46 protein-coding genes, 1 tRNA gene and 1 pseudogene (2 of these 48 running past the window's edge) are annotated in these 57671 nt (G+C 56.6%); 34 read left to right on the top strand and 14 right to left on the bottom strand.

Translation table 11 applies throughout. From position 1 onward, the window contains the following. The 3 genes in view from F4Y00_08695 to F4Y00_08685 are tightly spaced (at most 60 nt apart) and all read left to right on the top strand, a layout consistent with a single transcriptional unit that may run on beyond the window. Nucleotides 1-1569, top strand: the 3' portion of a protein-coding gene (locus F4Y00_08695; protein MYE05030.1) for a hypothetical protein. It extends 174 nt beyond the left edge of the window; only the last 1569 of its 1743 coding nucleotides appear in the window; its start codon lies beyond the left edge, outside the window; it ends in the stop codon at nucleotides 1567-1569. 50 nt (nucleotides 1570-1619) lie between these two features. Then, nucleotides 1620-4505, top strand: a complete 2886-nt coding sequence (locus F4Y00_08690) for a DUF1549 domain-containing protein (GenBank protein MYE05029.1) — start codon at nucleotides 1620-1622, stop codon at nucleotides 4503-4505. Between the two features lie 60 nt (nucleotides 4506-4565). After that, nucleotides 4566-5942: a DUF1501 domain-containing protein gene (locus F4Y00_08685; protein ID MYE05028.1), complete on the top strand. Its 1377-nt coding sequence runs from the start codon at nucleotides 4566-4568 to the stop codon at nucleotides 5940-5942. A gap of 52 nt (nucleotides 5943-5994) precedes the next feature. Here F4Y00_08685 and F4Y00_08680 read toward each other — a convergent pair whose 3' ends face one another. Beyond that, nucleotides 5995-7389: an ammonium transporter gene (locus F4Y00_08680; GenBank protein ID MYE05027.1), complete on the bottom strand. Its 1395-nt coding sequence runs from the start codon at nucleotides 7387-7389 to the stop codon at nucleotides 5995-5997. A 213-nt stretch (nucleotides 7390-7602) separates the two neighbouring features. Continuing rightward, nucleotides 7603-7675: transfer RNA gene (locus F4Y00_08675), tRNA-Met, on the bottom strand. 220 nt (nucleotides 7676-7895) lie between these two features. Between F4Y00_08675 and F4Y00_08670 the strand changes: the two genes are divergently transcribed. The 7 genes from F4Y00_08670 (at nucleotide 7896) to F4Y00_08640 (ending at nucleotide 15354) form a co-directional block, all read left to right on the top strand. Continuing rightward, a complete protein-coding gene (locus tag F4Y00_08670; GenBank protein ID MYE05026.1) occupies nucleotides 7896-8582 on the top strand; it encodes a DUF2461 domain-containing protein in 687 nt (228 codons plus the stop codon). A 66-nt stretch (nucleotides 8583-8648) separates the two neighbouring features. Next, nucleotides 8649-9764 (top strand): DUF4153 domain-containing protein, encoded by a 1116-nt coding sequence (locus F4Y00_08665; protein ID MYE05025.1) that lies wholly within the window; start codon nucleotides 8649-8651, stop codon nucleotides 9762-9764. 151 nt (nucleotides 9765-9915) lie between these two features. Further along, entirely contained in the window at nucleotides 9916-11133 is a 1218-nt protein-coding gene (locus F4Y00_08660; protein MYE05024.1) for a DUF1015 domain-containing protein, read from the top strand. 79 nt (nucleotides 11134-11212) lie between these two features. Beyond that, nucleotides 11213-12283, top strand: coding sequence for a 3-phosphoserine/phosphohydroxythreonine transaminase (gene serC, locus F4Y00_08655; GenBank protein ID MYE05023.1), 1071 nt, complete (start codon nucleotides 11213-11215; stop codon nucleotides 12281-12283). A gap of 91 nt (nucleotides 12284-12374) precedes the next feature. After that, nucleotides 12375-13508, top strand: coding sequence for a Re/Si-specific NAD(P)(+) transhydrogenase subunit alpha (locus F4Y00_08650; GenBank protein ID MYE05022.1), 1134 nt, complete (start codon nucleotides 12375-12377; stop codon nucleotides 13506-13508). A 55-nt stretch (nucleotides 13509-13563) separates the two neighbouring features. Then, nucleotides 13564-13869 (top strand): NAD(P) transhydrogenase subunit alpha, encoded by a 306-nt coding sequence (locus tag F4Y00_08645; protein ID MYE05021.1) that lies wholly within the window; start codon nucleotides 13564-13566, stop codon nucleotides 13867-13869. A 12-nt stretch (nucleotides 13870-13881) separates the two neighbouring features. Further along, complete coding sequence (locus F4Y00_08640) at nucleotides 13882-15354, top strand: NAD(P)(+) transhydrogenase (Re/Si-specific) subunit beta (GenBank protein ID MYE05020.1); 1473 nt, start codon at nucleotides 13882-13884, stop codon at nucleotides 15352-15354. Nucleotides 15355-15394: 40 nt separating this feature from the next. Here the strand turns inward: F4Y00_08640 and F4Y00_08635 are convergent, their stop codons facing one another. From F4Y00_08635 to F4Y00_08625, 3 genes are all read right to left on the bottom strand, one after another. Beyond that, nucleotides 15395-16915, bottom strand: coding sequence for a sodium/solute symporter (locus tag F4Y00_08635; protein ID MYE05019.1), 1521 nt, complete (start codon nucleotides 16913-16915; stop codon nucleotides 15395-15397). Next, entirely contained in the window at nucleotides 16915-17835 is a 921-nt protein-coding gene (locus F4Y00_08630; GenBank protein ID MYE05018.1) for a dihydrodipicolinate synthetase, read from the bottom strand. Before F4Y00_08630 ends, F4Y00_08635 begins: the two co-directional genes overlap by 1 nt. A gap of 102 nt (nucleotides 17836-17937) precedes the next feature. Further along, entirely contained in the window at nucleotides 17938-18726 is a 789-nt protein-coding gene (locus tag F4Y00_08625; protein MYE05017.1) for an arylesterase, read from the bottom strand. Between the two features lie 90 nt (nucleotides 18727-18816). Between F4Y00_08625 and F4Y00_08620 the strand changes: the two genes are divergently transcribed. The 11 genes and pseudogenes from F4Y00_08620 to lepB all read left to right on the top strand — a co-directional run bounded on the left by F4Y00_08620 (nucleotide 18817) and on the right by lepB (nucleotide 32854). Continuing rightward, nucleotides 18817-19494 (top strand): ABC transporter ATP-binding protein, encoded by a 678-nt coding sequence (locus F4Y00_08620; protein MYE05016.1) that lies wholly within the window; start codon nucleotides 18817-18819, stop codon nucleotides 19492-19494. A 32-nt stretch (nucleotides 19495-19526) separates the two neighbouring features. Beyond that, a complete protein-coding gene (locus tag F4Y00_08615; GenBank protein MYE05015.1) occupies nucleotides 19527-22046 on the top strand; it encodes an FtsX-like permease family protein in 2520 nt (839 codons plus the stop codon). A gap of 40 nt (nucleotides 22047-22086) precedes the next feature. After that, entirely contained in the window at nucleotides 22087-22812 is a 726-nt protein-coding gene (locus F4Y00_08610) for a YggS family pyridoxal phosphate-dependent enzyme (protein ID MYE05014.1), read from the top strand. A 146-nt stretch (nucleotides 22813-22958) separates the two neighbouring features. Further along, entirely contained in the window at nucleotides 22959-23690 is a 732-nt protein-coding gene (locus F4Y00_08605; GenBank protein ID MYE05013.1) for a DivIVA domain-containing protein, read from the top strand. A 58-nt stretch (nucleotides 23691-23748) separates the two neighbouring features. Continuing rightward, nucleotides 23749-24585: a purine-nucleoside phosphorylase gene (locus F4Y00_08600; GenBank protein MYE05012.1), complete on the top strand. Its 837-nt coding sequence runs from the start codon at nucleotides 23749-23751 to the stop codon at nucleotides 24583-24585. A 40-nt stretch (nucleotides 24586-24625) separates the two neighbouring features. Then, complete coding sequence (locus F4Y00_08595) at nucleotides 24626-27811, top strand: isoleucine--tRNA ligase (protein MYE05011.1); 3186 nt, start codon at nucleotides 24626-24628, stop codon at nucleotides 27809-27811. Nucleotides 27812-27978: 167 nt separating this feature from the next. Further along, nucleotides 27979-28347 (top strand): annotated as a pseudogene (locus F4Y00_08590) (molecular chaperone DnaK). Between the two features lie 36 nt (nucleotides 28348-28383). After that, on the top strand, nucleotides 28384-28995 hold the full coding sequence (lspA, locus tag F4Y00_08585) for a signal peptidase II (protein MYE05010.1): 612 nt from the start codon (nucleotides 28384-28386) through the stop codon (nucleotides 28993-28995). 56 nt (nucleotides 28996-29051) lie between these two features. After that, entirely contained in the window at nucleotides 29052-30860 is a 1809-nt protein-coding gene (lepA, locus tag F4Y00_08580) for an elongation factor 4 (GenBank protein MYE05009.1), read from the top strand. Nucleotides 30861-30878: 18 nt separating this feature from the next. Next, nucleotides 30879-31691 (top strand): hypothetical protein, encoded by an 813-nt coding sequence (locus tag F4Y00_08575; GenBank protein MYE05008.1) that lies wholly within the window; start codon nucleotides 30879-30881, stop codon nucleotides 31689-31691. 95 nt (nucleotides 31692-31786) lie between these two features. Further along, complete coding sequence (gene lepB, locus F4Y00_08570) at nucleotides 31787-32854, top strand: signal peptidase I (GenBank protein MYE05007.1); 1068 nt, start codon at nucleotides 31787-31789, stop codon at nucleotides 32852-32854. On the opposite strand, the gene F4Y00_08565 is transcribed toward lepB, so the two are convergent. From F4Y00_08565 to F4Y00_08555, 3 genes are read right to left on the bottom strand one after another with little or no spacing between them, the layout of a single operon-like run. Next, nucleotides 32816-33823, bottom strand: a complete 1008-nt coding sequence (locus tag F4Y00_08565) for a L,D-transpeptidase (protein MYE05006.1) — start codon at nucleotides 33821-33823, stop codon at nucleotides 32816-32818. The two genes, lepB and F4Y00_08565, sit on opposite strands and share 39 nt — an antisense overlap. Before the next feature lie 30 nt (nucleotides 33824-33853). After that, nucleotides 33854-34894, bottom strand: a complete 1041-nt coding sequence (locus F4Y00_08560; protein MYE05005.1) for a potassium channel protein — start codon at nucleotides 34892-34894, stop codon at nucleotides 33854-33856. Between the two features lie 18 nt (nucleotides 34895-34912). After that, the gene (locus tag F4Y00_08555) at nucleotides 34913-35434 is read right to left on the bottom strand and encodes a hypothetical protein (GenBank protein ID MYE05004.1); all 522 of its coding nucleotides are present in this window, start codon (nucleotides 35432-35434) and stop codon (nucleotides 34913-34915) included. Nucleotides 35435-35547: 113 nt separating this feature from the next. On the opposite strand from F4Y00_08555, the gene F4Y00_08550 reads away from it, so the two are divergent. Beyond that, a complete protein-coding gene (locus tag F4Y00_08550) occupies nucleotides 35548-39525 on the top strand; it encodes a carbohydrate-binding protein (protein MYE05003.1) in 3978 nt (1325 codons plus the stop codon). A 72-nt stretch (nucleotides 39526-39597) separates the two neighbouring features. Then, nucleotides 39598-40374 (top strand): glucose 1-dehydrogenase, encoded by a 777-nt coding sequence (locus F4Y00_08545; GenBank protein ID MYE05002.1) that lies wholly within the window; start codon nucleotides 39598-39600, stop codon nucleotides 40372-40374. Nucleotides 40375-40482: 108 nt separating this feature from the next. Here the strand turns inward: F4Y00_08545 and F4Y00_08540 are convergent, their stop codons facing one another. The 4 genes from F4Y00_08540 to rfbB all read right to left on the bottom strand — a co-directional run bounded on the left by F4Y00_08540 (nucleotide 40483) and on the right by rfbB (nucleotide 44091). Next, nucleotides 40483-41547: a hypothetical protein gene (locus tag F4Y00_08540; GenBank protein MYE05001.1), complete on the bottom strand. Its 1065-nt coding sequence runs from the start codon at nucleotides 41545-41547 to the stop codon at nucleotides 40483-40485. A gap of 155 nt (nucleotides 41548-41702) precedes the next feature. Continuing rightward, complete coding sequence (locus F4Y00_08535) at nucleotides 41703-42191, bottom strand: dTDP-4-dehydrorhamnose 3,5-epimerase (protein ID MYE05000.1); 489 nt, start codon at nucleotides 42189-42191, stop codon at nucleotides 41703-41705. Further along, entirely contained in the window at nucleotides 42188-42943 is a 756-nt protein-coding gene (locus tag F4Y00_08530) for an NTP transferase domain-containing protein (protein MYE04999.1), read from the bottom strand. The genes F4Y00_08535 and F4Y00_08530 overlap by 4 nt, the downstream gene beginning before the upstream one ends. A gap of 44 nt (nucleotides 42944-42987) precedes the next feature. Next, nucleotides 42988-44091 carry a dTDP-glucose 4,6-dehydratase gene (gene rfbB, locus F4Y00_08525; GenBank protein MYE04998.1) on the bottom strand — a complete coding sequence of 368 codons (1104 nt, stop codon included), beginning with the start codon at nucleotides 44089-44091 and terminating at the stop codon, nucleotides 42988-42990. Nucleotides 44092-44209: 118 nt separating this feature from the next. On the opposite strand from rfbB, the gene polA reads away from it, so the two are divergent. The 3 genes from polA to F4Y00_08510 are packed head-to-tail and all read left to right on the top strand — an operon-like array spanning nucleotide 44210 to nucleotide 49667. Continuing rightward, a complete protein-coding gene (gene polA, locus F4Y00_08520; protein ID MYE04997.1) occupies nucleotides 44210-47062 on the top strand; it encodes a DNA polymerase I in 2853 nt (950 codons plus the stop codon). Next, nucleotides 47062-48360, top strand: a complete 1299-nt coding sequence (locus tag F4Y00_08515) for an insulinase family protein (GenBank protein ID MYE04996.1) — start codon at nucleotides 47062-47064, stop codon at nucleotides 48358-48360. The genes polA and F4Y00_08515 overlap by 1 nt, the downstream gene beginning before the upstream one ends. Next, a complete protein-coding gene (locus F4Y00_08510; GenBank protein ID MYE04995.1) occupies nucleotides 48357-49667 on the top strand; it encodes an insulinase family protein in 1311 nt (436 codons plus the stop codon). Before F4Y00_08515 ends, F4Y00_08510 begins: the two co-directional genes overlap by 4 nt. Before the next feature lie 125 nt (nucleotides 49668-49792). On the opposite strand, the gene F4Y00_08505 is transcribed toward F4Y00_08510, so the two are convergent. Both F4Y00_08505 and F4Y00_08500 read right to left on the bottom strand, forming a co-directional pair. Then, nucleotides 49793-50227 (bottom strand): PspC domain-containing protein, encoded by a 435-nt coding sequence (locus tag F4Y00_08505; GenBank protein MYE04994.1) that lies wholly within the window; start codon nucleotides 50225-50227, stop codon nucleotides 49793-49795. 244 nt (nucleotides 50228-50471) lie between these two features. After that, the gene (locus F4Y00_08500; protein ID MYE04993.1) at nucleotides 50472-51077 is read right to left on the bottom strand and encodes a 5-formyltetrahydrofolate cyclo-ligase; all 606 of its coding nucleotides are present in this window, start codon (nucleotides 51075-51077) and stop codon (nucleotides 50472-50474) included. Between the two features lie 217 nt (nucleotides 51078-51294). Between F4Y00_08500 and F4Y00_08495 the strand changes: the two genes are divergently transcribed. The 8 genes from F4Y00_08495 to F4Y00_08460 all read left to right on the top strand — a co-directional run. Next, on the top strand, nucleotides 51295-52644 hold the full coding sequence (locus F4Y00_08495; GenBank protein MYE04992.1) for a signal recognition particle protein: 1350 nt from the start codon (nucleotides 51295-51297) through the stop codon (nucleotides 52642-52644). Between the two features lie 83 nt (nucleotides 52645-52727). Then, complete coding sequence (rpsP, locus tag F4Y00_08490) at nucleotides 52728-53600, top strand: 30S ribosomal protein S16 (protein ID MYE04991.1); 873 nt, start codon at nucleotides 52728-52730, stop codon at nucleotides 53598-53600. A 30-nt stretch (nucleotides 53601-53630) separates the two neighbouring features. Next, nucleotides 53631-54176: a 16S rRNA processing protein RimM gene (gene rimM, locus F4Y00_08485; GenBank protein ID MYE04990.1), complete on the top strand. Its 546-nt coding sequence runs from the start codon at nucleotides 53631-53633 to the stop codon at nucleotides 54174-54176. A gap of 14 nt (nucleotides 54177-54190) precedes the next feature. Next, nucleotides 54191-54874, top strand: coding sequence for a tRNA (guanosine(37)-N1)-methyltransferase TrmD (trmD, locus tag F4Y00_08480; protein MYE04989.1), 684 nt, complete (start codon nucleotides 54191-54193; stop codon nucleotides 54872-54874). Between the two features lie 75 nt (nucleotides 54875-54949). Further along, entirely contained in the window at nucleotides 54950-55315 is a 366-nt protein-coding gene (locus tag F4Y00_08475) for a 50S ribosomal protein L19 (protein MYE04988.1), read from the top strand. Beyond that, nucleotides 55296-55778, top strand: a complete 483-nt coding sequence (gene smpB, locus F4Y00_08470; GenBank protein ID MYE04987.1) for an SsrA-binding protein SmpB — start codon at nucleotides 55296-55298, stop codon at nucleotides 55776-55778. The genes F4Y00_08475 and smpB overlap by 20 nt, the downstream gene beginning before the upstream one ends. A 74-nt stretch (nucleotides 55779-55852) precedes the next feature. Further along, nucleotides 55853-57088, top strand: a complete 1236-nt coding sequence (locus F4Y00_08465) for a tyrosine--tRNA ligase (GenBank protein ID MYE04986.1) — start codon at nucleotides 55853-55855, stop codon at nucleotides 57086-57088. Between the two features lie 334 nt (nucleotides 57089-57422). Continuing rightward, on the top strand, nucleotides 57423-57671 hold the beginning of the coding sequence (locus tag F4Y00_08460) for a tetratricopeptide repeat protein (protein ID MYE04985.1). The gene runs 2187 nt beyond the window's last position; only the first 249 of its 2436 coding nucleotides appear in the window; it begins with the start codon at nucleotides 57423-57425; its stop codon lies beyond the right edge, outside the window.

Here is a 57671-nt window from a genome sequence, read left to right as displayed (position 1 = left end):
TCCTGGGCGGTCTTTGCTGCGGTCATGATCAGCGGCATAACGACGATAATGCAAGCGGTCCGGTTCGGCCGGATCGGCGCAGGCTATGTGCTGCTGATGGGAACCTCCGGGGCTTTTATCGCCGTGTGTATCACGGCCCTTGTCGAGGGCGGTCCGGCCATGCTCGCCACCCTGGTCATTATCTCCTCGCTTTTCCAGTTCGCACTTGCGGCGCGCCTCTCGCTCTTCCGTAGAATTCTCACCCCGACCGTTACAGGGACCGTAGTCATGCTCATAGCGGTAACGGTCATGCCGATCATTTTCGACATGTTGCATGAGGTACCGGAGGGATCTCCCGAAATGGCGGCCCCGATGACCGCGCTTGCAACCATACTGTGCATTAGCGGCATTGCCCTGAAAGCGAAGGGCACCTTGCGACTCTGGGCGCCTGTCATCGGGGTTATCGCGGGTTCTGTAGTCGGCGGATTCTACGGGCTTTATGATACTGCCCGCATCGCAGAAGCTTCATGGATCGGTTTTCCGCAGAGCGGCTGGCCGGGCATGGATCTTTCGTTCGGTCCGGTTTTCTGGACCCTCCTTCCGGCATTCGTGTTCGTGACCCTGATCGGCGCCATCGAAACGGTTGGGGATGCCGTCGCCATTCAGCGTGTTTCCTGGCGTACCCCTCGGGCGGTGGATTTTCGTGCAGTGCAGGGTGCGGTGGCTGCGGACGGGTTTGGCAATTTGTTGTCCGGGCTTGCAGGGACTGTTCCGAACACGACCTATTCCACGAGCGTGGCGGTCACTGAACTTACAGGGGTGGGCGCGCGCAGGGTCGGCGTCGCTGTCGGGATACTATTTATTGTGCTGGCTTTTCTTCCCAAGGCAATTGCCGGGGTCCTGGCGATCCCGAGCCCGGTCGCCGCGGCGTATATCGCCGTCCTTCTGGCGATGCTATTCGTGGTCGGCATGAGAATTGTCGTTCAGGACGGGATCGATTATCGCAAGTCGCTTGTGGTCGGCGTCGCATTCTGGGCCGGTGTCGGCTTTCAGAACGGCGTGATATTTCCGGAATACTTCGCGGAGTTTGCAGGCGGCATTTTTCAGAACGGCATGACGGCAGGGGGGCTTGTGGCCATCCTCATGACCCTGTTCATGGAGTTGACGGAACGCCGGCCCAGCCGGATGGAGGCGGCATTCGACATATCCGCTTTACCGGAAATACGGAAGTTTCTTGTGACGTTCACGTCCCGCAGCGGCTGGGACAGGGCGATGGGAGAGCGCCTTGAAGCCGCTGCCGAGGAAACGTTGCTTACGCTTTTCGACCGGGACGAGGGGAAGGAAAAAGACGGGCAGCGGCGGCTTCTTCTGGCTGCGCGCAAGGAGAGCGACGAGGCGATTCTGGAGTTTGTCGCATCGTCCGGGGAGGAAAATCTTCAGGATCAGATGGCGCTGCTTGGCGAGCAAACCGCCGGGGCGCCGGTCGAGAGGGAAATTTCGCTGCGGTTGCTGCGGCATGTTGCCTCTTCGGTTCGCCATCAGATATATCATGATACCGATATCGTGACGGTCCATGTAAAAACCCCGTGATCCGCGTATGGCGATAGTATAGCTTACGTGCTCGAAGCCCATAATTTGCCATGGAAGCCCTGACGGAATCCTGGGTTGTTCAATTCCTGGGACGGCTGCATCCGTTGATGGTGCATTTCCCCATCGGCCTGCTCGTCGCTGCGTTTTTCATGGAATGGATGACGCTCGGCGGCAAACGCCCCGGCTTGCGTGAGGGGATTCGGTGGATGATCGGGATCGGTACGGGAAGTGCCGTGTTGGCAAGCCTTCTGGGATGGTTTCTCCTGAACACCGGCGCTTACGGTGGAAACACGGCCGTCTGGCATCAATGGTTTGGTATCGGAACCGCCGTACTGGCCTTGGCGGTTGCCTGGTTGCTGCGCCGGGCGGAGCGCACTGATCGCTCGGAACAGCCTGCCCGGCGTACCGCCTGGACGCATTACCGCATTGCTCTTTCGGTATGTCTGATTGGTATAGGCGTTACGGGGCATCTCGGGGCGCGCTTAACCCACGGTGCAGATTATCTGCGCGGCGCCTTCCCCTGGAACCGTCCGGAAAGCATGGCCGGTGAATTGCTCGCCGAATTTCGCACCGTCGACACGGGAGCGTACAGTTCCCAACAACTGGACCGAATCAACCTTGAAGTTCGAGCGCTGTTTGCACATCGGTGCTACAAGTGCCACGGCCCGGAAAAACAGGAGGGGGGACTGGTTCTCGATAACGAAGCCGGCGTCCGGGCCGGCGGCGAGTCGGGGCCGATCTTTGTCGCGGGAAACGCTGCGGGAAGCGAGATCATGCGCCGCCTGTCGCTTCCCCGGGATGACGAAGACGCCATGCCTCAGAAAGCCGAGGCATTGAGCCGCGACGAGATTGACCTCATTGGGCTCTGGATCGACTTGGGGGCGCCCTGGGCCGAAGGCGACGTGCGCATCTTTCCGGAAGCGGAGTTGGCGCTCGAAAAACCGGCTCTACCCCTTGGGAAAGACCTTGACCATCCTGTCGACCGGTTCGTGAACGCCTATTTCGAACAGGAAGGGGTCCGCTGGGCCAAACCCGTGGATGACCGCACGTTCGTCCGGCGGGCGTATCTGGACGCTATAGGCCTCTTGCCGACATCCGAACAGGCGGATGCGTTTATCCACGACAAAGACAGTAACAAACGCGAGAAACTGGTGAATAGCCTGCTTGGCCAACGGCATCCCTATGCCCAGCACTGGCTCAGTTTCTGGAACGACCTGTTGCGCAATGATTATTCCGGCACGGGATACATCACGGGGGGGCGCAAGCAAATTACCGACTGGCTCTACAATGCGCTCCTGACCAACCAATCCTATGATGAGATGGTGCGTGCCCTGCTCAGTCCTACGGAAGACTCCGAAGGGTTCATCCGGGGAATACAGTGGAGAGGCGTGGCCAACAACAGCCAGCGCATCGAAATGCAGGCGGCGCAAAACGTCTCGCAATCGCTTCTTGGGGTCAATCTCAAATGCGCCTCGTGTCATGACAGCTTTGTAAGCAACCTTACACTGGACGAGGCCTACGGCTTCGCCACGGTATTTGCCGATACGGTCCTGGAGGTGTTCCGCTGCGACCAGCCTACCGGGCGGATGTCGAGCCCGGCGTTTCTATATCCCGAACTGGGCATTGTAGAAGCAGAGACGGTTGAAGAACGCCTTGTTCAACTGGCCGATATCGTGGTGCAACCGGCCAACGGCCGCCTGTACCGAACCATTGCCAATCGACTCTGGGATCGGCTGCTCGGACGGGGAATCATCATGCCGGTGGATGAAATGGATCGGGCGCCATGGAGTCAGGAACTGCTCGACTGGCTTGCCGCTGATCTGGTTGATCACGGGACGGACCTGCAATATCTCATTGCACAGATCATGACTTCCCGGACGTACCAGTTGCCATCCACCCCGTCCGCCGAAGCACAGGACCTGCTGACGCATGCCTACCGTTTCCGCGGGCCGGTGCGCCGGCGGCTCTCCGCCGAGCAATTGACCGATGCGCTCAGCCAGACAATCGGACCATTCTACAGCGCGGTAGCCTACGATCCATTGGGTGAGGATATCGAGGCGCAGTGGATATGGCACCATGAACAGGAAGTGGATCGGGACGTGTTGCCCAAGCCGGGCAAACGGTATTTTCGGTATCCATTCCACCTGGAGCAGGAACATCGCAACGTGCTGGATGCACAGGCGCTTGTCTCTGTAGATGAAGCGTTTGTGTTGTATCTGAATGGAGAACGCGTGGCGGAAGGGAGGGACTGGCGTACCGTGCACCGGATCGATCTCACCGGGGTCTTCCGGGATGGGATCAATCTACTCGCTGTCGAAGGAGAAAACGGAGGCAGCCTGCCTAATCCGGCAGGTGTACTGCTCGACCTTCGCCTGACCTTTGCCGATAGTACCCGGCAGGCGATTTTTTCGAATGCCGAATGGAAAACCACCGATGAGTTACCCGGTGTTGGTTGGACAAGTGTAAACTATGACGACAGGGACTGGCAGCCTGCCCGCGCATACGGTCGGTTTGACCGGAGTTACTGGGGCCGGCCGGTGGATTTCCGGCACAATCCGGATCGGGAGCACCTGCCCTTTGCCCGCGCCTCGCTGGTAACGCTCGATCCCTTTCTTAAAGTGCTGGGACGGCCTACCCGTGAGAATGTCGTCACCCGTCGTGACGATCAGGCGACATTGTTGCAGGCGCTTGAGCTTAGCAACGGCGCTTTTTTCAACGAGGCTGTCTCTGCCGGGGCAGCAAGATGGCTGGGCGATTACGGGGATGATCCGCGAATGCTTGTGGAGCGCTTGTATCACAGCGCGCTCGGGCGTGCCCCCAGCCGCCGCGAAATGCGCACAGCCACAGCATTGCTGGGCGAACATCCCACTGAAGAAGAGGTACAGGATGTGTTATGGGCCGTGTTCATGTTACCGGATTTCCAGTTGATTTACTGATTTTCGATGACTACGCGCAGGGATTTTCTCAAGCAGATGCAGGCGGCGAGCCTTGCCGCCATGGCCGCTTCCGTACCAGCAGCCTCGTTTCTGAGCGGGTGTCGTTCCGAGGGGAGAGCGGAACAGCGAAATACGGCGACTGCGGATAGCGTTATCCTGCTCTGGATGGCCGGAGGCATGGCCCATACCGAGACGTTCGATCCGAAGCGGTTCGAGCCGTTCGAGCCGGGCATGGAGAGCAAGCGTATTCTGAGTACCTTCCCGGCCCTGCCGACAGTTGTCGACGGGGTCTCTTTCTCCGAGGGATTACAGGCTATCGGGGAGGTGATGGATCGCGGAAGCCTTTTACGCTCCTACCGGGCGGCGGACCTCGGCTTCATTCTGCATTCCCGGCACCAGTATCACTGGCATACCTGCTATGAGCCGCCGCAGTCCGTGCAGCTTCCTCATTTCGGGGCATGGATCGCCAAAGAACTGGGGCCCATAAATCCGGCTATCCCGCCGTTTATCGACATCGGGCAGCGATTCACCGTCGGGGAAGCCGAAGAATTGAAAGCTTTTCACACAGCAGGATTTCTCGGCAGCGAGTATGGTCCCTTTCTGATCCCTGATCCGGCCAGTGGGCTGGAGAGCGTTCGTCCCCCTGCCGGCATGACGAACGGGCGGTTCGAGCGGCGCCACGCCCTGTACCGCGATCTTGTCGAGAGTAGCCCGCTGGGCGAGCGGGGAAGCGACTACCAGAAAGAATCCCTGTTGCGCTCGATGGAACAGGCATATCGTCTCCTGCGCTCACCGGAAGCCCAGGCATTCAATCTCCATAACGAACCCCCGGAGCAGTATGCGGCCTATGACACCGGGCGGTTCGGGCTCGGCTGTTTACTGGCGAAGCGGCTGGTGCAGCATGGGGCCCGGTTTGTCAGCGTAACGACCGAATACGAACCGTTTCTGGGCTGGGATACGCACGAAAACGGCCATACCCGGCTGGTCAACATGAAACAGATGATCGACCGGCCTGTGGCGCAACTTGTCCGGGACCTGGACGAAAGCGGTCATCTCGACCGGACGCTCATCGTACTGGCCAGCGAATTCAGCCGGGACATGATGCAGGAGGGTCGCCCGGAGGCCAAGGTGAGGGATCAGGTGGAGGTGCCGGATACGGTGGAAACGATGAAGCACTATGGCATGCACCGTCATTTCACCGACGGCTGTTCAATACTTTTCTTCGGAGGCGGTGTCAAGCGGGGATTTGTCTACGGCCAAACCGCCGATGAACGTCCTTGCGTAACCGTCGGCGAGCCGGTCTACATCGACCAGATACACCAGACGATCTACCATGCGCTGGGTATCCCGCCGGAGACGCACTACGAAGTGGAGGGGCGCCCCATCTACACGACGCCTGAGGGATTGGGAGAGCCGGTGCTGGAATTGCTGGCGTAGGTGAAAGCGGCCCGGCTGAGCTGCCTGCCGGGCCGCTACCCCTATCCAGTACTCACTCGTCGTCGTCCATATCGGGGATGACGACAAATTCCGGATACGCCTCGATACCCAGTTCCGCCACATCCTGACCAAGCCCCTCGACAGACAAGGAGATACGGACCCCGATCGTTTTATCGATGGCTATCCATGTGAGCCAGGAAGCTCCGAACGCGAAAACGGCGACGGCGAGAATACCGACAAGTTGCACGCCTAAATTGCCGCCGGCTACAATGCAGACCGCAAGCGTTCCCCATATGCCCGAAAACAGGTGTGCAGGCACCGCGCCAACTACATCGTCGATCTTGAGGCGTTCCATAACCTTCAGCCCGATAACGCACAAGGCGCCGCCTATTGCGCCGATGACCACTGCCCATTGATGCGCGACGATATCGGGACCGGCCGTGATCGCCACCAGACCCGCGATGGCTCCGTTCAGGCTGGCAAGCAGGTCGACCCGCCCGAAAAGGGGGCGCGACAGAAAAATGGCGGCTATGAAGCCTGCGGCTCCCGCAAGGTTGGTGTTAGCAAGAATATTGCTGATTGCTACGGCATCGACCGCACCGCTCAGGGCCAGTTGCGATCCCCCGTTGAAACCGAACCAGCCGAGCCACAAGATGAACACACCCAGCGTCACAGCAGGCACATTGGACGGAGGGGTCATTTTGACGTCCCCATTCTTTCGGAACTTACCTCTTCGGGCGCCGACGATGAGTACGCCGGCAAGCGCCGCCCAGCCGCCGGTCGAGTGCACGATGGTCGATCCGGCAAAATCCTGGAAGCCCATTTCCGCAAGCCAGCCGCCGCCCCATGTCCAGGCCCCGATGATCGGGTAGATGACTGTCGTCAGCACGGCGATGAAGATGAAGAAGGACCACAATTTTACCCGCTCGGCCAGTGCGCCGGATACGATGGAAGCCGTCGTCCCCACAAACACCATCTGAAAGAACCAGTTCGACATGACCGAACTGCCATTTCCAATGACTTCGGAGGCTGCGTCGCCCTGTCCGTCAAGAAGAGCCATTTCATGTTCGGAGGTGCCGTAAAACAACTTCAAGGAGCCAAACCAATCGCCCGGTTCGACGCCCACATACATGATATTGTAACCAATCAGATAGAAAGTCAGCCCGGCGATTGAATAGAGGCCCACATTCTTCAGGCAAATCACGGAGGCGTTTTTGGTTCGTACGGAACCGGCCTCCAGCATGGTGAAGCCCGCGCACATCCACATCACCAGTGCACCCCAGACAAGGAAGGAAAAACTGTTCAGAACAAACTGGGCTTCTTCGCCGAGAGTGCTTTGCGCCTGTGCGGTGTAAACAGTGAAGAAGAAAATGGCTCCGAGGCCGCCCAGGCCGATGGCAAGCCGCCGTGCCATTTTACGAGAAATACCCAATTTATCGAGTTGCATTTCAGATTCCCCCGTTCGATTGATACTGGTTCTGCACTGCTATGGCCAACCCTTAATTAGTAAGAAAATCGGCCGGCTATTCTTTCGAAGGTACAAACAGGAAACGCCTGCCTGCAAGTACCGGAAAAAATATCTGTGAACCATGTGATGAGCGGAGTGAGGCAAAAACAAAAAAACCGGCACTCCCTGTTCGAGGAATACCGGTTTCTGTTGTAGCGGGGGCGGGATTTGAACCCGCGACCTCCGGGTTATGAGCCCGGTGAGCTACCAGCTGCTCCACCCCGCGATGGTATTATAAAGCAGTGTAGCCCGCAGGGTACGAATTTGTTCCGGCAAAGACAAGAAAGCAGCGATTCCCGCGTTACCTGCATGGGACAGGCGGTACCCGGAGTCTGGAATGCATCCGCTTTCTACGGTGCAGCATACGAAAAACGGGAACTGGAACCCCCCGATTCGGCAAACCGTAAGGCTCGTCGACACGTTGTTTCTACGCACTCAGTACACGCATGCCCTTTTCCTATTTTACCTCTGCAACATTCCAATTTCTCGAGGAATTGGCGGCAAATAACGACCGGGATTGGTTTCAGGCCAACAAGCCCCGCTATGAAGGAGACGTGAAGGAGCCGGCGCTGCAGTTCATTGCGGATTTTGCCCCGCACCTGCAGGAAATCAGCCCGCATTTCCGGGCCGATCCGAGAGCCAATGGCGGTTCGCTCTTCCGTATTTACCGGGACACGCGCTTTTCGAAGGACAAGAGCCCGTACAAGACCCACACGGGCATCCACTTTCGCCACGAGTCGGCCAAAGATGCGCACACCCCCGGTTTTTACCTCCATATCGAGCCGGGAGGATCCTTTGCCGGGTGCGGTATATGGCGCCCTGCCTCACCCGCATTGACCATGATCCGCCAGGCGATTACGGACGACCCGGATGCGTGGGCGCAGGCGCGGGACGATGCAGGATTCTGCGCAGCGTTCGAGTTGTCCGGCGATTCGTTGAAGAGAGCGCCACGAGGTATTGATCCGGATCATCCGATGATCGAAGACCTGAAGCGGAAGGATTTTATCGGGGTGACATCGCTTGGAAACGACGCAATTGTCTCGGACAGCTTCCTCGACGATTTTGCAGCGTTATGCCGGAGCGCATCGCCCTTTCAGCGCTGGTTGTGCGAGGCGCTGGGGGCAGCGTACTGAGGATACCAACCCTGAATTGTGGCAGTACCCGCTATCCGGTAACCGAAAACATCTTCAGGAGAAACAATGGATGCAACCGAAAATGGCGGCGCGGCCGAGGGGATAGTTCGTACCGAGGCCACGATAGTCATTGCCCTGGCCATTCTCGCAGCGCTCGCCGTAAAAATCCCGGCGCTGTTCGGCCTGTCGATGCACGAGGAAAATGCAGCGTTCTATGCACGTAACATCAGCCTTTTCGTGCTGCCGTTTCTCGCCGGGTATTTTGTGTGGAAGCGTACCCTTGGTGTCCGGAACTGCTTGTGGATAGCAGCGCCGTTTGCGGCGGCGGGCGTTTTCGTCAATGTGTTCCCGTTCGAGCCGGAAGCCGCTACCGAACTCCTGGCTGTGCTGCACCTGCCCATAGCGCTTTGGCTGGTCATCGGAATCGCTTATGCGGGAGGAGCGTGGGGCGATAGCGCCCGGCGCATGGATTTTGTCCGATTCTCCGGCGAGTTTTTCATTTACTATGTCCTGATTGCGCTGGGCGGCATCGTCCTGACGGCCCTGACCATGTTTATGTTCAACGCCATCGGCCTGGACCCTGAATGGTTCATGCAGAACTGGCTTATCCCTTGCGGGGCGCTTGGAGCCGTCCTCATAGCCGCCTGGCTGGTGGAAACGAAGCAGAGTATCATGGCGAACTTTGCGCCGCTGCTGACCCGCCTGTTCACGCCGCTTTTCGCGATCGTACTGCTTGTTTTTCTGGGTTCCATGCTATGGACGGGAAATAGCATCAATATGGAGCGCGAAGCCCTCATCGGATGCGACCTGCTGCTCGTGGTAGTTCTCGGCCTGCTTCTTTATGCCGTATCGGCGCGGGATCCCGACAAAAAGCCGGGCGCGTTCGACATCTTTCAACTGGTGCTTGTTGCCTCGGCGCTGATCGTGGACGTTGTGGCGCTGACGGCTATCGTGGCACGCATATCGGAATTCGGGTTCAGTCCGAACAAGGTGGCTGCGCTGGGCATGAACCTCATCCTGCTGGTCAATCTGGCCTGGTCATTCTGGCTGTATGTGCGATTCCTGCGGGGCGCCGGGTCCTTCACTGCCCTGGAGCGCTGGCAGACCGACTACCTCCCGGTGTATGCTCTGTGGGCGGGACTCGTCGTGATCGTGTTTCCGCCGCTGTTCGGGTATGTTTGATGCGCCCTGCGCGCTGATCCTCGCCGGGCTCCCGCAGCTTCTCTTCTTAACCACTTATTCGCCGCCGTTCCACTGCACAGGAACCGGGTATTTCCGAAATTGTACCGGACTGTTTTCTGCGCACTATCCCGGCCTGTGCCGGCCCCTTTCCATGGCGATTCTGCACCCGTTTCGCGCTCTTCGTCCCGTTCCCGACAAGGTGGCGGAGGTGGCTTCCGTGCCTTACGATGTCGTCGATACGGAGGAGGCCCGCGCTCTTGCCGAAGGCCGCCCGCTGAGCTTTCTGCACGTCGTCCGCCCGGAGATCGATCTGCCGTCGGGCGCCGACGAATATGCCCCGGAAACGTATGAACGCGGCGCCGCCAACCTGCGGGCATTCGCCGGAAACGGCGCCTCGGTGCAGGACGAGCCGTCCGTGTACATCTACCGTCTGGAAATGGACGGGCATACGCAAACCGGCGTATTCGGGTGTGTATCCGTGGAGGAATACGACAACGGGACGATCCTGAAACACGAAAAAACGCGCCCGAAAAAGGAGACAGACCGTGTCCGTCATATCGTGACGCAACAGGCGCATGCCGAGCCTGTCATGATGACCTATCGGAATGCGGATCGAATCGATGTTTTGGTCGCCTCCGAAACCGCTTCGGAGCCGCTCTACGATTTTATGGCGGAGGATGGCGTCCGCCACACGATCTGGAAAGCGGAGCAGCAGGAAGAACTGGTAGATGCCTTCGAGCGCGTCGAATACCTGTATATCGCGGACGGACACCACCGATGTGCCGCAGCATCGCGGGCGGCGGCGGAGATGCGCAAAGCATCTGCCGGACTGCCGGAGGCGGAATTTTTCCCGGCGGTGCTGTTTCCCATGAGCGAACTGCGCATTCTTGCCTATAACCGCATCGTACGAAAACTGCCTGTCCCCGCGGACGAGTTTCTGAATACGCTGGCTGCCCGATTTGACCTGTCTGTAGATTCCGGAGAGAAAACACCTGCCGAACCGGGCAGCGTATGCCTTTACCTGGGTGGACACTGGCATACGATCCAGCTTCCGCCAACGGAACGCACTGAGGTAGCGGACACCCTCGATGTGGCGCGGCTCAGCGAACATCTGCTGGAACCCGAGTTCGGCATTATGGATCAGCGACTGGATCCGAACATCGACTTCGTGGGAGGTATACGCGGTGCGGGCGAACTGGAACGTCTGGTCGACTCCGGACGGGCGAAACTGGCCATTTCCATGTATCCGACCAGTGTGGAGGAACTCCTTGCCGTATCGAATGCGGGCCTCCTTATGCCGCCGAAGTCCACATGGTTCGAACCGAAACTCCGCAGCGGGCTGCTGGTGCATCTGTTCGACCAGGACTGAATCTCTCTCGTTCTCTTGCCGTAGCACTGTTTTTCCGAAGGCTACGGCCCCTTGATAATCTCTTCGCCTGTATCCCGCCATGCGCTTGCATAATTTTTCCGCCGGCCCCGCGGCGCTTCCGGAGGCCGTACTACTGGAAATGAAAGAAGAATTCCCGGTATACGGGGAGCTTGGCGCCTCTGTCCTTGAGATCAGTCACCGTTCGGCGGCCTATACGCAGATCGAACAGGATGCCAAAGAGCGTGTACGGCGCCTCCTGAACATCGGCAGCGAATGGCATGTGCTCTTCCTGCAAGGAGGGGCGTCCATGCAGTTTCACCAGATACCGATGAATTTCCGGGAGGAGGGGACTTCAGCGGATTATGTAGTGACGGGGCGCTGGGCGGTGAATGCACTGAAAGAAGCCCAGCGTACGGGCAAGGCGCGGCCAGCAGCGTCGAGCGAGGACCAGAATTTCGCGTATATCCCGGATGCAAACGCATGGGATGTTCATCCCGAGGCGGCATACCTGCATATGACCTCGAACAACACGGTAGTCGGCACGCAGTTCACGGAAGTCCCGCAGGTCGACCCGCCCATCGTGTGCGATGCGTCCAGCGATTTTCTGAGCCGCCCGATCGACATGGCGAATTATGCGCTGATCTATGCGGGGGCGCAAAAGAATATCGGCCCGGCAGGCGCCACCGTCGTATTGGTGCACGACCGTTTTCTGCAACGCCGCAACAAGTCGCTTCCCGTTATTCTGGATTACGGGATACACGCAGCGAAGTTGTACAATACGCCCCCCGTGTTCGCCGTGTACCTCATAGGCAAGGTACTGGCATGGCTGGAAGCGCAGGGGGGGCTTGCAGCTATTGAAAAGATCAACGAGCGCAAGGCCGACAAACTGTATGCCCGGATCGACCGGACGGATTTCTACCGGGGGACAGCGCACAAAGACGCCCGCTCGCGGATGAATGTGACGTTCCGCCTGCCCTCGGAAGCCCTGGAAGCGCGCTTTCTCTCCGAAGCGCACGGGCGAGGATTGCTGGCATTGAAAGGACACCGATCCGTGGGGGGGATGCGCGCCTCTTTATACAATGCCTGCCCGGAAGAATCCGTGGATGCACTCATTGCCTTTATGGACGATTTCGAGAGAGAACGCGGGTGATATACGGTGGTCTTTGTATATTCGGGTTGTCTCATGCGCAGGAGCATATCGCTCGCACGGCCTGCATGACAGAATCTTTATTCGGGGGCGTATGGCGTTAACCATTGGTGTTCCAAAGGAGACCGCCGCCGGCGAACGGCGTGTGGCTGTCGTTCCCGATATAGTTCAAAAACTTGTAAGTCAAGGATTCGGGACCATTGTGGAAGCGGGGGCCGGCGAGGCGGCATACTTTACCGATGATGCATTTCGGGAGGCTGGTGCGCGTATAGGCACATGCAGCGATGCGCTCGGCGCCGACATCGTCCTGAAAGTGAGCCCCCCCCTGGAGTCCGAAATCGGGAAAATGAAGTCCGGCAGCGTCTTTTTAGGGTTGCTGGATCCGCTGGGCAGACCTGCATTATCCCTGCAATTGGCCAATCGCTCCGTGACGGCGCTCGGCATGGAGTTAGTGCCGCGTATTTCCCGAGCGCAAAAGATGGATGCCCTCTCCGCCATGAGCGGGGTAGCCGGGTATGAAGCCGTGTTGCAGGCCGCCGCAGCGTTACCCCGGTTTTTTCCCCTGATGACGACGGCGGCAGGTACCGTGAAGCCGGCGAATGTGCTGGTGTTGGGGGCAGGTGTTGCGGGACTGCAGGCCATCGCTACGGCAAGGCGGCTCGGAGCACGTGTGTCCGCCTACGATATCCGCGATGCAGCACAGGAGGAAGTTCGCAGCCTTGGCGCCAGGTTCGTGGAATTGGCTTTTGAAACGCAAGAGGATGCCGATACGGGCGGATATGCTACGGCATTGACCGAAGAAAAAGCGGCGCAGCAAACCGCCCTGCTGGTTCCGCACATCGCAGCGGCGGATGTGGTGATCTCGACGGCGCTGGTGCCGGGACGACCTGCGCCCATCCTCGTCACCGACGAAGCATTGCAAGCTATGAAACCGGGCTCCGTGGTGGTCGATCTCGCAGCGCCGGGCGGGGGTAACTGCACAGCTACGAAACCCGGAGAAACCGTTACAGTGCATGGCGTACGTATTCTGGGGCCACTCGACCTGCCGTCGAAATCGCCTGTTGATGCAAGTACCATGTACGCCCGCACGCTCCTTGCTGTCCTAACGGAATTTTTCGACAGCGAAACGTTCCGCCCGGATTTCGAGGACGAGATTTTCAAGGATATGTGCGTGACGCACGAAGGACAGGTCGTGCACGAACACGTACGCGCCCTGCTCGACACATAGCGTATCCTGTAAACGTTTTGCACCATACCATGTATTTCCAGTCCGGTTCATCCTGATGCTGAGCAATCTCGTCATATTCATTCTGGCAGCATTCATCGGGTTCGAGGTGATCAGCAAGGTACCGCAAACCCTGCATACACCGCTCATGTCCGGCACGAATGCTATCAGCGGTATTACCATTGTCGGAGCTCTTGTAGCGACGGGCATGATCGAGAGCCCCTGGGCCAAGTGGATCGGATTTGCGGCGCTTATCGTCGCCACGATCAATGTGGTCGGAGGTTTTCTCGTCACGGATCGGATGCTGCAAATGTTCAAGCCGAAGCAGCGCGATAGCAAGGAACCTTCCAGTAACGCCGCCTGACGCCTCGCTACCATGCAGAACGTTATCCTGTTGGCTTATCTCGGCGCTGCCGTGCTCTTCATTCTGGGCATGAAACGGCTGCAGTCCCCGGCTACGGCCCGCAGAGGAAATCGGCTTGCGGCCATCGGCATGTTGATTGCCGTCGCAGCGACACTGTTGTTGCAGCGAATTCTTTCCCCGGTGGAGATGATTGGCGGGTTTGTGGTCGGCGCTGCCGTGGGCATGTTGCTGGCGCGGCGGGTGGCCATGACGAGCATGCCGGAGCTGGTTGCGGTATTCAACGGTTTCGGGGGATTGGCGTCCGCACTCGTGGCAGGCGGAGAAATCGCGCGCTACCTGTCCGGTGGGGCTGGAGAAGGTGCGGTAGCCCGAACGGTCCAATCCGTGGCGGCACTGGCGCCGCTCGACGTACCGGCGGCGATCACCGTCGTACTGTGTATTCTGATCGGCACGATTACGTTTTCCGGAAGTTTTGTCGCCTTCGGCAAGCTGGGCGGGCACCTGAGCGGCAATCCCGTTTCGTTTCCGGGTATGCGCGTGCTTACCGTACTGGTGACCCTCGGTGCGCTCGGGGCAGGCGGATACCTGATCTACGGAGCAGGCGGCTCGTTTGCAGCGATGGATATGCAAGCCATCATGTGGGGGGCACTGGTTCTTGGCTTCCTTTCGCTGGTATTGGGCATTCTCCTCGTCATCCCCATCGGGGGGGCGGACATGCCCGTCGTCGTAGCGCTTCTGAATGCCTACTCGGGGCTTGCTGCAGCGGCCACCGGGTTCATGCTCGACAACACGGCGCTTATTGTAAGCGGCGCTCTGGTCGGCGCATCAGGACTTATTCTGACCTCCATTATGTGCGAAGCAATGAACCGGTCGTTGCTGAACGTACTACTGGGTGGTTTCGGCGGCGACAGCGATGGAAGCGGTCCGGCGGTGGAAGGCGCCCGGCCCGACCTTACGGTGCAGGAAACGTCGGTCGAAGATGTGGCCATTCAGTTGACGTATGCCGAACAGGTGATCGTGGTGCCCGGCTACGGTATGGCTGTAGCCCAGGCGCAGCATCAGGTTCGCGAATTGTCGGATATGCTGCAAGCTCAGGGCGTTACCGTGAAATATGCTATTCATCCGGTGGCCGGTCGCATGCCCGGACATATGAATGTATTGCTTGCAGAGGCGGACGTACCGTACGACCAGCTTTACGAAATGGACGATATCAATAGCGAATTCGGGATGACGGATGTGTCGCTCGTGATCGGCGCCAACGATGTGGTCAATCCGGCAGCCCGTACGGACAAGACCAGCCCCATCTATGGCATGCCCATTCTGGATGTGGATCGCTCCGGCACGGTGGTTGTGCTCAAACGCAGTCTGCGTCCCGGCTATTCCGGCATCGATAACATGCTGTTCTATCACGACAACACCCGCATGCTGTTCGGGGATGCGAAAGAATCGCTGGCCAAACTCGTGGCCGCCGTAAAAAACCTGTAGGCGGCGCCACTGCAGGCAGGGTATCACGAAGATTCGTGATTCAGATAGTCACCTCCCCAACATCTTTCGGCTGCTTCCTCCTTACAATCCGGCCACTCAGCCAGCCTGTTCCTACACACGTCAGCGTCCCGATTGCGCCGAAAAGCAAGCCATTGATCGACGTGAAAAAGGTACAGTAAGCGAGGGCAGCGACAGAAGCCAGGGCGCCGATCCACGCATGTAAGGCAGTGGTTCGACGGGTGAAGATGCCCAGAATAAACAGGCCTCCGAGGGTGCCGAGGAAAAGACCGGTGATATCCAGAAACAGGCTCCAGAGCGCCCGCAGATCAAGGGTGCTGATGAGCATGGCGCTAACTGTACCGAGGACACCGAGAATGAATACAATCCACCGGGCAAGGCTGAGCCACTGTTTCTCTTCCCGATCCGGCTGGAAACGCTTGAAAAAGTCGGTGGTGACCGCAGTAGTGATGGAATGAATCGAAGAATCGAGGCTGGACATGGAAGCGGCAAAAACCCCGGCAATGACCAGGCCGCCCAGACCGGCAGGCATTTCCTGGACGATAAACCAGGGTAGCAGTTGATCGGGTCTTTCGAGGGGGATGAGTTGCTCCGGAAAGTTCTGATAAAAGACAAACAGCGCCGTACCGAGGAAGAAGAACAGGATGGATGCCGGCACGGCAAACAAAGCGCCTGTCCAGATGGCGCTGCGCGCGGATTGCTCGGTTGCGGTGGTCATATACCGTTGCACCACTGCCTGATCCGTGGTGTAGGGCAGCAGGTTTGTAAAGACCATCCCGAGAAGAATAACGAATAGCGAATCACTGTACAGGTCCCAGCCGGGATTGACCAGGTTCCACTTGTCGTGCTCTGCCGCTTCCGTGATGATTTGCCCAAAGCCCCCGGGAATATCTGCAACGATGATGCCCAGTGCAGCGAGTGCCCCGCCGAACAGCACCACGACCTGAATCACATCGGTCCAGACAACGGCTTCCATCCCGCCCAGCACCGTGTAGAGCGTACTTAATAACCCCATAAGAGCGATGCACAGAAAGAGATGCAAGCCCGTCACAGCGCTTAGCGCCAGGGCCGGCAGGAGCAGGACGATGCCCATTCTTCCCAGTTGAAACAGGATGAACGAAGCGGAGCCGAGCAGGCGCAATGAGGTGTCAAAACGATTTTCGAGGTATTCATAGACGCTTGTGACGCGAAGTTTTCGGTAAAAAGGCAGGAAAAAGAAGATGACGATCGGTGCAATGAGGGGGATACCCATATTGACCAGGAAGCGGGTCCAGTCGCTGGCGTAGGCCGTTGCAGGAATAGAGAGATAAGTGATGGCGGAGAGCATGGTGGCAAAGATGCTCAGGCCTGCCGCCCACCACGGCATTCGTCCACCGGCGAGGAAGAAATCCTGCGCCGTACCGGCTCGCCGCGAAAAGTAAATGCCCATGGCAACGAGCAGAGCGAGGTAAACACCCAGTACAATGCTGTTTGTGAGGCCAAAAGAGCTGACTTCCTGCACCAGACCGGTGTTCAGAAAAGATGTCAAGGCTTCATGGTTCATCACGAGGGGCGTTCCAGATCAACGTTTTTGAAGATAGCCAGCGCCCTGACGTCTTCGTAAAGGGACTTTTTCTGCTCGGCGGAAAGCGGCATGAGCGGCAGCCTGACTTCGCCGCAATCGATGCCGCGCATGGCCATGATAGCTTTGCCGGCCTGGATTACGCCGTGTTTGAGCAGCACCTCTACAAGGGCTACTGCGTGGTCGGCAAAGCGCTGAGCCGTTTCCATATCTCCCTTTTTAAATGCTTCCATCATACCCGCAGAATTTTGGGCGGCGTAGTTGTACGTGCTGCCTACGGCTGCTTCGGCTCCCATCGCCAGGGCGCCTAACAGCATTTCATCCGAACCGAAAAACATCGTATACCGGCCGGATTCCATCGTTGTACAGCGGTGGAATTGCATCAGATCGCTTGCCGAAAACTTGACACCCGATAGGGTAGGTATGTGCTTGCTCCCGGCATGCAGAAATTCAGGCACGGCCAGATTAAGGCCGGTTATGGAGGGAATGTGGTAGTAGAAAAAGGGCAGGGCCGGTGCTGCTTCCGCCACCGATGCGCAATACGATACCAGGCTATCGATGGAGGCCGGCTTGAAAAACGAAGGGGCAAGCGCTGCGATACTGTGTGCCTGAATCGATTGGGCGTGCTCGGCCAGTTTGCGTGCTTCATATACGCTATTGTGCCCTACATGCACGATGACGACCAATTCGTCGCCGGCATTGGCAACCCATTGTTCTGCCAGCAGCATGCGTTCATCAACGGTCAAAGAGGCGCCTTCTCCCGTGGTACCGCAAATAAAAACACCGGCAACTTCTTCTTTTTGCAGATGCTGGACCATGTCCGGGATGATACCGGAATGTATGCTGCCATCCGGGTGCATAGGGGTGTACGGAGCGGCGATCAGGCCGGTGAGTTTTTCCATATCGGGCAATTCTATTCCTGGATGGAGTGCAATGTGGAGCGGCAACACCGCATGGCGGGAAAACAGGCCCCGCCGAGCGCCGCTGCATAGTATGAACAGGCTTTAGTATAGGTCAATGGTAGCGTCATTCCCGGAACGCAATACTTCCATGACCGGATGAAGCACATCCCAGACGTTTTCCGCGACGATCCGATGCCCGGATTCGTTCGGATGAATGCCGTCCATCTGCATGAGAGAATCCACGCCTCCTACACCCTCGAGAAGAAAAGGAATCAGGTGAGTATTCTCCGCGCTGGTCAGGGTCGGATAGATTTTCCGGAAGGCCCGGGTGTAGTCCTGTCCGAGATTGGGTGGAATTTGCATACCGGCAAGGATAATCTCCATGTCCGGGTTCGCGTTGCGCGCCTTATCGATAATTGCCTGCAGGTTGTTCTGCGTAACCTCGACCGGAATACCCCGTAAACCATCATTGCCTCCTAACTCCAGCACAAGGACGCTCACAGGATACTGTTGCAGATACCAGTCTATGCGCCGCAGACCTCCCGCACTCGTTTCTCCACTCAGTCCGGCATTGACCGCCTGCACATTCCAGCCCAGGGAATCCATGCGATGTTGCAGGAGAGCAGGAAAGGCGCTTGCGGGGTCGACCCCTGCTCCCGCCGAAAGACTATTGCCCAGAAAGAGAATAATCGTATCCGCCTGTTCCGCATCTTCCTGGAGCTCTGCGCCCGGGTTATCGTTTCGCTCCATCACAGGGGGGAGGTTTCCCCTGTCCGGAGCAGCCGTTTCGGTTTCCGTGTTCCGGGACCCGCAGGCCAGGCACAGAACAGGAATGCACGCAAGCAGGTATAGTTTGCCGATTTTCACGTATCGTGAGCAATGCCCTTGCATGGATGCAAGGCATACATAAACAAAACAGGACCTATTTCCAGCAAACCCGCAGGAAGGAGCGCCTGTTTCAGAGAAATTTCAATGGATTCCATCCTTTCCGTCCGCAACCTTACCAAGACCTACCAGAGCGGCAACCGGTTGCTGACGGTGCTGCATGACGTATCCTTCGACTTGCATCGGGGGGAGACATGCGCAGTGGTTGGCCCCTCCGGTTCCGGCAAGACCACGTTACTGGGCTTGTGCGCCGGGTTGGACCGGGCCACTTCGGGCAATGTAGATTTATCCGGCAGCCGCCTTGACACCATGTCGGAGGATGCGCTGGCGAAGCTTCGGAACCGGGAAGTCGGATTCATTTTCCAGACATTCCAGTTGATTCCTACGCTGACGGCGCTTGAAAATGTAATGGTTCCGGCAGAGTTGCGCGGCCACAAGGGGGCCTATGAGCGGGCAAGTGAACTGCTCGACCAGGTAGGGCTCGGGGAGCGGATGTCGCATTATCCTGCACAGTTATCCGGAGGCGAACAGCAACGCGTATCTATTGCCCGGGCGTTTGTAAACCGGCCGGCAATGCTGTTTGCCGACGAACCGACCGGCAACCTGGATACGGATACGGGTGCTACCATCGAGGAACTTGTTTTCGAGATAAACGAGACCGCCGGAACGGCTTTGCTACTTGTGACACACAACCATGAACTGGCGCAGCGCACGGGCCGCATCATCCGGCTTCGCGGCGGAAACATAGCCTCGGATACTTTGACGCGAGCCTGACCGGTCCCCTGTAAACCTGAGCGTACGATACAATGCCGAATTCCTGGATATTCAGGATGGCGTGGCGGGACAGCCGGGGCAGCCGACGGCAACTGGCGCTCTTTTTGTCTTCGATGATCGTCGGCGTCGCTGCCCTGGTGGCCATTTCCTCGTTCGGGAGCAATCTCCGGAAAGTAGTGGACGACGAGTCGAAGACGTTACTGGGCGCCGATCTCGTGTTTGAATCCGGGCGTCCGTTCGGAGATGCGGTGGAGGCGGCTGTCGACTCTATCGGGGGGACACAGTCCCGGCTCATTTCATTTCCTTCGATGGCCTGGTTTCCTGCCGGGGAGCAGTCCCGCCTGATGACCGTCCGGGCAGTCGAGGGGAATTTCCCCTTCTACGGAGAAATAGAAACCACACCCGCCGGCGCAGCGGACAACTGGCTTGTTGACGGAGACGCTCTGGTGGATGCTGCGGTGATGCGGCTCTTTGACGTACAGCCGGGCGACAGCGTGCGTATCGGGCGGTATTTCTACCCTGTGGCAGGAGGCATCGACAAGATGCCGAGCGAGAATCAGATGATGTCGTTCTTCAGCCCGCGGGTGTACATTCCTGCCGTCAGACTGGATTCGACCCTTCTCTCAAGAGGCAGCCAGGCCGATTACGAATTGGCCTTCCGGTTCGACGATGGGAGGGATGTCGAAGCGCTCGTCGAAAACATCGGCACGTTCTTGCGCGAAGAGGAAGTGCGCTACGACACGGTGGAAGAGGTCCGTGAAAGTTGGGATGAAGGTCTGACCAATCTGTACCGATTTCTGAATGTGATCGCCTTTGTCGCGGTGCTGCTTGGAGGTATCGGGGTGGCTGGAGCCATCCATGTGTACGTCCGCCGCCGGCTCGCAACGATCGCGGTGCTCCGGTGCCTTGGCGCAGGGACCCGACAAACATTCTCCGTATATGCGGTGCAGACCATCACGATGGGGTTGGCAAGCAGTGTGACAGGCGCCGTGCTCGGTATAGGTGTACAGATGCTTGTACCGGCCGCATTGAGCGACTTTCTTCCTGTGGAGGTGCCTTTCATGGTGTCCTGGGGCTCTCTTGGAGCGGGAATGACACTCGGGGTTGGGGTAACCGCTGCCTTTGCGCTCTTTCCGCTGGTTTCCATTCGGCGCATATCCCCCTTGCTGACGCTGCGCTCAACGGTAGAGACCGCACAAACCGGCCTCAAAGATCCTCTCTGGTGGATCGTTTTCGGAGTTGTTGCCACAGGCATCACCGTTTTTTCCATAAGCAATGCGCCTTCGCCCGGAATCGGGCTGGGATATGCCGCAGGGCTTGCGGCGGTCTTTGGGGCTCTTCTGGTCACAGCCAAAGGCATTATCTGGGCTACCCGGCGCTTCTTCCCGTCAAGGTGGAGCTATATATGGCGGCAAGGGCTGGCCAATTTATTTCGGCCGAATAACCAGACGAACACGCTCATACTTTCGCTGGGGCTGGGCGCCTTTATTATCGGCACGCTTTTTGGCATTCAGCGAACGCTATTGGCCCAACTCGAATTATCCGAAGCTCGACAATTGCCCAACATCGTATTGTTTGATATCCAACCGGATGAGATCGATCCGGTTACGCGAATTGTGCAGGGCAGGGAGTTACCTGTGCTCGATAGCGTGCCTATCGTATCCATGCGTCTTGCTTCCGTGAACGGGCGCACGGTGAACGCAATGCGGGCAGACTCGACGGCAACCTGGGCGCACCGGCGAGAATACCGGGTAACGTACAGGGATTATCTGACCGAATCGGAAAAAGTGGTTGAAGGCGCCTTTATCGGGTCGGCGGATCCGAACGATCCGGTGGCCCCGATCTCCCTTGACCAGGATATTGCCCGGGATCTGGATGTCGGCTTGGGAGACAGCCTTACATTCAACGTACAGGGACAGTTGATTCCAACCCGGGTTTCCAGTTTGCGTGAGGTGGAATGGCGACGCATGGGCACGAATTTCTTTGTGGTCTTCCCCGCGGGCGTACTGGAAGAGGCTCCTCGTTTTTATGTGGTGCTCAGCCGGTCGGAAACCGGAGAACAGGCAGCCGGGTTGCAGCGAGCCGTATTGGGCGATTATCCTTCCGTTTCCGTGATCGATCTGTCACTTGTCCTGAGCACTTTCGACACTATTTTTTCCAGAATATCCTTTGTGGTCCGCTTTATGGCAGCCTTTAGTATTCTGACGGCAGTGATTGTATTGATTGGAGCCGTAGTAGTAAGCAGGGTGCAACGACGGCGTGAAAGCGTCTTGCTGAAAACACTGGGGGCCTCGCAATCCGAAGTACTCCGGATCATGACTGTCGAGTATCTTTTTCTTGGCTTCTTTGCGGCACTGACGGGACTGGCGCTTTCCTTTGCGTCCGTTTGGGCGTTTTCGGTCTTCGTGTTCGATACAAGCTTCAGGCCGGATGTCGTTGCAACGCTTGTGTTATTGGTTGCAGTGCCTTTCCTGACGGTAGCCATCGGACTTGTAAACAGCCGGGGCATATACCGGCGCTCTCCCCTGGAGGTGCTGCGCACCGACATGTAATCATCCGGCACCTGTTGGCAAGAGGTTTTTGGTAAAGGCAATGGCAGGACCCATGGACATGGAGGCAATCTCTCGCAATGTGCTCAGTATCCGGGCGCGTATTGCGGATGCATGTCGCAGGGCTGATCGTTCACCCGATGAGATTACGCTCATTGCCGTATCCAAGACCTTCCCCATAGCGGCTGTGGAAGCGGCAATCAGGGCCGGAGTATGCCATTTCGGGGAGAATCGTGTGCAGGAACTGGTGGCAAAGTGCACGGAAACCCCGGGGCGCTGGAAAGGAGGGAACAGGGCATGGCACATGATCGGGCATTTGCAGCGCAATAAGGCCAGGGATGTGGCCCGGTTTGCGGATTGTTTTCATGCGCTGGACAGCGCCCGCCTTGCCAGGGCATTGAACGAACGGGCAAAAGCAGAAGAACGGGTGTTGCCCTGTATGGTGCAGGTCAATATTTCCGGCGAAGTCAGCAAATTCGGAGTGCAGCCCGACGAAGTAGCGCCGCTGTTTGACGAAGTGGCCCGCTGCGAACATATCCGGGTGGAAGGCCTGATGGCCATGACATCGCTTCATGCCGGGCCGGACAAGATCCGCCGCGAATTCCGGAACATGCGCACCCTGTTCGACACTTTCCCGGCACAGATTGCCGCGAACATCTCCATGCAGCAGCTATCCATGGGGATGAGTCGGGATTTTGAGGAGGCGATTGAAGAGGGGGCTACCCACGTGCGGATCGGGAGCGCCCTGTTTGGAGAACGGATTCAGTAAAAAACCTGGAAAACATCCATTTCGCCCGGCTTCGTTTTACCACGCGCGGGGAAAAAATTCAGTATCTTGCAATGATATACGATGATCGTCCTTTGATGTCTGCGGACGCGTAATCTTGGTCCTCCCGGTATAAAGCGTTTTGCATCATGAAATTAACCCCGCTCGACATACGGAAACAGGAATTTTCCCGCAAGTTCCGGGGCTATGATCCGGAAGAGGTGGGTGCGTTTTTGCAGATGGTAGCTACCCAATGGGAGGAAATCAGGGACGAGTGCCAGGGACTTGACAGCAAACTGGGGGAACTGCGGGCAAAACTCGATCACTACGAAAAGGTGGAGGAGGCGCTTGAAGAAGCATTGCGCATCACGCGGGAATCATCCGAAAAAACGATTCGAAATGCAGAGGAAAAAGCCCGGGCGCTCATAGAGAAAGCGGAATTCGAAGCGCGGCAGACGGAAGAGCATGCACAGCAGACGGTCAATGAGATTCGCCGGCAAGCATCCCGGTTGAACGATTACCGCCTGGAGCTTATGGCAAGGCTGCGTGCCCTGCTTACGTCCGAGACCGAACTGCTGGCACGCTACGAAGAGCATGCTTCGGTAGTTCTGAACAAGCTCTATGCGGTAAGCGAAGGCGAAGCAAAGATGCAGTCGCCCGCGGGCAAAACGGCCAAGGGGAAATCCGCTGCCCGTACGAAAAAGGAAACCGCTCAAACAACGGATGCACGCACCAAAGCAACGTCGGATAAGCCGTCCGGCGCACAGAAGATCGAAGAAACTCCGGAAACAGAAGATGCGAAAGAAGGAGAAGCCGGTGGCGACAAGGATTCATCCTCAGATATCCAGCACATCCGTCGCATTTTGAGCGATCTCGATTAGAAAAGCGCGGCGGTGCACAGCACTGCCTAAGTACTGACTACCTGAAACCTGACTGATTATGTTTGATGCCGTTGCATATTGCCGGAATGTGGAAACCGCTGCCGAAGCCATTCGTGCGCGGACCGGTCTGTCCCCCCGCATCGGGTTGATCCTGGGAACAGGCCTCGGCGAACTTGCGGAAAAGATCGACGCCGAGGCGATCATCCCTTACGAAGAAATTCCGGGGTTTCCCCTGTCCACGGTGGAATCTCATTCGGGCCGTCTGCTGATAGGTACGCTGGCCGGCGTTCCGGTGTATGCATTGCAGGGACGTTTTCATCTGTACGAAGGATATGATGCCCAAACCGTCGTGTTTCCCGTTCGGGTATTCGGTGTCCTTGGCGTGGATACGCTGCTTATCTCCAATGCGGCCGGCGGTATGAACCCCGTGTACAGAAAGGGGGAATTGATGTTGTTATCGGACCATATCAATTTTCAGAACGCCAACCCCCTGATCGGCCCGAACCTCGACGATTGGGGAGAACGGTTTCCGGATATGAGCGCGCCCTATGACGAGGCGCTGCAGCAACTGGCGGAAGAAAAGGCTCTCGAGGCAGGAATCAAACTGCACCGGGGTGTATATGTGTCGGTTACGGGACCCAACCTCGAAACGAGGGCAGAATACCGGATGCTTCGCGCATGGGGTGCGGATGTCGTAGGAATGAGTACCGTTCCCGAGGTGATTGCGGCTCGCCATATGAATATGCGCGTACTTGCCATCTCGGTTGTAACCGACGAATGTTTTCCCGATGCGCTCGAGGCTGTTTCGCTCGAAGAAATTATCGCCGCCGCAGGAAAGGCGGAACCCCTCTTGACCCGACTCGTGTCGGAAATCGTATCGGCAATCGGCGCATGAGGGTCTATCCTGCCCGCCATGCCGTGTCGGCCCTCCATCCATGCCCAGGTTTGAAGAAGTAAAGCGATTCGATCACGCTGCGCTGGAGCGCGAGATGTTGGCCTGGTGGGAACAGCGCCGCGTTTTCGAGAAAAGCGTAGGCGAACGGGCAAACCGCAAGGCCTTCACGTTCTACGAAGGCCCGCCCACCGCAAACGGGCGTCCCGGCATTCATCATGTGATGGCGCGAACCATCAAGGATGTGTTCTGCCGGTACAAAACGATGAAGGGCTTCTATGTGGAACGCAAGGCCGGCTGGGATACGCATGGGCTTCCGGTCGAGATTGAAGTGGAAAAGGCGCTTGGTTTGGCGGGGCGCGAAGACATTGAGCGATACGGAATCGGCAAATACAACGAAAAATGCCGCGAAAGCGTCCTGCGATACAAGGAGGTATGGGATGACCTGACGAAAAAGATGGGCTATTGGGTCGATCTGGATAATCCCTACGTCACCTTCGAAAACAGGTATATCGAAACGGAATGGTGGCTTCTCAAGAAAATCTATGAGAAAGGGCTGCTGTACAAGGGGCACAAAATTCAGTGGTACAGTCCCGGTTCAGGGACGGTGCTTTCATCCCACGAAGTCAGCCTCGGTTATGAGGAGGTGCAAGATCCTTCCCTCTATGTACGGTTCCCCGTGCGAGACCAGGAGGACACAGTCTTTCTGGCATGGACGACTACGCCATGGACGCTCATTTCCAATACGGCGCTTGCGGTCGGCCCCGACATCGAATATGTGAAGGTGCGTCTGGATACTCCCTCGCGAGACGGAGAATGTCTGATTCTTGCCGAAGAGCGTCTGGATGTGCTTGATGCCGACTATAAAATCATCCAGAGATTTCAGGGCAGGGATATGGTGGGCATGACCTACACCCCTGTCTTCCCGTATTTTCTCGACGAGGGCGGCAAACAAGGAGCCTGGCGCGTGGTGGAAGCCGACTTCGTATCCACGGAAGACGGGACAGGCATCGTGCACCTTGCCCCGGCTTTCGGCGCAGATGACCATGCTGTAGCGCAAAAGGAGGGGTTGCCCTTGTTCAATCCGGTGGATGCCGGGGGGCGCTTTACGGATAAGGTTCCTCTTGTCAGCGGGCAATGGTTCAAGGATGCGGACAAACCGATTGTCCGGGACTTGCGGGATCGCGGGCTGCTGTACAAGCAGGAAACGCATCTCCATAATTACCCGCATGACTGGCGAAAGGGTACGCCGCTCATGAATTACCCGGTAGAAAGCTGGTTCGTTCGGACTACGGCGATTAAAGACCGGATGATTGCACTCAACGATACGATCCACTGGCAGCCGTCGGCCATGGGTACGGGCCGTTTTGGCGAATGGCTGAAAAACAATGTGGACTGGGCGCTGAGTCGCCGCAGATACTGGGGGACTCCGCTTCCGATCTGGCAGTCGGACAAAAAGGGGTCCGATTATATAGAGGTGATCGGGTCCATGGCGGAACTGCGGGAGAAGTGCGAAGACCAGCTTCCGGAGCACGACAAGGATATCGATTTGCACCGGCCTTTCGTGGATACCCTGACCTGGCCTGCACCGGATGGCGGAACGATGCGCCGCGTCCCCGAAGTAATCGACGTATGGTTCGATTCAGGCTCGATGCCGTTTGCACAGTGGTATTATCCATTCGATAACAAGGAAAAATTCGAGCGGCATTTTCCGGCCGATTTTATTGCAGAGGGCATTGACCAGACCAGGGGATGGTTCTACACAATGCATGTGCTGGCAGCGGCTGTAATGGACTCGGTGGCCTACGAAAATGTCGTTGTCAACGGACTTGTTCTCGATGAGAACGGGGAAAAGATGTCCAAATCCCGGGGCAATGCGGTGGATCCGTTCGAAACGATCGCATGCTACGGAGCGGATACCGTGCGCTGGTACATGATGAGCAACTCGCCGCCGTGGGAAAACATCAAGTTTTCCGAACGCGGTCTTGGCGACACGCTCCGGAAATTTTTCGGTACGCTCGAAAATGTCTATTCCTTTTTTGCCACCTATGCCAATATAGACGGCTTTTCGTACGACAAGGCCCGGATTCCCGTGCATGAACGCTCCGAACTGGATCGCTGGATTGTGAGCTTGTTACACAGTACGGTTCGCAAGGTGGATGAGGCATATCATACGTATGATCCGACACGGGCCGCACGCGGGATAGAGCGGTTCGTGGAAGAGCTTTCCAACTGGTACATCCGCAGATCGCGCCGGCGGTTCTGGAAAGAAGCAGATACCACCAGCGACAAGGAAGCAGCTTACCAGACTGTGTATGAATGCCTGGTGGCTATTGCCGGCATGATGGCCCCGATTGCCCCGTTTTTCAGTGACTGGTTACATCGTGCTCTCGAGGCCGGCACAGGCAAGGAAGGGTGCGAATCCGTACATCTGGCATCCTTCCCCGAACCGGCCGGGAACGAAATCGACACGGATCTCGAACGGCGCATGGCGCTGGCCCGGACCATTTCGTCCATTGCTCTTTCAATGCGAAACCGCAGCGAAATCAATGTACGGCAACCGCTTTCCCGCATTCTGGTCGTTACCGGGGAGCATGTCTCCGAAAGCGATATAGAGCAGGTTCGTACCATTATCCTCGATGAGATTAATGTCCGGGCTATCGAGTATATCTCCGGCTCAAGCGGGATTGTAAAGCGTTCGGCCCGTCCGGATTTCAAGCGTTTGGGGCCCCGTCTCGGAAAATGGATGAAGGCCGTCAACCAGGCGGTCCGAGCGCTCGATGACGCACAGATCGGCAGGTATGTACAAGAAGGAACGATCACCATACACGTGGAGGATCAGTGTATTGAACTGGGCCCCGGAGACATTGAGGTAACGAGTGAAGAGGTGGCCGGATGGCTTGTAGGGCAGGAGAACGATATAATGGTGGCATTGGACACCACACGTACGGAAGAACTGGTCGCTGAGGGGCAGGCTCGGGAAATCGTCAACCGCATGCAAAATCTGCGAAAAGGAAATGATTTTGAGGTAACGGACCGTATTCTGGTCGAGTACCGGACCACGGAGCGCTTATCCGGCGTTATTCTCCGGCACGGCGCCTGGATACGGAACGAGATCCTGGCGCTTGAGTTTAATGCAGCCCACACGCCGGAGGGGGATGTTTTGGATACCTTCCGGATCGGAGAAGAGATGCTTCATGTGGGTGTCCGCCGTATTGAAAATTCATAACAAAACAAACACGGTTGCGGCATATCCGGAGATGGAGAAAGCCGCCGGGGAATGCTCCCCGCAGTGTAACTTTGGGCATGGCTGTCAAGAAATCATCCAAAAAGAGATCGGCGTCGGAAGCCAGTAAGGAAGAAGCTGGTTCCGCGCAGGCTGAAGCCCGAACGAACACGTGGTTTTCCGACGAAGATTTCGAATATTTCAAGCAGATTATCCTGTCTCGGCGCATGGAAGCTGTTGAGGACATCGACCGGATGCGCATGCAGTTGGACGATGTGCGGGAGCAGGCCGAAAACGATACCGCGTACAGCTTTCACATGGCCGATGCGGGAACCGACGCCATGGAACGCGAAAAACTGTACCTGATGATGGCGCGCCAGAAGAAATACGTGGGCTACCTTGATCGTGCGCTGGAGCGTATCAGGAACAAGACCTACGGGATATGCAGAGTGACCGGCAAAGCCATTTCCAGAGAGCGCCTGGAGGTCGTACCGCACACGGAGATGTCGATAGAGGCCAAGGCAAAGCAAAAGGGGTAGGCTGATTCCGGGTGGCGGTCAAGGGCTTCGATTATGATACGCGTCCTCTGGATTTCTGGTCTTGTCATCCTTCTTGACCAGTCCACCAAACTGCTCGTGCTGCGCACAATGTATCGCGGCCAGCAGATTCCTGTCCTTGGCGACTGGTTAAAACTCACGTTCACGGAGAATCCTGGCATGGCGTTCGGTATTACGCCAGGGCCAACATCTGTCGTGACCGTGTTTTCCATGCTGGCGACGGCCCTGATCGTATTTTATCTCTACCGCGTCCGGCACGATTACTATCCGTATCGGGCAAGTCTGGCGCTTATTCTGGGTGGCGCCGTCGGCAATATCATTGATCGTGTCTTTTACGGGGATACCCTGCTGTTCGGGAAAGTAGTCGATTTTATTCATGTGAACATATGGAGCGGATTCCTTCCCGAATCCATACCCGTTGTCGGCGGCATGTATATTTCGCTGTTTCCGATATGGAATGTGGCTGACATGGCCATCGTATGCGGTGTGGCGGGCATTATCATCCTGCACAAGAAATGCGTCCGGTACGCACACGAACGGGAGGGAAGTGATATGGAGAAAGACAAGGAAGAAAAAACGACCGAGACCCCGGAAGCGGTTTTCGAGCGCGGCGTTTCCATCAAGGAGTAGTGCAACCGGAATCTGGCGGGACGATTCGTACAGGTCCATTCTGACAGGGTATATACATGTCCGACGAAAGACAAAGCCGGATACGTAATTTCTGTATCATTGCGCATATCGATCACGGCAAGAGTACCCTTGCCGACCGGTTGCTTGAACAGACAGGTACCCTTAGCGAGCGCGAGTTACAGGCGCAGGTGCTCGATAGCATGGATCTTGAGCGGGAGCGGGGGATCACGATCAAAAGCCATGCAATTCGCATGAGCTATAAAGCGGCAAACGGTCAGGAATATGTTTTGAATCTTATCGATACGCCGGGGCATGTGGATTTTACCTATGAAGTTTCGCGGGCCCTGAAAGCCTGTGAAGGAGCTATTCTGGTCGTGGATGCCGTGCAGGGCATTGAAGCACAGACGCTTTCCAATCTGCACCTTGCCCTCGGAAACGATCTGGAAGTCATCCCCGTCATCAATAAGGTAGACCTGCCGAATGCCCGCGCCGATGTGGTGGCTCGGTCTATCGAGAACCTGCTGGGCGACACAGCAGAGGATATCATCCAGATCAGCGCCAAAACAGGCCGGGGAGTGGACCGTTTGCTGGAAGAAATCATCGAGCGAATCCCGGCGCCGGAAGGAGATCCTGACGCCCCGCTTCAGGCACTCATCTTTGACTCGATATTCAATCCGTACCGCGGGTCCATTGTATATACGCGGATTTTCGATGGCTCATTGAAAAAGGGCGAGCGGATGCGCTTTATGTCGAACGCCCGGGAATACGATGCCGAGGAGATCGGTATTCTTCGTCTCTCCATGCAACCGGTGGATGAACTGTGTGCAGGGGAGGTGGGCTATGTGATTGGCTCGGTGAAGGACGTAGGACACACGCGTGTAGGAGATACCATTACGCTGAAATCCCGACCGGCTGAGGCGCCCATATCGGGCTTCCGGGAAGTAAAGCCCATGGTATTCAGCGGGGTATATCCGACGAACCCCGATGATTTTGCCGACCTGCGTTCCTCGCTTGAGAAACTGCAACTCAACGATGCCGCGCTAACCTACGAACCGGAAACATCTGTCGCGTTGGGGTTTGGTTTCCGCATCGGATTCCTGGGCCTGCTCCATATGGAGATTGTTCAGGAGCGCCTCGACCGCGAATTCGGGTTGGATATTATCGCGACGGTGCCGAACGTCAAGTACGAAGTGCTTGTTCGCAACACAGATGTGCATATTGTCGACAATCCCAGCAGTATGCCTGCCCGCAGCGACATCGAGAGCGTTCGGGAGCCTATCGTCAAAGCTGAAATCATTACACCGGCGGAATACATCGGTAACCTGATGCAATTGTGTCAGGAGCGGCGCGGCGTCTACGTCAACCAGTCGTATCTCGGCGAAGAACGAGTGAACCTCCAGTACGAACTTCCTCTTGCGGAAATCGTCTTCGATTTCTACGACAAGTTGAAAAGTTGCAGCCGGGGCTATGCATCGTTCGACTACGAGTTTCTGGAATACCGGGAAAGTGCGCTGGTCAAGTTGGATGTGTTGATCAATGGAGATCCCGTGGACGCGCTTTCGACCATTGTTCATAGAGATAAGGCCTATGACATGGGGCGAAAGCTTACGCAGAAACTGAAGGAGCTCATCCCGCGGCAAATGTTCGAGGTAGCCCTCCAGGCAGCCATTGGTAACAAGGTCATTGCCCGCGAAACAGTGAGACCCCTTCGTAAAGATGTTACGGCCAAATGTTACGGGGGTGACATTTCCCGAAAACGGAAGTTGCTCGAGAAGCAGAAAGAAGGAAAAAAGCGCATGAAACAGGTGGGCAGAATCGAGGTGCCTCAGGAAGCTTTTCTGGCTGTGCTCTCCATGGAGAGTTAGAACCGGGCGGGGATTTCGATGAGAAGGTTACGAACCCTTGTGTTGCTGGGAATATTGTTGCAGCCGGGAAATGCGGTATGGGGCGCTATGGATGCCGCATGTCAATCGGCCGAGTCCACTCGCACATTGCTTGAGATGTATCAGGAGGCCCGCCTGCGGACGGAAGCGCAAAACATCTTTTTGCGCCGGGGCCTGCGCGCTGCGCCATTACCCCTGGATCAGATTCCCTGGGTAAGTGAGTCGGTACGGGAACAGATGGCTGTATTCCATGCGCTGCGATATCCCGAGCCATCTCCTCTGGTGCACAGTGTGCGCCCGATTTCCGCATCCGAAATCGGCGTATTTGAAGAGACATTCGGGAGCACGCAGTGGGCGTACATTGGAAGCAACGAGCGCATACCCGTTGATACGATGCTTACGAGGCAACTACGAGCCATGCTGGAAGCGTACTTCGGCCCGCCCACCAGCACCGTGATAGAGCAGATCGGCACCGGCGAGACTATTTCCGAATATATCCAGTTCGAATACCGGTTCGCCCTGAACGACACCATTCCTGTGATTGTCGTGGATGTCAACGGCCCCTTCGAAAGAGGAGTGGTGACGATGACGGATTGCAAGTACCGGGACCTTTTGCCCAAACTCAAACAGGCCCTCCTGCATCCTGTGCTGGAGAAAGCCGTACACGCACCCTATGCGGATTACTACTACGTGAGCGCTTTGGAATCCTGGTTTTTAACCGGTTTTGACGGGGAACGCTTTTTTCTCGAAGGAATACCCCCTCCGGACATGGGACAAGGGCGACCATCTTTCGACATGAAGTCCGATCATTAACTAACGCAGCAATCAATCGACCGGATACTATTTTGGCAGCATCTCCAACAGGCCGAAAAAAACGCCGCGCATCGAAAAACGACCGTCTGGCCCGCATGGCTTCCTCGACGGGTGGCAGCAAACGTGCAGCCGGAGGACCCAAGCGTAAAAGCGCTATCAGGGAATGGACGGATGCATTCGTGTTCATTCTTGTGGTTATGCTGATCGTGAGAACGCTTCTTTTCGATCTTTTCAGGATTCCCACCCCCTCCATGGAGAAGAGTCTGCTCGTCGGGGATTATCTCTTCGTCTCGAAAATACACTACGGTACGCGGACGCCCATGACGCTCGGCATTCCCTTTACCCCGGTCTACATAAGGGATTTCCGCTTGCCTCACACCCGGTTTCCCGGCTTTACCAGAGTAAAACGGGGAGACGCCATCGTGTTCAATTTTCCCCCTGATGACCACCCGATAGACCGCAAAACACACTATATCAAGCGGGTAGTGGGAATGCCCGGAGAAACCCTGGAAGTAATTGATAAGGTCGTCCATACAGATGGCAGTGTCCTACCTCTGCAGAAGAATATGCAGCAATATTGGGATGTGCATAAAAACGACCCGCGCATGCACCTTTCCGGGGCGGCGCTTCGGGAATTGGGGGTATCCGAGTTTCAGGCGATGTCGGACATGAATGTGGTCCGGATACAGGCTACCAGCGAGGCAGCGGAAACCATAGCAGGATGGTCATGGATTGACCGTGTCGAGCCGGCTATCGTGCCGGAACGCGCCGGATACTACAATATGGTGATGTATCCTCCGGGGCGAGGGTATACGCCTGATAATTTTGGACCGGTAACCATCCCTGCAGAGGGTGTCCCCATTACGCTGACGGATGAGAACTGGGCTATCTATGCGCCTGCTATTTCCCGGTACGAGGGACTTTCAGTACGACAGACAAACGATGGCGCCTTCGAAGTGGATGGGAAGCCGGTCACTTCCTATACCTTCCGGCAGGATTATTACTTCGTGATGGGGGATAACAGGGACAATTCGGAAGACAGCCGCTTCTGGGGGTTCGTACCCATGGATCACGTCGTGGGTAAGGCAGTGCTGATCTATTTCTCCTGGGATGGGGATGCGATGCTACCCCGCTTCGGAAGACTCTTCAGTTTTATCGATTAGCGATGGGGTCGGGCCGATTTTTTCGGAGCGCAGCCTGTCGAAGCGTTTTTGCTGATCTGTACCCGGCGGCACATCGTACGGATGGTCCGGTAACTCTATTCGTCTCAGCACCGGTGTTTCTCCGGCGATGAACGGAACGGGAGCGTTTTCAGGGTCTTCTCCGATGACAAGCACCGTGGTTCCCTGCTGAATGATGCGGCTGCCTACAGATCCTGCGTCCACCCGGCCGTTGTCCACCTGCCAGGGATTGGCCCACTCGTAGATCCATTTCGCATCGACTTCCACCAGACGAACGCACCCGTGGCTGGTGGGGCCGCCTGTCGGCATGGGATATTGATGGATGTGTATTCCCCGGGGGTTATGAAAATTAAATACCCAGTACATTTCCCAGCGTTCGCCGGGCGGACTCAGCGTGGATATACGGTATTCGGTTTTCCAGTTGAAGTTGAAACGACCTTGCGGGGTTGGATTCGACGGTGTTCCCGTATTGACGATTCCCCAACGCATCAGGTCCCCATGTTCATAGGCGGCCCAGGCCTGTATGGTTTTGTGAATGATGAACAGTTTGTCGAATTCCCTTGCCGCCGGATATTGCAACGGAAACGGCGCATAGGCCCGAAAATCCGTCTCGAATTGCCGGGGAACGACCAGCGTGTCTCCAATCTGTACGGTACCCATCAACCGGCGATTCAGGAGTTCAACCAGTTTGGAGCGGGCATGGCCCTGCCTTGCATCCCCCTCGCCCATGATCTTGTAAAAACTGTTGCGGGCAAGAACCGTGCTTCCTCTGCCGTCGCCCAGTACAAAATAGTCGTACTCCACCCCCGGAAGTTCATCCACCGTCTCGACACGGTACTTCTCCAGCACATCTTCGATGTCCTGCTGATTGATGTAGGATTGCGCCGAAACAGCATGGCTCCCTGTCATGAGCAGGAGTACACCGAGAAGCTGTTTAGGGACAGAGATCATTATGCCAGGATGCAATGTGTATAGTGGAGTTTATCCATGCGGTATGACGGGAATGCCGTGCTGTTCGCGCAGGCGCTGAATGATCTCCGGGTGTCCGAGTACGATAAGGATATCCTGCGCCTTGATGGCATCCCGGGCATTCGGATTGAAGCACATTTCCCGAGTCGCTCCGTCTATGACCGCAATAACGATCAGGTCGAACTGCTGCCTGAACTTACTTTGCGCCAGGGATTGACCGATGATTTCGGCGCCTTCCCGTATCGTTACCTCGTCCATTGCCCGGTCGAGCGATTCGGCATGAAACACCTCGTCCATGAACCGATCGACATGTGGCCGCAGAATAACCTGCGCCATGCGCCTGGCGCCTATCTCGTCAGGGGCAATGGCTTTATTTGCCCCGGCATGAAGAAGTTTTTGTGCATTTATCCGTGAGTTTGCACGAGAAAGAATGAACAAGTCTTCCCGGATTCCGCGCGCGGTGAGGCTAACGAAAACATTCGTACTGTCTTCGGGCGTCGCAAGAATCAGGCCCTTTGCCGATTTCAGTGCCGCCCCATTCAGGATTTTCTCATTTTCGGCATCTCCTTCGAGGAAGGGAATTCCTTCCTCGCGTAACGATTCGATCGCTTCTTCGGCCCGGTCGATAACAACAAACGCCTCTCCGGCCCTGATCAGATCTTTAACGATACGTTTTCCCACCCGGCCGTATCCGCAAACGATGTAATGGTTTTTCATGTGATTAATCTGTCTTTTCATACGGCCTTCCCTGAGATTACGCCCGATCAGAAGCACCTGTGCGCTGCGACCCGCGATAAAAGCGACGGCGCCGATACCAAGCACAGCGATCACAATGGTAAAAAACCGGCCCGTCGTCGAAAGCTCGTGGAGTTCCCCATAGCCTATGGTGGTCAAGGTAATGAACGTAAAATATAATCCGTCCATCCAGTCCCATCCCTCAATCAGCATATAACCCACCGCCCCTGCAGCAACAAGTACGATCAGGAAAAAAAAGACGCCAACGATTTCCCGGACAGTGGTGTCGAACCAGGCAAGCGGGTTATGTACAGCCATACCCAAGCGGGATGTCTATCAAATGGTGCACGACAAGGAAAATACACGACGATGCCAGGTGGCGCCGGCCGGCTGTTCGAACCTGCCGGCCCTCATATCCCCGAGCCGCTGCATTTCCAGATCGAACACAGTGGTTTCCAGATGTACTTCACCGGCTTCGGCGCCTGCTCGAAATTGCGCCCGGGATACGGAGCGGATAACCTGGTTAGTATCCCGGTAATGCACCAGCAACGACGGCAACCATTCAATGCCCAGTTCGGCATGGGCCTTATCAAGCGCATGAACCGATGCATCGATACCGCATCCGGAAATGTCTTCCCCCGGAATATGGCCGGCTATGACAGCAAACCGGCTCTCCACCATAGCCGCGCCACTTGCTACGGGACGACCGTGTGATTCCCAGGAGGCACAGAACTCCTGCAGGATTTCGACGACCCTGTTTTCTTCGAGCTCATTCAGGTCGCGATCCGCCGCATATATCCAAATGCGAGCATCGTCGGGAAGATGGGTGAAGAGATCGGGCAGGGAGCGTTCGATCATATGCGTATATACGGAATGGTGTATGTCTGTAACGTACCCATACGTTTTTACGCGGAACACGTTCGCCACAGCAGGCTTTCCGGCCGGGAGTTATTCAAAAAGATGGGGATTAAATGCAAAAGTTGCCAAAGGGCTTCGTAGTCATTCGCTGTATAATCTCCTTGAAAATACTTCTTGCTACTTTTGCGTATAATCCTCTTCGCAATAGATGTGGTAAGCCATCTCATAGAAAGCGGATGCATAGGACGAAGCGGTTTTGGCGATACGCCCTCCGCAATACGTCGGTGGGGTTTTTCAATATTTTTGTGTTATTGCTCGGGGTTCTATTGCTTACCGGGCTGAGCCCTGTCCCTGCCCCCGCCACGTTCAAAGCGCTCATCTTTTCGAAAACAGCAGGCTTCCGGCATTCCTCCATACCCCATGGCATTGCTGCCGTGCGCGACTTGGCCGCACAAGGAGGCTTCACGGTAGATGCTACCGAAAACGCTGGCGCTTTCACCGACGCCAATCTCGCGCAATACCAGGTCATCATCTTCCTCAACACTACCGGCAACGTGCTGAACACCGAGCAGGAGGCTGCCTTCGAACGTTTCATTCGCATGGGTAAAGGCTTTGTCGGGGTTCATTCGGCAGCGGATACCGAATACGATTGGCCATTCTACGGCGGTCTGGTGGGAGCTTATTTCCATAGCCATCCTGCCATCCAGACAGGTACCGTGAAGGTGGCCGATGCAGTGCACCCCTCGACAGAGATGCTGCCTAAACGCTGGCAACGCACAGACGAATGGTACAACTTCCGGCATAACCCGCGCGGCGAGGTGCATGTGCTGGCCACCATTGACGAGACAACCTATTCGGGCGGCAGCATGGGAAGCGACCATCCGATTATGTGGTGCCACGACTATGAAGGGGGGCGGTCCTGGTATACTGCCGGGGGACACACGGAGGGGAGTTTTGACGAGCCGGCTTATCGCGAACATCTGCTGCAGGGCATTCGATACGCCGCCGGGGTGGCGCCGGGAGATTGCGGGGCCACTGTGGACGGGTATTTCGAAAAGGCAATCCTCGACGCCAATACGGACAACCCGATGGACCTGGCCGTAGCGCCGGACGGACGCGTCTTCTTCGTGGAGCGGGCAGGCAGGCTACGTCTCTATACGCCAGGTACCGGGCTCACCACCACTGTGGCGTCACTCCCTGTCGTAACGAGTAACGAAGACGGCCTCCTCGGCATCGTACTCGACCCGGACTTTGTCGACAACGGCTGGATTTATCTCTTCTATTCGCCTGCCGGCGACGTGGCGAAACAGCACGTTTCCCGGTTTACGCTCGTCGGCGATATGCTGGATATGACTTCCGAGCAGGTGCTCCTGGAGATTCCGGTGCAGCGCGAACAGTGTTGTCATTCCGCAGGATCAATGGTGTTCGATGGTGCAGGCAATCTCTTTATCGCCACAGGGGATAATACGAACCCTTTCGAGTCGGACGGATTCGCGCCGATCGACGAACGGTCCGGCCGAGCGCCGTGGGATGCGCAGGGAACATCGGCCAATGCAAACGACCTGCGAGGCAAGATACTACGTATCACTCCACAGCCCGACGGCAGCTACACGATCCCTTCCCGCAATCTTTTCCCGGCCGACGGTACGGCGGGACGCCCCGAAATCTACGTGATGGGTTTGCGCAACCCTTTTCGCATCGCTTTCGACACGGAGACCAACTGGCTCTATTGGGGCGACATAGGCCCTGACGCTGGTGCGGCGCTATCGAACCGGGGGCCGGAAGGACTCGATGAGTGGAATCGGGCTCGCACGGCCGGTAACTATGGCTGGCCTTATTGCATTGGCAAGAACCAGGCCTACGTGGATTACGACTTCGCCACCGAAACATCCGGCGCACCGTTCAACTGCAGTGCTCCCGTCAACAACTCACCCAACAACACAGGCAGGGTCAATCTGCCGCCTGCGAAGCCGGCGTGGATCTGGTATCCCTACGGTCCCTCATCCACCTTTCCGGTCCTTGGTTCTGGCGGGCGAGCGGCGATGTCCGGCCCGGTGTATCATTTCGACCCCGACCTTGATTCCAAAACCAAGCTTCCTGCTTACTACGACGACACGGTCTTTATTTTTGAATGGTCCCGGAACTGGATCCGTGAGGTGAAGCTCGACGACAACGGCGACATACTTGTCATCAATCCCTTTGCAGCAGATATCGAACTGTTGCGGCCTATAACCATGAAAGCCGGACCGGAGGGGTCGCTTTACCTGCTGGAGTGGGGTACAGGCCTTGGCGGCGGCAACGACGATTCGAAGCTCGTACGTATCAACTACGTGCGCGGTGCACGCGCTCCGGTGGCCATTCTCGGCGCCGAGCCGACTTCCGGGCCGGTGCCGCTAACCGTCCAATTCTCCAGCCAGGATTCCTTTGATCCCGATCCGGGCGACAGACTCACATTCTCCTGGGATCTCGACGGCGACGGTACGGAGGACACCACGGACCCGAATCCCACCTACACCTACAACGCGGCAGGCATATTTACCGCACAGTTAACGGTTACCGACGCCACCGATAATAAGGCGACGGCATCGGTTGACATCATCGCAGGTAATACACAGCCCGCAATTACACTCACGAACCCTGTCGACGGCGGCTTCTTTGACTGGGGCGATCAGGTGGCGTTTGCCTTCAGCGTGAACGACGCGGAGGACGGCTCCACCGCAGATGGCAGCCTCGGTTGCGACGAGATGATCTTCCAACCTTTCGTCGGCCACAACGATCACAGTCATCCGCTTGATCAATTCAATGCCTGTGAGGGCGTAATGACGATCATCGACGCCCACGGCGGCCCTGCCGATAACCTGTTTTATATCGTCGAGGCCAGCTACACCGACAGCGGGGTAGGCGACGCGGGCACGCTGACAGCACGGTCGCAGCATATCCTGCATCCCAAACGCCTCGAGGCCGAGCACTTCACGACGAATAATGGCGTCCAACTCGAAAGAACTGGTGATGTGCTGGGCGGGGGACAAAACATTGGCTACATCGAACACGGCGATTATGTCTCCTGGTCGCCTGTCAACCTGAGTAATATCGGATTTGTCACCTTCCGTGTTGCCTCGGCGGGGCCCGGCGGCCGCATCGAAATACGCACCGATACCCCTGATGGACCGCTTATCGGTACGGCGCACGTAGAGCGCACGGGGGAGTGGCAGCTCTACCGTGACGTAACGGCGGCGCTCACCGATCCGGGCGGGACCCATGAGCTTTTCCTTGTTTTCAAAAACAATCCGGGCGACGACGGCCTTTTCAATATCAACTGGATGGATTTCCATGGGCCCGGGATAGCGCTGGACCCTGGAGAACCGGAAGGACTCCATGCGATGTACTACGACACAATCGATTTTACCGGTCAGCCTACCGAGCGCGTCGATGCACAGATTAACTTCAATTGGGCCGGTGACGCACCGTTGGCAAACCTGGGCAGCGACACATTCAGCGTACAATGGACAGGTTTCATCGAGGCCCAACACGACGAGGCGTATACGTTCTACACCGCTACCGGCAACAGGGATGGGGTCCGCCTGTGGATTGATGACATGCTCGTCATTGACCAGTGGCGGAATCAGGCCGCTACCGAGGCAAGCAGTTCGCCTCTTCAGTTGGAAGCCCAACGGGACTACGCCGTTCGGATGGAGTATTTCAAGAATCGCGGATTGGCCCAGGCGCATTTGCTTTGGAGCAGTGCCTCCACACGCAAAGCTGTCGTGCCCGCGCGCGTGCTGACCCCTGCCTCCATAATAACATCGATCGAGGATGATGAACTGCCTCAGCAACCGCTCCTCGCGTCGATTCATCCCAATCCGCTGCAGCAGCACGCAACGATCACGTTTTCACTGCCTGAGTCGGAGCGGGTTACGCTGGAAATCTTCGATATGCTGGGACGGCGTATAGCCACTTTGCTCGACGAGGAACGGGCACCTGGTACCCACCGAACAGCACTAACGGCGGATCAGTGGGCAAGCGGCATCTACTTGTGCCGCCTAACTACCCCGTCAGGTACGACGACGCAGCGTTTCGTATTGCTTCATTAAACTCTGTTCGAAAAGAAAGGGGGTTTCCTCACGCAAAGAATTCCTGCAGTAACCTCAAAATCACTTGACCAAATGGACCTCGAATTAGGAAACAAGGTTGCAATCGTTACGGGATCGAGCCGTGGCATAGGGAAATACATTGCAAAACGCCTTGCGGCAGAAGGATGCCGCCTCACCATATGCGCCCGCGGCGGGGAGCGCCTTAGGGAAACAGCGGAAGAAATTGAAAAGGGAGGAGCATCGGTGCTGGCCCTGGAGGCAGATCTTTCCGAAAAGGACGCGCCGCAAAAAATTGTCGACCGGACCGTCGAACGGTTCGGGCAGGTGGATATTTTAGTGAGTAATGTGGGGGGGAACCGCCGGAAACCATTCGAGGACACTACAGACGACGACTGGGAAACCGTGCTCGACCTCAATCTCAGGGCACATGTGCGATCGGGGCGCGCTGTGGCGCCGCATATGAAGGCCGCAGGGGGAGGGGCCATTCTTTTTGTGGCATCGATTTTCGGGAGGGAAGCAGGGGGAGCCGGTCTCTCCATTTACAATGCCACGAAGTCCGCCCTGATAAGCACGGCAAAAATCATGGCGCTCGAACTCGCCCCGGCCGGCATTCGCGTGAACAGTATAGCACCGGGATCCATCCGGTTTCCGGGGGGAAGCTGGGACCGGCGCGTCCGCGAACAACCGGAACAGATGAAGGCATTCGTGGCGCAAAACCTTCCTGTAGGACGCTTCGGAAAGGCCGAGGAGGTAGCAGACGTGGCAGCCTTTCTTGTTTCGGAGCGGGCGAGTCTGGTAACAGGCGTCTGTCTCAATGTGGACGGGGGGCAGTCCCGGTCGCTCATCTGAAGGATACCGTCCCGGATACGACCCTGACTGGGCCACACTGCGCTCGCGGCGCCTGGCTTGGCAGGAAAACAGGCCCCGCAGAGCACCGCTGCATAGTGGTAACAGGCCTTAGATACACTCTCTGAGCGTGGCGGTCACGGTGCGGCTCCCACGCATCGCTTTCTTCCACTGGACAAGAATGGGGCTTTGGTATCTTCCCTGCAAAATGGACCCGCATCCATTTGAAGAACCGCTACATACTACCAGAAAACGAATGGATCGCTTCATGCCCAGAAAGTGCGATGCAGGCGAAGTGAATAGCCGGCTGACGGTCCGGTCGGTAAACAATTTACTGAACCCGGGAACGTTAAGGGTTCTGTTTACCATCCGAACGAAGTCGTACTTGACATATTGCCAGGCTTTACCGGGGATGGCCAACGGATTACGGAAAAGATACTGCCCGCCTGCTGCCGCATATTGCAGCGGGTTTTTCAATACCGAAGCAAGATCATGCTGAATCAATAGCGTTTCGTACTCATTGACTGTGAGTCCCGCTCCGGGCTGGTTGGGATTCAACTCGAATTCTATCCATCCTTTTTCAATTCCATGCTGACGAATGAGCTCCTGGGATTTTTCGAAAAGACCCACTTGCTCGCTATTCAGATCAATCGAGTCAATATCCTGATCAGAGGTTGGCACCTCGAGTTCGAACCGGTCGACAAAACGATCCTTGTTGAAGCCAACAATGGTAGACAACCGGTGTCGCCTCTGATTTTTGTGATTCACTCCATCCAGATCTACAAAGTAAACGGGCTGGTCCCGCTCGTTGTGATAGGATACGCACGTTTGGAGACCGGAGCTGATAAAGCTGAGATGCGAATCGGCGTTGGGGGGCTCATTTTCCCGTTCTTCTTCCGTTAATTCCATGCGCAGGGACATATTGTCATGCTGATAGCTTCTCCCTGGCGGAAAAAGCTTCTGAAATGTGCGCAGAAAAGCGTGTATGGAATCCAGGCTGTGATTCAGTCGCTGCGCCAGTCCCTGATCGATATATCCACCCGTGGTATGATGGGAACAGTAGAGGACCTGATCATATTCGTCCAGGACATCCCCGTGGCACTCGCGGACACATTGCTGCACGTTGATGACGTCTAGGCGGGTAACTGGCGTTAATTCAACCTTGAGTTCAGTCATGGGATTGGCAGGAGGGGAAAACTCTTTTCATAGATTACACAGCGCGGGAAAAATACAGGGCCATAATATAACCAGCCACTCCGTGAACGCAAAAAACGCCCGCATATTGCCTCACCCCGGGTGATTCAATGTGCTCCTTTCGCTCTTTGCTTTTTTCAATCCATCGAAAACGGTGAGTCCGGCTGGTCCTCATACCGGATTTCGTCCACCGGTTCGCATTTGCCCTCACCTGCATAGAGCCGGTTCGGACAATTCACGATCAAGGCATCTTCCGCACCCACGTTACGATAGGCGTGCACAACCCCGGGTGGAACGAGAATCGCCGCAGGGCGGGCCACACCGAATTCTTCCCGGAAACGGTACCCGAAAGAGGGGGAACCGGGACGTGTATCCCACAGATACAGCCGGAAGGCGCCGCTAAAAAAAAGAAACAGATCCGTTTGCGCCACATGCTCGTGGGGCCCGCGGGCCACCCCAGGATGCGTCAGGGAAACGTACCCCATCCGGGGATGCACCGCTTCAGGCAGTTCGTCGCATCGAAAGAACTCAGCCAGCCAGCCCCGATCGTCTTCGTAAAATCGGAGCGGATGGATCTCGCAGCCGCTTATTTCACCCTTTTTCCAATCAGGAAATGCTGTACTCACTGCGTATTCAAGGATAGAAGTTCTTCGTAAACGAGGTCACGGGCCAACGCATTCGCCTCGTGCCACCCATCCATCGTGCCTGCATCCCCCCACCAGCTTTTCAGCACACCCCAGGAAAGCCGACCTTCCCGGATGTAGGCATTGCTCACGTCGCTTATTTCGTATTCTCCACGTGCGCTTGGAGACAATCCTGCAATGATATCAAATACTCCGGCATCGTAAAAATAGAGGCCGGTCACACAATAGTTGCTTGGAGGGGTGGAGGGTTTTTCGATAATCTCGACAATCCGGTCCCCTTCGAAACGAGGGACGCCATAGCGCTCCGGGTCGGGCACTTCTTTGAGTAGTACCCGGGCTCCTGATCCCTCGGTCGCCAATTGCTGCCGAAATGCGGTCACCTGATCGCCAATATCCTCTCCGAGGATGTTGTCTCCAAGAATAACAAGCAGGGGATCGCCCGCCGTGAACGACGCACAAAGCGCAAGGGCCTGTGCAATGCCACCGGGTTCATCCTGTACGCGAAAGGTCAGGTCAAGCCCGAGATCACGCCCGCTTCCCAGGAGGTTCACCACATCTCCCATATGTTCAGGGCTTGTAACCACGGCCACTTCCCGAATACCCGCCCGGCGCATCCGCACCAGGGGGTGGAAAATCATCGGATAGCGGCCTACCGGAAGCAAATGCTTGTTGGTGATCCTGGTCAGCGGATACAAACGGCTTCCCAGCCCGCCGGCTAAAAGAACGCCTTTCATAGGTTGATCTGCGGGCATGTAATCAGGATATATACCAGGATGGATTATGTGCGGGCCACATACTGCTCGTTATACCATCTGCGCCAGGATTCGTCGAGCACGGCCTTTAGCCATTCCTCATTCTCCAGATACCATGCAATGGTGGTATCGATCCCCTGCAGAAGATCGTGCCGGGGACGCCAACCGAGTTCGCCTCGCACCTTCGAGGTGTCCATGGCATACCGGTAATCATGGCCGGGACGATCTTTTACGAAAGAGACGAGTGCCCGGGACGTGCCTTCCGGCCGATTCAGTGCCCGGTCGATTCTATCCAGCACTATATGCACGAGCTCGAGATTCGTACGGCAGGTTTCGCCGCCTACGCCGTAGGTTTCCCCGTCGGCGCCCGAAAGGAGAATGGTTTCGAGGGCTTCGCAATGATCCTCCACGAAAAGCCAGTCGCGAATGTTTTCTCCCTTGCCGTAGATTGGAATCTCGTTCTCTTTCATGGCCCGGACAATAACAAGCGGCACGAGTTTCTCCGGGAATTGTCGGGGGCCGTAATTGTTTGAACAGTTCGAAACGACCACCGGCAGGCCATACGTTTGCCTCCAGGCGCGCACAAAATGATCAGCAGCAGCTTTCGAAGCCGAATAGGGAGACCGTGGGTCGTACGGCGTCGTTTCGGAAAAGAGGCCTTCGGAACCAAGGCTTCCGTATACTTCATCGGTCGAGACATGATGGAAACGATAGCGTCCGGTTTCGAACTCGTCGGGGTTCCAAGTGGCCCGGGCCTCTTCCAGCAGGGTGGCCGTACCCAGCACATTGGTCTCCACAAAGGACAGGGGGGCCTGAACGGAACGGTCTACATGACTCTCCGCAGCAAAGTGCACTACGGTAGAAAACGCATGCTCCTTGAACAGGCTACGGACTATATTCCGGTCGGAGATGTCCCCGTGCACAAAAAAGTAGTTTTCCGCCTTCTCGATCGGCGCAAGATTCATAAGGTTGCCTGCGTACGTCAGGGAATCGAGGTTCACGAACCGTACCTTGGGATAGCGCGGCGCCATCCTGAGCAGAAAATTGGATCCGATGAATCCGGCTCCCCCGGTAACCAGCACGGATCGGGGGACGTGTTTATGATGTGTTCGGAGGGTGTGCGGATCCACGAAAGGCGCAGGGAATGGATGGGCGAAGAACGAAATGCAGCGCCGGGCTTTATACAGTACGCGTCCGGCGCGGTTTCGGGGACAGGCGCTCTCCAGGCAACATAGCAAGGAGCTTGATATGGCTCAGGAAGACAAGGCGAACGCCCCGAAAAAAGATAGCCCGTTGTATCTGCTTGACGCTATGGCGCTGGCCTATCGCGCCCACTTTGCGTTCATCAGCAGGCCGCTGATAAATTCACGCGGCCAAAACACCTCAGCGGCATACGGCTTTACCAATACCCTGCTGAAACTGATCGAAGATCACGGAATCACCCATATGGCGGTGGTTTTCGATGTCGTAGGTCCGGGAGCAGGCACGTTCCGCGACGAACTGTTCGAAGAATACAAGGCAAACCGGAGTCCGATCCCTGAAGATCTTGCCGAAGCGCTTCCCTGCATCAAGGATATTGTGGAAGCTGCCGGCGTGGCTGTGCTCGAGGTCCCCGGAGTGGAAGCCGACGATGTCATCGGCACCCTGGCGCATCAGGCGGCCAAAGAAGGAACCGATGTGGTGATTGTGTCTCCCGATAAGGATTTTCAGCAACTTCTCGGCGAGCGCGTCTCCATGTTCCGCCCCGCTCGCCGGGGAGAAGCCTTCGAACCTGTCACGGTGGATACGTTTCAGGAAAAATACGGCCTCCCGCCGATCCGGTTCATTGACCTGCTCGCACTGATGGGAGACGCCAGCGACAACGTGCCGGGAGTACAGGGAATTGGCGAAAAAACGGCGGGGACATTGATTCGGGAGTATGGCTCTCTGGAAGAACTTCTTGAGCATGCGGCGGAAGTGAAAGGGAAGCGCGCTCGCGAAGGCTTGCTCGCACACCGGGAAGACGCCCTGCTCAGCAAACAGCTGGTTACGATCAAGACGGACGTGGCGCTTGACGTAACGCCGGCCCAGCTCGTGCGCTCTCACCCAAACCGTGAAGCACTGCTTTCCCTGTTCAACGATCTCCAGTTCAATACCCTTTTCCGGAAAGTGAAGGCCGGAGCGTTTGCACAGATTGGAGAAGAGCCTATGCAGACCGGAGAGGAGCAGCAAGCCGTGGCGCCTGTTGCGGAAACACCGGGGGAGGAACCGCCGCGTCCCGCATTCTTTTCCGGGGAGCCGGCCGATTCCACTGATCTCGTATCGTACGATCCGCAAACGGTGACCTACCGTCTCATAAGCGACAGGGAAGCCTTGCAGGCGGTCGTTGAAGCCTTGCAGGCAGCGGACCGGTTTGCTTTCGACACGGAAACCACCTCGGTCGATCCGATGTGGGCGTCGCTGGTGGGTATTTCTTTTGCGCAAGAAGCAGGAAAAGCCTGCTACATCCCGACGCCCTTGCCGGATGGAACGCCCACAGCCGATATCCTTGCCGTGCTTGAACCGGTCCTCCGCGGCAATGCGCTCAAAATCGGCCAGAACGTCAAGTATGACGTCATCACGCTGGAGCGGCACGGAATACGCACGAAAGGTCCGTTTTTCGATACCATGGTGGCGCATTACCTGTTGTCCCCCGAAGAACCGCACGGCCTCGATTCGCTGGCGCTGAAATTCCTGCACTACAAAACCATTCCGATCGAGGACCTCATCGGGACAGGAAAGAATCAGCTGTCGATGCGGGATGTGTCTCCGGACAAGATCTGCCCATACGCCTGCGAAGATGCAGACATCACCCTGCGTTTGGCGGATACGCTCGCCGCGGGACTGAAGGAAGACGACTTGCTGGAAATTGCGGAACGGATTGAGTTTCCTCTTCTGCGCGTGCTGGCGGACATGGAAATCACCGGTATCCGGGTCGATCCGGATATGCTCGCGGCGCTCTCCGAGGAGATGGGCGCGCACATTCGTGATCTGGAGGAGAAGGTCTACAGAGAGGCGGACGAAACCTTCAATATCGGTTCCACGCAGCAGCTCGGCCGCATCCTGTTTGGGAAGTTGGACCTGCCGATCGTGGCAAGAACGTCCACAGGCGCCCCTTCCACGAAAGAAGATGTACTGGAAACCCTTGCAGCGAGGCATCCCCTGCCGGCACTGATTCTCGAATGGCGCAAGTTTTCCAAGTTGAAAAGCACCTATGTCGATAGTCTTGGCAAGTTGATCCATCCTGACACCGGCCGCATTCACACCAATTACAACCAGACGGTGGCCGCCACGGGAAGGCTCTCCTCGGCGGGGCCGAACCTGCAGAATATTCCCATCCGGACGGACAAGGGCAGGGAGATCCGCAAGGCGTTTGTCGCTCAAAAGGGGTGGAAGCTGCTTTCGTCAGACTACGTACAGATTGAACTCCGTATTCTGGCTTCCATGAGTGGAGACAAAGCGCTCAGCGAAGCATTTCGGCAAAAGAAGGACATACATAGAGCCGTAGCGGCAATGATATACAACGTTTCACCTGAAGAAGTACATGAAGATCAGCGGCGTAAGGCGAAAGAGGTGAATTACGGCATTCCTTATGGCATTTCCGCATGGGGTCTGGCCCAGCGGCTGCGATGCCAGGTCGGAGAAGCCCAGGAATTGATCGACAGCTATCTGAAAACGTATCCCGCGGTCACCGCCCATATCAACAGGGTGGTAGAAGAGGCCCGGGAAAGAGGATACGTACGAACGATCCTCGGGCGCCGGCGTTTTGTGCCGAATATCAATTCGCGCAATCGAACCCAGCGATCTTTTTCCGAGCGTGTGGCCGTGAACATGCCGATCCAGGGATCACAGGCCGATATGATCAAGATCGCCATGGTGCATATAGCCCGCCGGTTGAAGCAGGAAGGACTCGCGGCGCGTATGTTGTTGCAGGTGCATGATGAACTCGTCCTCGAAATGCCGCCGGAGGAAATCGATACGGTACAGGCAATAGTCCGCCAGGAAATGGAATCGGCGCTCTCGCTCGATGTGCCCATTGAGGTACATATGGATACAGGCGATAATTGGCTCGACGCACATTGATGAACACACCAAAAGGCTTTGTATTCGAGGAGGCGTCGGGAGGCGTTGAGGCATATCGTCTGGAGGACAACGGCTTGCAGACACTATTGCTTCAGGATGCCACGGCCCCCGTCGCAACATTCATGATTACCTATCGGGTGGGCAGCCGCCACGAGCCGGAGGGGCTCACCGGCGCCTGCCATTTTCTCGAACACCTGATGTTCAAGGGATCGGCCCGGTTCAACAAGCAGGCCGGTACGTCTGTGTTCAATGTGTTGCAGCGCGTGGGGGCCCGCGTCAACGCCACGACCTGGCTGGATCGGACGAACTATTACGAGATGCTTCCCGGAGAACACCTCCCCCTTGCCGTGGAAATAGAGGCGGATCGTATGCGGGGAGCCTTGCTGCAGGATGAGGACATGGAGCGGGAACGCACCGTGATCCTGAACGAGCTCGATCGGGGAGAAAACGACCCGGTCCGCAAGCTTTTCCATGAGGTATGGGCTGCTGCCTTCACGGTGCACCCCTACCATCATCCCGTGATCGGGTGGCGGGGCGATGTCGAGCGTCTGACCCCCGACGGCTTGCGGCATTTCTATGATACCTACTACCGGCCCGACAATGCGACGGTCAGTATCATCGGGGATTTTGACAAAACAGAGGTGCTTGAGCTTGTGCACCGCCATTTTGGCAAAATCCCGAACCCGGAAGAGGCCTTGCCTGCAATACATGTGCGGGAACCGGCCCAGGAGAAGGAACGCCGCGTGATCGTACGCAAGGCGGGTTGGCAAGGAGCAGTTATGGTTGCATGGAAATCGCCTCGCGGGCTGGAGGCGGACACGGATGCGCTCGACATGCTTTCCGCTATTCTTTCCGCCGGCAAGAACGGGCGCCTGTATCGCCGGCTGACAGACACCGGGATCACGACAAGCGCCTGGGGGGGTGTTTCCCGATTTTGCGATCCGGGTCTGGCGTATGTGTTTGCAAGACCGTCGCCGGACAAAACCCATGAGGAAGTCGAAGCCGCCATTCATGCGGCGGTGAACGAGATCAAGGAAAGCGGAATCACGGAAGAGGAGCTCCAGAGGGCCCGAAACCAGCGCAAGGCACAGGCGGCTTTTAGCCGGGACGGTTCGTTTTCGGCCGCTGCAGAACTCAACGAAGCCATTGCTGCCGGAGACTGGAAACTTTACACCACGATGCAGGACCGGATCAATCAGGTAACCGGAGCGCACATACAGCGTGTCGCGCAGGAGTATTTCGTAGAGAATAGTTGTACGACCGGGTACTATATACCTGACGCAGAGGCCTCCTCATGAATGTTTCTCCACAGGCCCGGGCCCGTACCCCATCCTTCGCCGAGCGTATTTCCGAACACCGCGTCGGTCCCTGCCGGCTCATCATGCTGCCTACGCCCATCCCGAATGTCGTAACGTGGTGCGGATCGTTCCATAGCGCCCCGGACATGGGCAATAAGGAAGAGTTGCTGCTGCAGCACCTGGTCGTATCCATGCTGGACAAGGGCGCCGGGACACTGGATCGATTCGCCCTGTCGGAAATTCTGGAAAACAAGGGGGCGGAGTTGGCATTTTCATCAGATGTCCTTCGTATCGATTTTTCGGGCCGCGCCCTGAAAAAGGACGTTGCTGAAGTGCTGGGCCTGACCGCTTTGCAATTGCGGGAACCATTACTGGCCGAGGAAGAACTTGCCAAGGCAAAAGACAGAATTTCGGCATCCATCAAGCGTTCGATGGAAAGTACGGGCGCCCAGGCGTCCGGGGCGCTGCGGCGGCGGATATACGGTGTCTCGCATCCTAACTATATGCAGGAATTCGAAGAGCAGTTGGAGCAATTGCAACAGTTCTCGATAGACGATGTCCAGGCGTATCATGCTGCACATTTCGGCGCCAATGCATGTACGCTCGTGGTTGTAGGAGATGTGGACGAGCGTGCAGTGAGCAAGGCGGTGGAAAACCACTTTTCGGGATGGCCATCCCACGATGCATTACCGCGCTTCGCAGAAACGCCCGAACAGCATGCTCCCGGCTCGTCAACCGTTTTCATCGCCGATAAGGAGAATGTGGATGTACGTCTCGGGCATGCCCTTGCGATACGGCGGGATGATCCCGGTTACATTCCCGCCTTTCTTGCCAATTTTGCACTGGGCGGAAATTTCTCGGCACGGCTGATGCAGACCATTCGCGACGAAATGGGTCTGACGTACGGCATAGGCGCCTCCCTGTCGGGCGTTTCCACGGAATACGACGGGCACTGGCAGGTGGCGGTAACCCTGTCGAGGGAATATGTGCAGCAGGGGATAGAGGAAACCGTCAAACAAATTCGTCACTTCGTCGTCGGCGGCGTGGCCCCGGAAGAACTCCAGGAGAAGAAAACCACGGTAACAGGAGCGTTCAAAGTAGGGCTTTCCACCACATTCGGGCTGGCGAAGACACTGCTCAGCAATGTGGAACAGGGATTCGAGATAGCCTATCTCGACGAATTTCCGGATAAAGTGGAGAGTGTTTCGGTGGACGAAGTCAATAGAGCAATCACACAAGTATTCGCCCCCGACGCAATGCATGTTACGCTGGCCGGGAATGTTCAGGAGGGAGATATCCGCCTGTAGGATGCTCTGATCAAAGCGGACTTAATCAGAGCATCTTTCAGGGGGTATCCGCCCGATAGGTGTCGGGATATCCCGGCAGAAGTGTGACAAGATCAGGTGTTGTCCACCATCGGGGAGATATCCTTTCACCCGACCGCTTTGGGCCCGGTGACGGCCTTGTCCGGACTCGGAAAGATAAGCGCGAGCAGCACGTAGGCAATAATCGCAGGAGGGCCCCCGGTAAAAATCAGGATGATTACGAATGCTACGCGAACCAGCGTGGTATCCAGGTCGAAATACTCCGCTATGCCGGCGGCGACCCCTGCAATTTTTTTGTCGCGGGACTTTGTAAGTTGTTTTTTCACGCCCTTCTCTCTGGGTTTGGTCTTACTCGGCTTCGGTGCTTTGTATTTCCTTCGGGGACGCCACGACAGCACGCCAAAACCCAGAAGGATAATCAGAATACCCGCCATCCAGGGGAGCATCTCGGCAAGGGCGCGAACACTGTACCCTTGCCAGATACCTATTTCCTGAACGATATAGATGGCGCCCACAAGGATAAGGGAAAGCCCGGCTATCATGGGCAGATTCCAGAATTGTTTGCCCGGCGCCTCGCTTTCCTCAAACAGAAAGCGTTCCATTTCTTCGTCCGACAGCGTTCCGGGATCCGCAGGTTGGGGTTCTTCTTCAGGCATATCCTTCAGCAATAGATAAAGAGGTTGGCAGGTTGGCGGTCACTGACCGGGGCCACTAATGCGGATACATAACAGACCCGCACAAGACCCTGATTATGCAATTACGTGTACGTTGCGAAACCGTCCAAGGTTACACAGGGGCTTCCGTTCGGACCACCTCCTCCTCCGTAACAAGGATGTCCATGCGCATATCGTGCAGTTCGGAGGGAATGGATTCAAGCAGGCAGGCCTGGTAGGTCACGCCGATTCGGATAGCCTGAAGACCTTGCAGGAAGGCATCATAGTACCCTTTCCCGTGCCCGATCCGGTGGCCATCCCGCGCTCCCCCGAGCATTGGGACAATAACCGTATCGATCCGATCAGATGGCACTTGCTCACTCCCTGCAGGTCTGGGAATTCCCCATGGAGGCTCCATAATGGGTTCTTCTCCCGTATACCGCACCGCGTACATGGACGGAACACCGATATCCGGCACCAGAGGCAGGCCAACCGCTACATCCTGCTTCCGGAGCCGGGTAATCAGCGAACGCATGTCCGGTTCGTGCCGCTGGATCATCGGCCAGTATGCAAGGACAAACCCGGCGCAGTCCAATTCGGGAAGCGCAAGAATACGCTCCACCATAGCGGCGCTCCGCCGCGCATAGTCGTCCTCTGCCAGGTTCTTCCGGTAGTTGTCGAACTGCTTTCGCAACCTCGACTTCTCGCTCGAATCTGTCTTGTCGGGGTGGAGGCTCATGGGTTACAACGTATGCGCGGGAAGCATTTTATGGAGATTTCAGATAAAAAGAGGAGGGGTTGTGGTTGATCGAGGTATCCTTATTTCATATCTTGTCAGGCTATTAAAAATAAACAAACGCCCGGGTTTCATCGTTCATCTTTCACCGGAATAGAATGATGAAAACCTTCTTTCTATATACACAAGCCATTTTTGTGTAGCCCACATCATCGTCATCATGTTTGAGAGCCTCTCACAAAAGGTTGAAGGCGCGTTAAAGCGCGTCAGTGGCCAAGGGCGCATCAACGAGTTGAATGTCGCGAGCATGATGCGTGATATTCGGCGTGCCCTTTTGGAGGCCGATGTAAACTACCAGGTTGCACTGGATTTTACGGAACGTGTTCGTAATGAGGCGCTTGGGGAAGCTGTTCTATCGTCGGTTTCTCCCGGCCAGCAACTCGTAAAACTGGTGTATGACGAGCTGGTGCGTCTCCTCGGAGATGATCACAAAGAAATTACCCTCGCACAGCATTCCCCCACGGTCGTCCTTGTGGCGGGCCTGCAAGGATCCGGCAAAACCACCTTCTGCGCAAAACTTGCCCACTATTTCAGGCAGCAGGGCCACACTCCTTTGCTGGCGGCGGCGGATGTGTACCGCCCGGCAGCAGTAGCGCAACTCGAGACACTGGCCCGATCGATTGACGTGCCGGTTTATTCCGTGATGGAGGACGGGGAACCCGTCCAGGATGCGGTGCGCGTAGCGCGCGAAACCATCCGGCAGGCCCGGCGCACGGCGCGCGACATCGTCATCGTAGATACGGCAGGGCGGCTTCATGTGGACGAGGAAATGATGACCGAAGTGGCGGACATCAGGCGTGCCGTAGACCCGGATGAAATTCTCTTTGTAGTAGACAGCATGACGGGGCAGGATGCCGTCCAGGCGGCGCTTGCTTTCAATGAACGTCTTGACTTCGACGGCGTCGTACTTTCCAAGCTGGATGGAGATACGCGCGGCGGTGCAGCGCTCTCCATACGCTCGGTCGTGCAGAAGCCAATCAAATTCGCTTCCACGGGCGAAAAGGTAGAGGCCCTTACGCCGTTTCACCCGGATCGTATTGCACGACGCATCCTCGGTATGGGCGATGTTGTCTCGCTCGTCGAAAAAGCCCAGGAGCAATTCGACGACCGACAGGCGGAGCAACTACGTAAAAAGATACGTTCACAGGATTTCGATCTGGCCGATTTCTATGAGCAAATCCAGCGAATCCGAAAAATGGGCTCGCTCAGCGAAATTGCCGGCATGCTTCCGGGCACGGGTCGCCAGATGGGCGATCTGAATATTGACGACAACGCCTTCGTACACATTGAAGCCATTATCCTTTCCATGACGCCCGAGGAACGTCGCCATCCGTCTATACTGAACGGAAGCCGCCGCCGCCGTATCGCACGGGGCAGTGGAAGAGAGGTGCGTGACGTGAATCAACTGCTCAAGCAGTTCAAAGACATGAAAAGGATGATGAAAACCGTCTCGCGTATGACGGATGCCAAAAGGTCGATAGACCTTGCCGGGCTGGTAGGTCGGGCATAGCATCTCTATTACAGCAGAGGGCGGCAAAAAACTCCGCTTTTACCACACATTTAATCAATCATCGGAACCAAGAGGCTCACACCGTGGCAGTCAGACTTCGTTTGCGTCGTATGGGGCGCAAGAAACTTCCGCTCTGGACCATAGTCGCCGCCGATTCGCGTCGTGCGCGTGACGGTCGCTATATCGAAAAACTCGGCAATTACAATCCTCTCGTTAAGCCCTCTGAAGTGGATCTTAACGCAGAAAGGATCCATTACTGGCTTTCGCAGGGAGCGCAGCCATCCGACACCGTACGCAATCTTCTGAGTCGGGAAGGCATTTTACTGGAGCGACATCTTCGCCTCAAAGGAAAATCGGAAGAAGAGATTCTCCAGGCGGTAACGGAGCATCGCGAACGACATGCAGCGAAGCGGGCGGTCTCCACGAAAGAGACCGCACAAACCCGCCGCCAGAAAGTACTGGAGGAGGAAAGGAAACGTGTGACCAAGCAGGAAGCGGAGACAGCAAAGCGCCGGGCGGAAGAACAGGAAAAAGCGAGGCTGGAGGCGGAAGCAGCTAAAAAGAAGGTGGCCCAGGAACGTATCGAGGCGGAAAAGGCTGCTGCTGCCGCTGCTGAAAAAGATCAGGCTGCAGCCGGGAGCGCCGAGACGGAACCGGAAGATGCCGCGGAGGCTGCCTCTGCGGAAAAGGCGGATAACACGGAGCAGGAAGCGCCGGAAGCCGCTGCCGAAGAGCCGGCTGTGACAGGGAGCGCCGAGACGGAACCGGCAGATGCCGCGGAGGCAACCTCTGCTGAAAAGGCGGACAGCACCGAAGAGGAAGCGCCGAAAGCCGCTGCCGAAGAGTCAGCGGCAGCCGGGAGCGCCGAGGCGGAGGCGGAAGATGCCGCGAAGGCTGCCTCTGCGGAAAACGATACCCCTGAAGAAAAGGCGAAAGAGAAAAAGCCGGAAAAGTAACGACTTCTTCCGTGCCTGTTCATTGATCTCATGGCAAAATCCAGCCCAACTGATACGCTCCTGCTTTTGGGACGCGTATACCGGGCGCATGGGCTGTCGGGCGAAATCAAGGTAATTCCCGAAACGGACGACCCGAAAAGATTCGAAGCATTGTCGGCGCTGTATGTCGGGCAGACTCCCGACACGGCTCGTAGTATGAACGTGCAGGGAGTCCGCTACCAGCACGCCCGGAAGGGACCGCTCGTACTTCTCAAGTTGGAAACCGTCGACTCGCGGGAAGCAGCCGAGGCCTTGCGGGGGGCTTCACTTTATGCCTCTGCGGATACACTCCCCGGCCTTGACGCCGATGAATTTTACCTTCGCGATCTGGTTGGACTTGCTGCTATCGAAGAAAATGGGGATCGGATCGGCGTAGTGGAGGATGTGTTGGCGTTCCCGGAACAAGATATGCTTGTGATTGCCCGTGACGGCCAGCCTTCCGCCATGGTGCCGGCTGTCCCCGAATTCGTGGTGGACATTGATCTTCAGGCAGGACAAATTACTCTTCGTGTTATCGAAGGGTTACTTGACGGATAAACAGGAAATACACTGTGCGCATCGATATTGTCACCGTACTTCCTGAGTTGGTTGCCAGTGTGCTGAAACACGGCGTACTCCAGCGGGCCTCCGATAAAGGCCTGATGGACATCCGGGTTCGCGACATCCGGACGTACGCATTGGATAAACACCGGCAGGTGGACGATTACCCGTACGGGGGCGGCGCCGGCATGGTATTGAAACCGGAACCCGTTTTTCGGTGTATAGAAGCGATTCGGGCGGAAAGCGACGTATCCGTTGACGAGATCGTGTATCTCACACCGGATGGCGAAACCTTGACGCAAGAGACGGCTACAGCAATGTCTCTGCAGGAACACGTTGTACTCCTGGCAGGGCATTACATAGGGGTGGATCAGCGGATCCGCGATGCGCTGGTCACCCGGGAAATATCCATGGGGGACTATGTCCTGAGCGGTGGTGAAATACCCGCGCTCGCCCTTGCAGATGCCATGGTGCGCTTGATACCCGGAGTGCTGGGAGATGCCGAATCGGCATTGTCCGACTCGTTTCAGGACGGATTGCTGGGGGCTCCGGTGTATACGCGTCCCGCTGAATTTCGGGGCATGAGCGTGCCGGAGGTTTTGCGCTCCGGAGACCATAGAGAAATCGCCCGCTGGAGAGAACAGCAACGACAGTACCTGACGCAACACCGAAGACCGGATTTATCGGAAGACTGAATCTGCATCCCGGAACCTGGTTCACGTCAGGCATCATCATAATTTTTACATCATCCTGTTTAGAGGTACACTGCCATGGCTACGGATCTATTACATCTCGTCGAAATGACCCAGGCTCGAGACGATATGCCGGAATTCCAGCCCGGCGATACGGTGAACGTACACTTTCGCGTAGTCGAGGGAGATAAGGAACGTATCCAGCAGTATCAAGGCGTCGTCATTGCCGAACAAGGTTCAGGTGCGGGTCGGACGTTTACAGTGCGCAAAATATCCAACGGGGTAGGGGTTGAACGTATTTTTCCGCTCTACTCCCCGAAGATCGCGAAGATCGAACGGGTTCGTCAGGGGCGCGTGCGTCGGGCAAAGCTCTATTTTCTGCGGTCCCGGCGCGGAAAGGCGGCACGCATCAAGGAGAAGATCCATGACGCGTCCAGGCGATAGGGAAGCGGGAGACATAACCCCTGTCACAAAAAATCGCAAGGCGTATTACGAATACCACGTCGAGGAAACGATCGAAGCGGGAATCGCATTGCGGGGCAGCGAGGTAAAGTCCGTCCGGCAGGGAAAAATCAGCCTCCAGGAGGCCTGGTGCCGTATCGAGGGGGGAACGATGAAGTTGATGGACTGCCATATCGCCCCGTATGAGTTTGCCGATGCCTCGACAGCGCCTTCGCCGGTACGCCCCCGGCAACTTTTGTTACATCGCCGGGAGCTCCTCAAATGGGAAAAAGCCTGTGCCCGGAAGGGCTATACGGTGATTCCACTGTCCGTTTATTTAAGAAACGGATATGCGAAGGTGAAAGTCGGTCTTTGTAAAGGGAAAAAACTGCATGACCGGCGAGCCAGTGTCGCCGAGCGGGAAGCAAAGCGCCGCATGGAGCGGGCGCCCCGTGTTCGGCATTGAAACACATGGATGCAACTCCGGATCATTCTTGCTGCCACAGTGTCGAGGGAATACCTCACTGAAGCAGGCAACCCATGAAATTTCCTCCGATTGACAAACAACTTGCGCTGATCGAGCGCGGCGTGGCGGAAATAATCCCGCAAGACGCGCTTATTGAGAAACTGCGCAAGGCGGAAAAGACGGGCGAGCCACTCATTGTCAAGTTGGGGTGCGATCCAAGTCGCCCCGACCTGCACCTGGGCCACTCGGTCGTACTCCGTAAACTGCGGCAATTCCAGGATCTTGGTCACCAGGCAGTGCTTATCGTAGGGGATTTTACGGGAATGATCGGCGATCCAAGCGGGCGCTCACAGGAACGTCCGGCGCTCACCGTCGAGGAAACCAGAGAAAACGGACGTTCCTACTTTGAACAAGCATCGCGTATTCTTGACCCCGAACGCACCCGGATCGTTTACAACTCGGAGTGGCTGGAGAATCTGAGCTTCAGCGATGTGATTCAACTGGCGGGTAAATATACCGTCGCCCGGATGCTCGAACGCGACGATTTCGAAAAGCGATACAGGTCCGGAGAACCGATAGGCATCCATGAATTTCTGTATCCTCTTGCCCAGGCACAGGATTCGGTAGCGATCCGGGCGGACATCGAACTGGGTGGCACAGATCAGAAATTTAATTTGCTCGTAGGCCGGGCAGTGCAGCAATCCGAAAAGATGGAGCCGCAGGTATGCATCATGATGCCTATTCTTCCCGGCACGGACGGTGTCGAGAAAATGTCCAAGTCGCTCGATAACTATATCGGAATCTCGGAACCGCCTGAGGAAATCTACGGGAAGACCCTTTCCATTCCGGATGACCTTATCTACCCCTGGTTCGAGCTGGCCACAAACGTCCCGACCGAAGAACTGCCGGCGATAGAAGCCGCTGCGAAACGGGAGCCCCGAAACACGAAACACCGGCTTGCGTGGACCATCGCAAGCATGTACCACGGCGACGATGCAGCAGATAAAGCGCGCAGCCACTTCGAAAAAACCGTGATAAAGGGAGGCATCCCGGAAAACATGGAAAGCGTCCGGTTTGCAGCGGATGAAGGGCCTCGGATGGGTATTCTTGACCTGATGACCCGAACAGGGCTTACGAGTTCGAACGGGGAAGCACGGCGTCTGATTGCGCAACATGCCGTCTCCATCGACGGAGAGAAAATATCTGACGTGCGGCTGGAAGTGGATGTGCATGCAGGCCCTTCGTTCGTAATCAAGGCGGGCAAACGGCGGTTCGTCCGCATTCTGCGGGAGGAAGAAGACGCCTCCTGAGTGGAACCATTACCCTGGGGATACATACTTAAGGACACTCTGATTAAGTCCGCAAAGCTCAGAGGCTGAGAGGGGTGGGCTGGCAAGGAATGACGAAGCAGTGTGGCAGGCCCCACACAATGAGGAATGACGCGGTCAGCGTGCCCCTCGCAGCCTCCCGAAGGGCGCTTCATGTGTGCGACACACCGAATCCGCAGTGTTTTCTGCTGATTTATCATGACGCTCTTTGCGCATGAAAGTGAAGTGCTGAGCGAAGTGGTTTTGATCAGAGTATCCTTAACCGCATATGCGGGTACGCTGACCGCTGCGAGTACGTACATCGCTTCTGCTTGTAATGCGCACGCGCCACATCTTTCTCCTTCTCGGCTTTCTTTTCCTGTCGCATGCCGGGTACGCCCAATCGGCGGATCACGACATAGAGGAAGGAGTCTCGGCCTTTCAGGAAGGATCGTACGAAAAAGCCGAGCAGGTTCTGCTGAATATCACGGAGTCGGATCCGGATCGTGCGGAAGCACATTACCTGCTGGCCCGCCTGTATACCGAGACGCCCTTATCTGATCCGGACAAGGCTGAAGATGCGCTG

Source organism: Bacteroidetes bacterium SB0662_bin_6 (assembly GCA_009839485.1).
Classification (GTDB): Bacteria; Bacteroidota; Rhodothermia; order Rhodothermales; family VXPQ01; genus VXPQ01.
The sequence above is the reverse complement of the archived record's forward strand: the minus strand, read 5'-3'. Positions and strand labels throughout refer to the sequence as shown.

Bases quoted from the DNA above. Each gene is read 5' to 3' on its own strand.
- F4Y00_08690 (MYE05029.1), top strand. From the start codon at position 1,620: ATGGAAGCCCTGACGGAATCCTGGGTTGTTCAATTCCTGGGACGGCTG.
- F4Y00_08685 (MYE05028.1), top strand. From the start codon at position 4,566: ATGGCCGCTTCCGTACCAGCAGCCTCGTTTCTGAGCGGGTGTCGTTCC.
- F4Y00_08680 (MYE05027.1), bottom strand. From the start codon at position 7,389: ATGCAACTCGATAAATTGGGTATTTCTCGTAAAATGGCACGGCGGCTT.
- F4Y00_08670 (MYE05026.1), top strand. From the start codon at position 7,896: ATGCCCTTTTCCTATTTTACCTCTGCAACATTCCAATTTCTCGAGGAA.
- F4Y00_08665 (MYE05025.1), top strand. From the start codon at position 8,649: ATGGATGCAACCGAAAATGGCGGCGCGGCCGAGGGGATAGTTCGTACC.
- F4Y00_08660 (MYE05024.1), top strand. From the start codon at position 9,916: ATGGCGATTCTGCACCCGTTTCGCGCTCTTCGTCCCGTTCCCGACAAG.
- serC (MYE05023.1), top strand. From the start codon at position 11,213: ATGCGCTTGCATAATTTTTCCGCCGGCCCCGCGGCGCTTCCGGAGGCC.
- F4Y00_08650 (MYE05022.1), top strand. From the start codon at position 12,375: ATGGCGTTAACCATTGGTGTTCCAAAGGAGACCGCCGCCGGCGAACGG.
- F4Y00_08645 (MYE05021.1), top strand. From the start codon at position 13,564: ATGCTGAGCAATCTCGTCATATTCATTCTGGCAGCATTCATCGGGTTC.
- F4Y00_08640 (MYE05020.1), top strand. From the start codon at position 13,882: ATGCAGAACGTTATCCTGTTGGCTTATCTCGGCGCTGCCGTGCTCTTC.
- F4Y00_08635 (MYE05019.1), bottom strand. From the start codon at position 16,915: ATGAACCATGAAGCCTTGACATCTTTTCTGAACACCGGTCTGGTGCAG.
- F4Y00_08630 (MYE05018.1), bottom strand. From the start codon at position 17,835: ATGGAAAAACTCACCGGCCTGATCGCCGCTCCGTACACCCCTATGCAC.
- F4Y00_08625 (MYE05017.1), bottom strand. From the start codon at position 18,726: ATGCAAGGGCATTGCTCACGATACGTGAAAATCGGCAAACTATACCTG.
- F4Y00_08615 (MYE05015.1), top strand. From the start codon at position 19,527: ATGCCGAATTCCTGGATATTCAGGATGGCGTGGCGGGACAGCCGGGGC.
- F4Y00_08610 (MYE05014.1), top strand. From the start codon at position 22,087: ATGGCAGGACCCATGGACATGGAGGCAATCTCTCGCAATGTGCTCAGT.
- F4Y00_08605 (MYE05013.1), top strand. From the start codon at position 22,959: ATGAAATTAACCCCGCTCGACATACGGAAACAGGAATTTTCCCGCAAG.
- F4Y00_08600 (MYE05012.1), top strand. From the start codon at position 23,749: ATGTTTGATGCCGTTGCATATTGCCGGAATGTGGAAACCGCTGCCGAA.
- F4Y00_08595 (MYE05011.1), top strand. From the start codon at position 24,626: ATGCCCAGGTTTGAAGAAGTAAAGCGATTCGATCACGCTGCGCTGGAG.
- lepA (MYE05009.1), top strand. From the start codon at position 29,052: ATGTCCGACGAAAGACAAAGCCGGATACGTAATTTCTGTATCATTGCG.
- F4Y00_08575 (MYE05008.1), top strand. From the start codon at position 30,879: ATGAGAAGGTTACGAACCCTTGTGTTGCTGGGAATATTGTTGCAGCCG.
- lepB (MYE05007.1), top strand. From the start codon at position 31,787: ATGGCTTCCTCGACGGGTGGCAGCAAACGTGCAGCCGGAGGACCCAAG.
- F4Y00_08565 (MYE05006.1), bottom strand. From the start codon at position 33,823: ATGATCTCTGTCCCTAAACAGCTTCTCGGTGTACTCCTGCTCATGACA.
- F4Y00_08560 (MYE05005.1), bottom strand. From the start codon at position 34,894: ATGGCTGTACATAACCCGCTTGCCTGGTTCGACACCACTGTCCGGGAA.
- F4Y00_08555 (MYE05004.1), bottom strand. From the start codon at position 35,434: ATGATCGAACGCTCCCTGCCCGATCTCTTCACCCATCTTCCCGACGAT.
- F4Y00_08550 (MYE05003.1), top strand. From the start codon at position 35,548: ATGCAAAAGTTGCCAAAGGGCTTCGTAGTCATTCGCTGTATAATCTCC.
- F4Y00_08545 (MYE05002.1), top strand. From the start codon at position 39,598: ATGGACCTCGAATTAGGAAACAAGGTTGCAATCGTTACGGGATCGAGC.
- F4Y00_08540 (MYE05001.1), bottom strand. From the start codon at position 41,547: ATGACTGAACTCAAGGTTGAATTAACGCCAGTTACCCGCCTAGACGTC.
- F4Y00_08530 (MYE04999.1), bottom strand. From the start codon at position 42,943: ATGAAAGGCGTTCTTTTAGCCGGCGGGCTGGGAAGCCGTTTGTATCCG.
- polA (MYE04997.1), top strand. From the start codon at position 44,210: ATGGCTCAGGAAGACAAGGCGAACGCCCCGAAAAAAGATAGCCCGTTG.
- F4Y00_08515 (MYE04996.1), top strand. From the start codon at position 47,062: ATGAACACACCAAAAGGCTTTGTATTCGAGGAGGCGTCGGGAGGCGTT.
- F4Y00_08510 (MYE04995.1), top strand. From the start codon at position 48,357: ATGAATGTTTCTCCACAGGCCCGGGCCCGTACCCCATCCTTCGCCGAG.
- F4Y00_08505 (MYE04994.1), bottom strand. From the start codon at position 50,227: ATGATAGCCGGGCTTTCCCTTATCCTTGTGGGCGCCATCTATATCGTT.
- F4Y00_08500 (MYE04993.1), bottom strand. From the start codon at position 51,077: ATGAGCCTCCACCCCGACAAGACAGATTCGAGCGAGAAGTCGAGGTTG.
- F4Y00_08495 (MYE04992.1), top strand. From the start codon at position 51,295: ATGTTTGAGAGCCTCTCACAAAAGGTTGAAGGCGCGTTAAAGCGCGTC.
- rimM (MYE04990.1), top strand. From the start codon at position 53,631: ATGGCAAAATCCAGCCCAACTGATACGCTCCTGCTTTTGGGACGCGTA.
- F4Y00_08475 (MYE04988.1), top strand. From the start codon at position 54,950: ATGGCTACGGATCTATTACATCTCGTCGAAATGACCCAGGCTCGAGAC.
- smpB (MYE04987.1), top strand. From the start codon at position 55,296: ATGACGCGTCCAGGCGATAGGGAAGCGGGAGACATAACCCCTGTCACA.
- F4Y00_08465 (MYE04986.1), top strand. From the start codon at position 55,853: ATGAAATTTCCTCCGATTGACAAACAACTTGCGCTGATCGAGCGCGGC.